Raw genomic sequence first — 57,671 nt, forward strand, 5'->3', positions numbered from 1 at the left:
CTCTACTTTTGCCTAAATTCATCGCCGCTAAGCTTAACCCCTTGCCCCCTCAGGTCTCCCAAAGCTTAGTAACTTAGTACCCCTGTCCAGAACTTATGACTGTCCAGTTGATATACAGAGAAATGCTTTTGTCCTTGACGCTGGATGTGGTCGTGGAGAATTTCTGAAAGGGTTTATTGAATGTGGTTTACAGGCGTATGCAGTAGATCAGTCATCTGTTGCGCTCAGATATTTACCAGATGCTAGATTAAAGGTTTCTAATATTGAAACTGGCGGAATTCCTTATCCTGACAACTATTTTGATGTTGTTTATTCAAAATCTGTTATTGAGCATTTTCACTATCCAGAAAGATTTGTAAGGGAAATCTATCGAGTGTTGAAGCCTGGGGGCTTAGTGATAACGATGTGCCCCGCCTGGGAATATAACTATCGAATCTATTTTGAAGACTATACCCACCGTACCCCCTTCATGCTGGGATCCCTACGAGACATTTTACTCATTCATGGGTTTGAAAATATCCAGGTTGAATTTTTTAGACAGTTGCCCATCCTTTGGTCGGGGTGGGGGAGATGGTTAGTTCCACTGGCTAAGCTAACGCGAGTGTTAACACCAACCCAACTGAGTAGGCGCAGTAAATGGGTTAGATTTTCTAAGGAGGTTATGTTATTGTCAAGTGCACGGAAGCCCGATAATGAGCCCTAGAAACCTACTGGATCAAGTTTCTAAAATTGGCTTTATTCAGGGTCGTCTCTGCAACCAAGTAGATGGTCAGATCCAGGCTTTTCCCTGGCAAGATTGGGAAACTGAATTTCCTGTTGCAAATGCTCTTTCTATCTCCTTGATGGAGTGGACATTAGATCAGGATCGACTCTACGAAAATCCCTTGATGACCGCTACTGGTCAAGATCAAATTCGTCAACTTTGTGACCAGTATGGTTTAGCAATTCCTTCCCTTACTGGTGATTGCTTTATGCAAGCTCCTTTTTGGAAGGCTGTTGGCTCGGATCGAGTTAAGCTTCAAGAGGATTTCCAAGCCATTTGTCGTGCTTGTACAATAGTCGGCATTCAGATGGTTGTGGTGCCTTTGGTTGACAATGGCCGATTGGAAACATCTGAGCAGGAAGATATCCTGGTTGAATATTTACTCAGTCAACAGTCTAATTTAGCTAACCTGGGAGTCTCTATCCTGTTTGAATCAGATTTCTCTCCCACTGAATTATCCCGTTTCATCAATCAGTTGCCATCTAAACAATTTGGCGTTAACTATGATATTGGTAATAGCGCTGCCCTAGGATTGGATCCCCGAGAAGAATTTTCGGCCTATGGTCATCGAGTCATGAATGTCCATGTCAAAGACCGGGTTTTAGGGGGAACAACCGTACCCTTGGGTGCGGGGAATGCTGACTTTGAGACTGTCTTCGAGTCGCTGGCTCATTTGAATTATTCAGGCAATTTTATTCTGCAAACAGCCCGCGCTACGGATGGGGATCATGCCGGGGTACTGGCTCGGTATCGAGATTTGACCCAAGCCTGGATAGTGGGCTACGGCCTGGCAGGTGCCAGTAAATAGACCAGGATGGAACTGAATCTTACCGGTAAGACAGCCTTGGTCACTGGTGCTAGCCGTGGCATTGGCTTGGCCATCGCCACGGCCTTGCATCGAGAAGGCTGTAGTGTTGCCCTCAACGCTCGACAGCTAAACCCTCTTTATCAGGCATGTAGTCAGTTGCCTGGCTCCCTCCCCATTGTCGGAGATGTATCCTGTTTTCCCGAAGCCCAGAAAGTTGTAGCAGAGGTGATCGCAGCATGGGGGCGTCTAGATATTTTGATCTGTAATGTGGGTAGTGGTCAATCCGTTTCCCCTGGTACCGAAACTCCTGACGAGTGGCAACGAGTATTTGCCCTCAACCTCTGGAGTGCCACTAACATGGTGTCCGCTGCAACGGAAGCTCTAGTTCTGACCCAGGGAAGCATTGTTTGTATTTCCTCCATCTGTGGCCTAGAGGTCATCCCCGGTGCTCCAGTCACCTACTCCGCTGCTAAAGCGGCATTAAATGCCTATGTCCGAGGCATTGCCCGTCCCTTAGGTCAGAAAGGAGTACGCATTAATGCCATTGCACCGGGTAATATCCTGTGTGATGGCTCGGTCTGGGCTCGAAGGCTTCAGGAAGATGCGGCAGCGGTAACAAGCATGCTGAATCGGGATGTGGCTCTGAGGCGATTGGGAACCCCGGAGGAGATTGCTAATTTGGTGTGTTACTTAGCCTCTCCCTACGCTGGCTTTGCCAGCGGTGCCCTATGGACTCTCGATGGCGGTCAGGTGCGCCATTAGCCCTGTAATTTGGGCAAACCCGGTGTTGGCCCCCAAATCAATCAACATTTTTGCAACCCAATAATTTTTATGGTAACTCATCGATTTGACCTGACCCATAAATCCGCGCTGATCACCGGGGCCGCTGGCTTATTGGGGGTTGAACATGCCGCTGCCCTTCTGGAGTGTGATGCCACGGTAATCTTGACAGACATCTCGTGGGAAGCTTTGGACGGGGCCAAGCGCTACCTCAGTCAATGCTTTCCGGATGGACAGGTTCACACCTTGGTCATGGATGTGTCACGTTTAGCTTCAGTGCAAGCGACTCAAGCCCAGTTATCCCAGTTAGGAATAGGGGTCGATATACTGGTGAATAACGCGGCTATAGACCCTAAGGTAATGGGTGATCAGGGGATGGTAGAAACCTCGCGTCTGGAAAACTTTCCTCGAGATCAATGGGATTTGCAAATTGCGGTGGGTTTAACAGGCGCGTTTCATTGCAGTCAGGTGTTTGGTGCGGAAATGGCCTGGCGTGGTCAGGGTGGGGTGATTCTCAACATTGCTTCTGACCTTTCTGTTCTTGCTCCCGACCAGCGACTCTACTGCAAAGAGGGACTAGCCGCCGATCAGCAAGCGGTAAAGCCCGTGACCTACTCAGTTATCAAGGCAGGTTTAGTGGGACTGACTCGTTATCTGGCTACCTATTGGTGCGATCAAGGTGTGCGCTGTAATGCTCTTTCACCAGGAGGGGTATTTAACCAACAGAGTGAAGAGTTTGTGAAGCGATTAAGCGGTTTGATCCCCCTGGGACGTATGGCTACTCGTGAGGAATATCGGGCGGCAGTACAGTTCCTGTGTTCGGATGCATCCCGATACATGACGGGACAGAATATTGTGCTCGATGGGGGGAGGGGTGTATGGTAAAGCGCCAATTGGTTACTACCGCATTAGAAGCAACCTGGGCTACCGATGGTCAGCCCATTCTCTTCCTTGGCGAGTGGTGTAAACTGTTTGACCGTAGGCATGTTTGGGAAAGTCTAAATCATGTTGTAGCTCCCTACCATTGGGATGATCGCAGCAAACTCTTCCAGGATTACACCACCCTCCAGGTAGTTTATGAAGAAGCCCTAAAAGCCCTTAGCCAGCAACTCAATCAACAGCATGGGGTTAATTACTCTCTTCGTTACTGGCGAATATTAATAGGGCCATGGTTGGGTTACTTTATTCAGATGGTGTTTGATCGCTGGTTCATGATCAAGACTGTTCTTGACACTGAGGAAATCTCAAATATCCAGATTCTTAAACGTCAACTAGGGCAAGGTGTACCAAATGATATGAACGATTTTATTGCTTTGTTTGTTGATGATCATTGGAATGAAATGATCTACGGACAAATTCTCCAGTTCATGACTGTGCCTGTAACAGTCATTGAAGCACCTCAAGCCTATGAGCAGTCGGATTACAATAGTCAAAGGAAAGCTATAAAACTTAGCCATTACTTAAAAAAGTCTGTTGTCTCAATTGCATATCTATTATCTAGTGTTCTGACTCGCTCAGACGACTATTTCTTTATCACCTCCTATCTCACACGCCAGCAAGATCTTTTACTACAGCTCAAGTTAGGACAAATACCTAAGATCTGGCGTTCCTCTGCTTTGCCCAGGTTTGATTACTGTAAAGCTCAGCGAAACTGGTTGTTAGATCTACCTAAAAACCGACTTCGTGCTGATTGGCATCCATTCTGTCAGCTAATCAGTTTGCTTGTGCCTCAGAATATTCCAACGTCTTATCTGGAGGGCTATAGGGACTTAGCTCAGAAGAGCAGTGAACTCCATTGGCCTCACCGCCCAAAAGCAATCTTCACGAGTAATAGCTATAGTTCTGACGATCTATTCAAGATTTGGGCAGCTGAAAAGGTCGACAGAGGTATCCCTTTAATCGTAGGTCAACATGGTGGTAACTATGGTATGGCACTTTGGAGCTTTCATGAAAGTCATGAAATTGATATATCTGATCAATATTTGACTTGGGGTTGGACTGAGCCACGGCAAAACAAACTTATCCCTATCGGAAACTTAAAAGGGTTTGGCTCCACTGTTATCAAGCCCAATAAATCGGGTAAGGCTTTATTAGTAGAGATGGTTGTGCCTCGTTATAGCTATCACATGTATAGTGTTCCGGTGTCTGCAGGACAGTGGCAAGCGTACTTTAATGATCAGGTGAGATTTGTGAAAACGCTGCCTGATGTTTTACGTAAAAGCTTACTAGTTCGATTGTTTAGCCATGACTGGAAAGCAGGGCAAGTTTCTCGCTGGCAGAAACAGTTTCCAGGCATCGAACTGGATTTCGGGACTCGACCGCTGAAGGAGTTGTTGTGGCAAACCCGTCTTTACATTAGTACCTACAACGCTACTACCTACCTTGAATCCTTATGTCTCAACTTTCCTACTCTGATCTGCTGGAATCCTTTACATTGGGAATTACGAGATGGGGTACGCCCCTACTTTGACCTACTCAAAGAGGTTGGCATATTTCATGAAACGCCAGAAAGCGCCGCCCAACAAATGGCGAAAATTTGGGACAATATTGACGATTGGTGGTTGGATCCTGAAACCCAAAACGCTAGGGAGGTTTTTTGTCATCGCTATGCCCGCATACCTCCTAATCCCCTGGACACCCTGGCCCAACTCTTTCGGAGCATCGCTGAAAAACATAGTGACCCAGTTGAGTCAACCCGAGACTGCTAAACTTGTGGGCTGTGTTAGCCGTTACTATGCCTAAAGTAGCCTGAACACTTCTTTTGCAGATCAGTTTAAAAGATGACTTATGCCTAAAGTACTGATTACCACCATTCCATTTGCTGAACGGAACACCTTCCCCTTGGAAATGTTGCAATCCAATGATATCGACTATGTGATTAACCCCCTCGGCAAGAAACTCACTGAAACCGAGTTAGCTGAGATGATCGGTGACTTCGATGCCTTGGTAGCCGGTACCGAGCCGATTACCGATTACGTCCTGTCCTGTGCTCCCCGGTTAAAGCATATTTCCCGAGTAGGGATTGGCCTCGACAGTGTGGATCTGTTAGCTGCTGAGCAACGGGGTATCAAGGTCTCCTACACCCCCGATGCCCCAGCTCCTGCAGTGGCAGAGCTTACCCTGGGGTTAATGCTATCTCTGCTCCGTTCCGTCCATGTGGCCAATACCCAAATGCACCAGGGCCAATGGAAACGTCACTTTGGTCGGCGTCTGGCGGAAATTACCGTTGGCATCATTGGTGTCGGTCGCATTGGTACGCGGGTTCTACGCCGCATGCGTGGGTTTGGAACCCCCCGCATTTTGGTCAATGATATTCTGCCCAATTTAGAACTCAACCGTGAATTTAAGTTAGAGTGGGCCGCAAAAGAGGATATCTACCGTCAAGCAGACCTAATTAGTCTGCACGTCCCCCTCACCCCTCAAACCCACAACATGATTCGTAAAGAGCATCTGCTGTCGATGAAAGCCGATGCCCTGATCGTCAATACATCCCGTGGTGGGATAATCAACGAACAAGATCTGCTAGAGGTTCTCCAATCGGGTCACCTGGGAGGAGCAGCTATTGATGTGTTTGATCAAGAGCCCTACCAGGGAGACTTGACCAAGATCGAACGCTGCCTACTGACCAGCCATATGGGCTCGATGTCAGTGGATTGTCGAACCCGCATGGAAATCGAAGCCACGGAGGAAGCGGTTCGCTTCTTAACGGGTCATCCGCTCAATAGTTTAGTGCCGGAGACGGAGTACAACATACAACGCCGAAAACGCTAGGAGTTAGCCATCATGGTGCAGCAGATTTGCGTAATTGGGGGAGCCGGATTCCTGGGTTCCCATGTCTGTGATCAACTCAGTGCCGCCGGACACCACGTGCGGATTTTTGATCGCATCCCATCCCCCTGGCTACAACCTCATCAGGAGATGGTGGTGGGGGATATTCTTGATCTATCGGCTCTGGAGTCGGCGATCAGCGGTTGCGATGTAGTCTATAATTTTGCAGCCCTAGCGGATCTTAACCAGGCCCTGGACAAGCCTCTCGAAACCATTCGCATTAATATTCTGGGTAATGGTCATGCCCTAGATGCCTGCCACCGTCATAAGGTGAAGCGGTTTATCTATGCCAGCACGGTGTACGTCTACAGTCGGGAGGGCGGCTTTTACCGATGTAGTAAGCAATCTGCAGAGCACTACGTGGAAGAATATCAGCGGGTCTACGGTCTGGATTACACCATCCTTCGTTATGGTTCATTGTATGGTCCACGATCAGACCTGACAAATGGGCTTTATCGTATAATTAAGCAAGCATTAGAGACTGGAGTAGTTCGTTATGAAGGTAGTACCGAGGCGCTTCGTGAGTATATTCATGTAGAAGATGCAGCTCGAGCCAGTGTAGTGGCTCTGGGTAAGGAATTTCGTAATGAGAGCGTAGTACTTACCGGTCAGGAACCAATGCGGGTAATGGACTTATTGAAGATGATAGCAGAGATTTTAGGGCTTAAGAAACCCGTAGAATTTGTTGAATCTCATCAACTGGGACACTATGTACGTACACCTTATGCTTATCAACCTAAGCTAGGACGTAAATACATACCACCACTCCATGTGGATCTAGGTCAGGGGTTAATTCAGTTAATTCAAGAGATTAGTTCCGATTGATGAAAAACATTTAAGAGTATCTAATTACAACTATAAAGGGAGTTAAGTAATGCCAAACAGCCTGAAAAACCTAGTAAAATCAGCTATTAAACAAACAACAAAGATAATAAGTAAAACAAAGGCCGGCAGCTATTTTTTTGACCTAGCCTTAAGTGAGTCCATGAATAGGATCACATCCATTGTATACAATGGGGTAGAGCTTAGTTTTGCCACGCCCAATCAACTAAATAGCTGGCGGATTGATACATTCTCAACAAAGGAACCAGAAACTTTAGAATGGATTGATACTCTTCCCGATAATTGTGTATTGTGGGATGTGGGAGCGAATGTGGGGCTTTATTCTTGTTATGCTTGTGCAAAAAAAAGCTCTACTGTATACGCTTTTGAACCTTCTGTGTTCAATCTCGAGCTATTAGCAAGAAATTTATTTCTGAATAGACTAAGCCAAAAAGTTACTATTGTTCCTTTCCCTTTATGCGATAATCGCTCGATCGCTTCGATGCGGCTAACTAGTACTGAGTGGGGGGGGGCACTTTCTACCTTTGGTAAAGAGTTTGGTTGGGATGGTGGGGTGCTTAAACAAAATTTTGAGTTCCGAACACTAGGTCTGAGTATGGATGAAACAGTTGAACTGTTAAAAATTCCCGTTCCTGACTATATAAAAATGGATGTAGATGGGTTAGAACATTTTATTCTCAAAGGTGGATCCCGAACTTTGAGTCAGATTAAAGGCATTTTGATAGAGGTGAATGATGACTTTTATGAACAAGCGAGTACTTGTAGTAAATTATTGACTGACGCTGGATTGATTTTGAGAGAGAAAAGGCACTCTGAAATGTTTGCTGACTCGGCATTTGGAAATACATACAACCAAATTTGGACTCGACCTTGATTTCCCCTCGACAAATTATAAGCTCTGCTAATCTAGTTTTCTGGGACTTTGATGGCGTGATCAAAGAATCAGTTGACGTCAAAACCAGGGCCTTTGAAGCTTTATTCTTGCCCCATGGTTCGAACATTGCAACGAAAGTGCGTCTACATCATGAAGCCAATGGTGGTGTTTCTCGGTTTGAAAAGATGCCTCTTTACCTCACCTGGGCTGGTATTGAGCCAACTGAGTCAACAGTGAAAGCATGGTGCGATCGCTTTTCAGATATGGTGTTACAAGCTGTAGTGGAGTCGCCATGGGTACCTGGCACTTTGGAATACCTTGAGGAGCATTACCAAAACCAGTATTTTGTACTAGTGACTGCGACTCCCCAGAGTGAAATTGAAATTATTTTGCACCGTCTTGGCATTGGACATTTCTTTAGGAGTGTATTTGGATCACCTATTAGCAAAATTAAGGCGATCGCAATAGTTTTATCTCAACTGCACTTGTCTAGTGAAGACGCTTTGATGATTGGTGATGCCGAATCAGATTTAATAGCGGCAGAAAAAAATCAAATTTCTTTCATATTGCGCCGAACACCAATTAATCATTCATTACAAACACGTTATCGAGGACCACAATTAAGTAACTTGAGTCTATGAACAGACAAATTGCGATACAGCAAATCCGAGAAAAATTGGAGTCCGGAGGTGTGTCGTTAGGAAGTTGGATGCAGATTCCTCACGCCTCGGTTGCTGAGATTATGGGACAAGCAGGTTACGATTGGGTTGCGGTGGATATGGAACATGGTAGTATTTCTATCCATCAGCTGCCTGATTTGTTTCGTTCCTTAGAACTAGGAAACACACTACCACTAGCGCGTATTGCTGAAGGAACCACTAAGGAGTGTAAGCAAGTCCTGGATGCAGGAGCAGGTGGTATTATTGTACCTATGGTTCAAACTGCGGAGCAGTTGTTAGGAGTGCGTAGTGCTTGTCGTTGGCCTCCAGGTGGAACTAGAGGTGTGGGATTTTCCCGTGCTAATCTATTTGGTGAGCATTTTGATACCTATAGAGAAGAAGCTCAAGCTCCTCTTTTGGTGGCGATGATTGAGCACCAGCAGGCTGTTATCAATCTTGATGAGATTTTGGATGTAGATGGGCTAGATGCAATCTTGATTGGACCCTACGATCTGTCAGCGTCGATGGGACTAACAGCCCAGTTTGAACACCCAGATTTTCGAGAAGCGATGGCCCAAATTCTGGAGAAGGCAACTTTAAGCAAAGTACCAGCAGGGGTGCACGTGGTGCACCCCTCAAAATCGGAACTTGAGCAACGCATAAGTGAAGGTTATCGCTTTCTTGCCTATTCTATTGATGGAGTGATGCTATCAGTAATATCGAAACGAGGAAGTAGTTCAAACTCTCATAAGTGAAATGAATGAAATGGAACAAGAAACAAATAACTTTAACTTTGTCCCTATATGTGGTCAGTCTGAGGAACGTAATCGGGAATATCTAGCGAACTTCTCGCCTGATAAATACTGGAAATCACTAGTAGTCAGGAACTCACCGATAATTTTTGATATTGGTGCACATAGGGGTGAATCAGTGCGGTTCTTTAAGGAAATCTTTCCCGATTCGATTGTTTATTCATTTGAACCAGATCCGGATAACTTTTCTGAACTTGAAGCGTTAGTACACTCTTGTTCATGGGGGGGGAAATGTTTACCCATCAAGATGGGTATTAGTGAAAAAGAAGGTAAGCAGCTTTTCTATCGACAGAACATCTCTCATTTGGGCAGTTTAATTCCTATCAACATGCAGTCTCGAGACTCTTTAGGATATGCGGCTAAGGCAGAAAACAAGCCAATCGAGGTTGATATAACAACTGTAGATGCGTTTTGCAATCTTCATAGTATTAGTCGCATTGATATCTTGAAAATTGATGTACAAGGCCATGAAATAGGAGTGCTCACCGGAGCAATTGAAATGTTAGGTCAAACTAGTTGTTGTACAGTTGAGGTCTCATTCTACGACTTTTATGAAAAATCAACTTCTCTTCTTGAGGTTGAACAAATTATGTCGAAAGCTGGACATAAGATTTTCGATATTTCCAAGATCTCCAAAAATCCGAAAAATTTCCGTACAGACTGGGTTGAGTTAGTTTATTGCAACGGTCAATTAAGACAAGGGTAATTTCATGAAAGAAGAAGAAATAAGACCTAAAGCTATATTTGATGAGTATCTCCGATTAGCAATGAAAGATGCCCAAACCTATTTTGATGCAGTAAAAAGACAACAAATTATATGTCCTGCATGCGAAACCCCGGGGGTTCCAGCCTTTGAAAAATCTGGTTTTGTTTATGAACAATGTCCAAACTGCCAGACCCTTTATGTCAGCCCTCGCCCCGTTGCATGCGCTTTCTCACGCTATTATCGTGAGTCTCCATCCTGTCATTACTGGGCAACAACATTTTATAAAGAAACTGCCCAAGCTCGCAAAGAAAAACTTTGGAAGCCAAAGGCACGTCAAATTTACGAAATTATGGCTAAATTCTGTCCCACTCCAAATCTTTCGGTTGTTGATATAGGGGGGGGTACGGACTGTTTGCAGAGGAGATTCGGGAATTAACACTACAAAATCCAATTGTGATTGAGCCTAGTCCACATTTAGCAAGTGTTTGTCGTAACAAAGATATATTAGTAGTAGAAAAATTTTTAGAGGACTTGACGCCAAAGGATTTACCAAATACTCATAAAGTTTTTGTGAGCTTTGAGTTGTTTGAACATCTTCATGATCCTGGTTTCTTCATGAGTTGCTTGTACTCTCTAATGTTGCCAGGTGACATTTTTATTTTCACAACCCTGTCTGGTTTGGGACTTGATATTCAAGTTCTTTGGCAAGAATCTAAATCAGTAACCCCACCCCATCATCTGAACTTTTTTAATCCTTACTCAATAAAACTTCTTTTAAAAAGAACTGGCTTTGACACTATCCAAATTACCACCCCGGGCAAATTGGACATAGATATTTTACGCAACAATGAAGCACTGGTAAAAGATCGTTTTTGGAAAACACTACTAGCCATAAGCAGCGAGAACGAAAAACAGAGTTGGCAGAACTGGATTGCTGAACAAGGTTATAGTTCGCATATGTGGGTAATTTGTCGAAAACCATAAGATACTAATCACAAATCATTTTATTTTGCTCATATCATAATGAAGATTTTAGCTATCATTCCTGCTCGCATGGGGAGCAGTCGATTTCCTGGCAAACCCATGGCCAAAATTCTCAGTAAGCCCATGATCGGTCATGTCTATGAACGGGTAGCGAAGTCTCCATTACTTGACCTTACAGCAGTAGCAACCTGTGACCGGGAAATACACGAGTATGTAGGGTCCATAGGTGGTAAGTCTGTTATGACTGCAAGTACTCATGAACGGGCATCAGATCGCTGTGCTGAGTCCTTATTAAAACTAGAGCAGGAACAAACTACCCGTTATGATATCGTAGTTATGGTGCAGGGGGATGAACCTATGACTCATCCAGACATGATTACGGAAGCAGTGAGCCCCATGCTGAAGGATCCTACTATTCAGGTAACCAATTTACTGGGGGAAATCCGCAGTACGGAGGAGTTTGAAGATCGTAACTGCATCAAGGTAGTTTGTGATCTGAAGGGGTATGCCCTTTATTTCTCCCGAGAACCTATACCTACTCGGAGTAAAGTGAGAGATATACCCATGGGAAAGCAGGTTTGCATTATTCCATTCAGGCGTGACTTTTTGCTTCAATACACCCAGCTACCTCCCACCCCTTTGGAAATAGCAGAATCTGTGGACATGATGCGTGTGCTGGAACATGGATATAAGGTGCAGATGGTGCCAACAAAGCATGATAGTCATGCTGTAGATACCCCCGAAGATTTAGTTATAGTAGAACGGCTGATGCAACCTATATAAAAAATATGCCAGTACCCCTCGCATTTTAAAAGGAACTAGTCTTTCCGATTAAGTATCTATGCTACCTAACCCAATGTCTACAATCCTCATTTGGGATCATCCCGACGCCCCGCCTGTCTCTCTAGCTGCGGGCAAAACCATAATTTTTTGGTGCAGCTATTCTACTCATGATTTAGATTCTGCTGTTTCCATATGCCCTCTCTGCAGCTAAAGCACGTGGTTACTATTACAAAGCCAAGTATCTGTTCGAGATTAATGAGTGTTCAAAGGCGTTAGAAGAATTAGGCATCGGAGTTCGGTTAGACAAATCCTATCAGTCCCTATATTTTTTAGGCAAATTTCCAAAATTATGGCGCTTAGCCCATAACTACAAGGGATTACTCAGCAAATTTTGGTTTATTTTGAACCCACATTCCGCACCCTACAGCGATTTTCATGTAGTTAAACTCCAAAATCAAGATAAGCTATAATAAGGGTAATAAACTAAAATAGAGTAGAAGTGCTGTACTAAATTTCGCTCAAACTCTCACATTTAAGGGTAAAAATCCGGTTGTTACATTGGTAGAAAAAGTTTATACTACAGCCACCTGTTTTACAATCTTTGAAGAATTGTTGAATTCCCCATCGACATCTATAGAGGCATAAAGTTTGTTTGAGATTTGGTAGATTCGTTAAGATATACCAAGGTTCTTTTGGTCCTTTATGACGATATTTTCTCTTCCAATAAACAGCGATATTAAATAACCCTAATTCATCTCCTTTACCACATTTAACTCCCTGATAAAACTTTGACATCCCCGGCTTAAATCCTTGGTTTTTAAGAACTTGATATTCAAGTCCTATTTCTTCTTGAAAATGAAGGTCTTTTTTCTGACGTAAAGCAAAGTAAACTCCTTGCTCATCAAGCCACTTAGCCAGTTTTGCACTATGAAATTCTCTATCTGCCAACACCACAATTCGACATTTTTTCAACAACTTTATTGCTGTCTTTATCAATCTTTTTTGGGTTGATAAGTTACTATTTCCTACATGATTTAATGTTTCCCAATATAGTGGTAAGGCATGAGTACCCCATACCAATGTCACCATAAATATATTCCGTCCTTTCCACTGTGTTCTATCCAGTGCTACCATCCAGTAACCATATTTTTGATATTGTTTTTTATGAAAATAGCGGCGCTGTTCTCGATTCAATTGTTGTGGTGTTAACGATTGTCTAATCCAATATTTTATCAAGGGAAACCATAATAATTTTACGCAGAGTTTATTTATTCCTAAAAATCTTTGTAAATTACGTTTCCTGCTTTCATATTTAATTGGTTGGGGAAACAAACTCGCCAATTTTGACAGTTTTACTTGGCGATAAGCTTGTATCAATAATAACAATATCTCCAGTGTCAAATACTGCTGTTCACTCAAATGCTTTCGGAAAATTTTGTGATATGATTGTGGTAACATTTTGTTGTTTTGGGGCTCCCTTGCCCCTATTTTTTTACCCCCTTATTTTCTCAAATTATTGCCACATCTCATCTTCAACCCCCTTGTCACCCGGTAAGAAAAAATGCGCTTTTTCCTAACTCATGCTCGTTTCCCCAACTTTAATTCCAACTCCTGGAACGGAAGATGGATATATGTTGGCAGAAACTACCTCACAATGAAAACTTGGGAGCAACGTCTAGTTGGAGAGCGTATCTCCTTAAAAGAATTGATTCAAAAAGAGTCCGTCAAACAGCGCCCCCCTATTCTTGACTGGATTGCTAGACAACGAGAAGCTAATGATGATTCTCTCCATTGGTGGATGACTGACTTGGCAGGACGTAACAACATGTCTAGTCGCTTTTTTGATGATATCATCCATATTGCTGCGCTTAAGTCTTGGGTCGATCAAAATTTATCCTATCAGGATGAGATTTTAGTTATATGTGAAGATAGCTATCTGCTTGCAACGATTGAAACTAACTTGAAGCCACTGATCAAAATCCGTTCTCTGCTCGGATGGCAGATAATTTTACTGTTGGAGTCTGGTTATTACATACTTCGAGGATGTGCGACTTTAGCTCGGCAAATCTTATGCTTCTGGAAGCATTATCACGCGGCGCGAGCATCTCGTCCATCTAATCTACAGACTCCTCATGGAGAATTGTATCTGATTCATCAATGCCTTGATGATAAAGCCTTGACTAAAGATGGGCCACTCGCTTGTCGCTATTTTACAGTTTTACCTCAATGGTTAGAGAAACAGGGTAAGCAAGTTTATCGCTTACCTTGGCTCTTCGATATCTCATTACCTTTGAATAAAGTTTATCAAAAACTTCGAGAATCCTCATGTCTTATTCCAGAAGATTGGTTAACCTGGAGAGATTATGTAGTCGCCTTATGGGATGGATACAATACTACTTTGGCTATCAATCATTCTATAGATTATGAAAGTTTGTACATCAAATTATTAGTAGTTCGCGAACGTTTTAAACAGTTAGCAACAGGATTTTCTGTATCTCAGTTCTTTCTTTATAAACCTGTGCTGGGAAACTGGGGAAATGAACTAACAGGCTTGATTTCGATTACCCACTACGAGTCAATGCAACCTGAACGAGTTCAACCTTATTTTTGTCGGACTAACGAAAAATTAAACTCAAAATCCATTGGATATTATCATAGCTTAGTCACTAGAGACTATCTGGCCTATCATAATTTTCCAGGGGAAACTGGATCGTTAGTTTTTCCTGATGTAATAATTACCAGTGGAGATTTAGCTCGTTCGGTTCTAATTGATCAGGGTTTAGATCCAGAGAAAGTACAATCAGGTCCAGCTTTAAGGCAGCAGTTCACTCCACCCGTGAGTGATGACAGCCGTAGGGCTCTAGCTGTTCTACTGTCTTTAGATTTACAAGCAGTAACCGAAACCTTAGATAAACTATCCGACCATCTTGATTGGATTAATAGCAATTTCAAGATTCCTGTCATGATTAAACCGCATCCCATGATGCGGAAAGAAGTCATATTAACTCAAATGAACTGGACTAATTTGCCTCAAGGGTGGCAATGGTGTGATGACGAGATGATAGATGTGTTAAGCAAAGCACGGTGCTGTGTCACTATGGCTACGGCCTCTATTTTTGATGTTTTGCTGTCAGGTTGTATTGCATTGCCTCTAGATCGTGAACTTACCACAGCTTGGAATAGTGCCGATTTTCTAGAGACAGAATTTCCAGTATTAAAGACAGTGCCTAAGGAATATCTGCGCCAGCGATTAGAAGAAATTTTTGTCAGTTCTCGCCAATGGTATGACGAGGAATTTATGAGCATTCGCGAAAAACTTCAAGTTGGGTTAAATCCCGTTTCCGATTCAACCTTAGCTCTTTTTCTGTAAAGAATTCTACCTATGGAAAAGATAATCTACGCCTCACTTTCCCTGGTAAGCCGGATTTTTGGAAAAATATCTAGAATAATTAGTAATGCAGCAAATCAATTTGAACCTCAAGATATTCAGGAGAACTTAGTTCGTGAATCAACCCAATACAATATGGTTACAGCTCCTGATGAACCTTACTACGCAGAGCAATATTGGACATTCATTCGCCCTCATTTAGATCGACTTTCAGGTCAAATTCAAGCTATCGATCTCGGTTGTTGCCAAGGTCGTTTTACCTTGCGTTTAGCTCAGCTTTTTCCTACGGGGCAAGTCATTGCTTGTGATCTTTCTCCAGGCGCTATTTCTACTGCCAAGCAATATTCGCAAGAATCATCAGTTACTAACATTTCCTATAGAGTCCAGACTGTTTCAGAGTGCCTAAAAACTATTGAGCCAAATACCTGCGATGTCATTCTCATGACTGAGGTGACATTTTTTTACCCTGAATGGCAGCTTGACTTGCCCAAGATAGTAGAATCTCTCAAGCCAAGGGGAATTCTAGTTATGTCGTTTAAGAGTAAATATTTTTATGCCCTAATGATCGCCCGTCATCGGGTCTGGGAAAATGTAGATATGCTAATAAATCAAACCCAGGGTCGGATTGGTAGAGGTTCTTCAGTAGAATTTACTTGGCAAACTTCAACGGAAATTCGTGAAATTTTGACTGATAAATTTGGCCTAACTTTGCTCGATCTAGTGGGAATTGGAGTGGTATCAGGTATGGAAGGGCACGACCCCCATGATAATATTGTTCAGCCTTCTTTGTTGAATAATTCAGAAAGAGAAGCATTAATGAAGTTAGAACTTGCGTTGGCTCCCCAAGTCCCTGATGCTGGGCGCTATATTTTAGCTGTTGCCCGTAAACCTTAAATTTGTATGTTAGAAGTCTTCAGCAATAAATTAATTTTAATTACAGGGAATACTGGATTCAAAGGATCCTGGCTGACTGCCTGGCTGCTTCGGCAGGGAGCCAAGGTTATTGGGCTATCGAAAGATATTCCATCCTCCCCCAGTCATTTTGAAGCGGCCAACATGGGAGATCGCATCACCCAAACCTGGGGAAATATTGAAGATTTAGGAACGTGCCAGCAATTAATTCAACAATATCAACCGGATTTCATCTTTCACCTTGCAGCTCAACCTCTAGTTAGGCAGTCTTATCGCGAACCCCACACAACATTTACAACCAATGTTGTTGGAACACTCAATATTCTCGAAGCCCTGAGACTCTCGAACCATTCCTGTACCGCTATCCTGATTACTAGCGATAAGTGCTATGACAACGTTGAACAGGTGTGGGGCTATCGAGAAACTGATCGCCTAGGGGGAAAAGACCCTTATAGTGGTTCTAAAGGGGCATCTGAGCTGGTCATCCGCAGCTATGCTGCATCCTACTTTGGTGCTAGCGGCTCACCTGTTAGGGTCGCAGTGGGACGAGCTGGAAACGTTATTGGCGGCGGCGATTGGGCTAGTGATCGCATTGTCCCAGATACTATGAGAGCTTGGTCTTCCGATCAACCCGTCTTAATCCGCAATCCCCATGCTACCCGTCCTTGGCAGCATGTTCTAGAGCCTCTATCTGGTTATTTAACCCTAGCAGCAAAACTGGCCAATAACTCCCTTCTCAATGGTGAGACTTTTAACTTTGGACCCAGTGCAGAGCAAAACTACACGGTTGCCAATCTGCTGAATTCAATGCAACAGCATTGGACAAATGCAGCTTGGACAGATTGTTCCAACCCAGAATCCCTATATGAAGCTGGATTGCTCAAACTTTGTTGTGATAAAGCTTTACATTATCTGGGATGGAAGCCTATTTTAACGTTTAAAGAAACAGTTGCTTTAACAACACAATGGTATCAAGCATACTACTCCGACAGTCGTGATGTCTGGTCAGTGACCCAAGAACAGATCGCCTGCTACGAAACCTATGCCCAAGAGCGTCAGTCCGTTTGGACGATTTCTTGTGCCTCACCCGCAACGAGTTAGAATTCTTCTATGTGACTTCAATAATCTTTCCACTATGTTAGATGGTGTACTTTTGACTCCGCTTCGCCGCATTTCCTTGGATGCAGGTGATGTTTTGCATGGGATCAAATCCTCGGATCCAGGTTATGTGGCGTTTGGTGAAGCCTATTTTTCCACCATTCATTATGGTGTCATCAAGCCTTGGAAACGCCATAACCGGATGACTCTCAATCTTGTTGTTCCCAGTGGATCTATTCGTTTTGTATTATACGATGATCGCCCAAACTCCTCAACTCAGGGAAAAATTGAATCTACGATTGTTTCTCCCGAAAATTATCAGCGTCTCACTGTTCCTCCGAGGATTTGGATGGCATTTCAAGGTTTGAGTCAAGAACTCAATCTTTTGCTGAACCTCGCCGATCTTGAACACGACCCAGAAGAAATTGATCGGGCTGAACTTAACTTTGTCCCATTTGATTGGACGTTAAACTCATGAAAGTTATTCTTCTCGCTGGCGGTTTTGGCACTAGACTGGCTGAATATACTGAGATTTTGCCTAAACCAATGGTTCCCATCGGTAGCCAGCCTATTCTTTGGCATATCATGCAACTCTTTGCTGACTACGACCATAAAAACTTTTATATCGCCTGCGGTTATAAAGCAGATGTGATTAAGCAGTATTTTCTCAACTATCCTGCTCTCAATGCTGACTTTACCATCAATCTTGGCACAGGAAAGGTGACGACCTTGATGAAAAAAGAAATTGATTGGCAGGTTAGCCTTGTATATACTGGAATCAACAGTATGACTGGGGGACGGATCAAACAACTTCAAGCCCTGATTGGGAACGAAACCTGTTTCCTAAGCTACGGAGATGGTTTAGCCGACATTAATCTAGATGATTTGCTGGCTTACCATCGCAGGCATGGTCGTATGGTTACAGTCACCGCAGTAAGACCCTCGGCTCGTTTTGGCGAATTAGAAATTTCTGATGGTCAAGTCATTTCTTTTCAAGAAAAACCTCAAGTTCGCCAGGGATGGATTAATGGAGGTTTTTTTGTGGTGGAACCTGAATTTTTTGATTTAATTGCAGGGGAGGATACCGTGCTAGAAGCTGAACCCTTAGAGAAAGCAACCGCCTTAGGTGAGCTGATGGCTTATCAGCATGAGGGATTCTGGCAATGTATGGACACTAAGCGTGATCGCGATCTACTAGAAAGCCTCTGGCAAAGCGGCAAAGCGCCTTGGAGTCGATAATATGCTCTCAGAATCACCATCATTGATCAGACTTTCTAAATCTTGCCTCACCGACGCAGAAAAGCAAGCTGTCATGGCAGTTCTAGACCGTGAATTTTTGGGCATGGGTCAGGAAGTCAACCTCTTTGAGCAAGAACTGACTAGCCTGTTTAAGCGGCCCGTTGCCTGCGTAGTCAACGGCACTGCTGCACTGCACCTGGCTCTGCAAGCCTGTGGGATTAGTAGAGGTGATGAGGTTTTAGTTCAATCCTTAACGTACGTTGCTTCTTTCCAGTCCATTACGGCAACGGGAGCAACTCCCATACCTTGCGATATTGACCCCGAAACTTTAACGCTGGACTGGAGAGACGCTGAAAAGCGCATTACATCTCGAACAAAGGCAGTGATGCCTGTTCACTATAGTGGGGGCGTGGGAAAACTGGATGAGATTTATGATTTTGCCAGTCACTACGGGCTTAGAGTAATAGAAGATGCTGCTCATGCCTTTGGAACCAGATATCACGGTCAATTAGTGGGTAGTTTTGGGGATGTCACCTGCTTTAGCTTTGACGGGATTAAAAACCTTACCTCCGGGGAGGGGGGGTGTATTGTCTCTAACGACGAAGAGGTGATGGCTCGTGTGCGTGATGCCCGCTTACTAGGAGTAGAAAAAGATACAGAGAAACGCTTTCAAGGACAACGCAGCTGGGACTTTAATGTTACAGCCCAGGGCTGGCGATATCACATGAGCGACATAATGGCAGCGATCGGGCGAGTACAGTTGCTGCGTTTCCCTGAATTGGCTGAGAAACGTCAAAACCTAGCTCGTTACTACGATAAAAAGTTGACTAGTCTTTCTTTGGTAACTCCCTTAGTCCATAATTATGAGGAAGTGGTACCCCATATTTACCCCATTTGTGTAGCAAATGAAATTTCTAGAGACTCCCTTCGTCAAAATCTGTTAAATTTTGGTATTCAAACAGGGTTACATTATCAACCCAACCATCATTTATCCTTGTTTTCTCCCAGTTCTAACTATGAATTACCAGTTACAGATCAAGTATATCCAACACTAATGACTCTACCATTGCATCCTGACGTATCAACAGAACAAATCGACTTAATTAGCAAGAAATTATCGAGCTACTAAAAAATGCCAGAAGTCAATACTCAACCCTTACGGATGAACCATGAATAAAGATCGGGAAGATTATCCATTAGTAAGCGTTATTATCAATTGCTATAACGGTGAACGCTATTTGAGAGAAGCGATCAACTCTGTATATGCACAGACCTATCCTAACTGGGAAATTATTTTTGTAGACAATGCATCAGTGGATCAAACTGCTGTCATTGCGAACAGTTATGATAATCGACTAAAATATTTCCGTAATCCTTTGACTATTAAACTAGGAGAGTCAAGGAATATTGCATGTAAGTACGCCGAAGGTGAGTTTTTAGCTTTTTTAGATTGTGATGATGTATGGATGCCGAATAAGTTAGAACTACAGATACCACTATTCTTGGAGAACTCAAGTGTTGGGATAGTGATTAGCAATGCAGGCTATATCAAGCAAAGAGACATTCAAGAGGGTAGGGTTGCAATTCTCCCCCAGCAAGCATTAAAGAGTATGTACACCTTTAATGATATTTTGTCAGATTATTTTATTACATTGAGTTCAGCAATAATTCGTGCAGACTCTTTACATGCCTTGGATCACTGGTTTGATGCAACACTTAATATAACTGAAGAAGCCGACTTGTTTCTTCGTTTAGCTGTTGACTGGAAAATGACTTTGGTTAATCAGGTATTATGTTATTATCGACTTCATGATAATAATACCCACAAGACCTACGAGGTTATTCCTTTTCCAGATGAAATACATTATATATTTCTGAAGCTAGATAGTCTGTACCCAGAGTACTCTGAAGAGTATGAGTCACATAAAACCAAGTGGTTAAACATGGGGCATCAAGCTGTTTTACACTTTTATTGGAAAGAGGGTAATATAAGAAGTGCTTACAAAAGTCTTTTTCAGATAAAGCCCTTGACGTTTAAGGCTTATGCAAGACAACTTCTATGGCTATTTTTAATTCCCTTCAAAGGTGGAGGTTTCCATTTGTATTTTATGTTAGCTTCGCTTATGGGGAAGAATGGCCCACCTCTTTTTTGAAAAAATCAAAGCTCACCAATGCTGTAATTCTGATAAAACGCCTTCCGTGTAAGAGGTAAGTTGAGTGTTGGATAAACTTTTACTCTCTTTAAGAGGGTTTAGTTCATTAATGTACTACTAGATCGATAACCACAATAGACCTTGTCGGTAATAAACCGCTCTGGGGAGCATGTCACCTTTACAATAAGCAATTATGCTTAATTGTAGGTAGCGGTGAACCAATCAAGCCATTGAGATAAGCACAGCGATGAGCTAACACCTGTGGAACGTTCTCTCGCTTCCATTGCGCTCCTGATATCTGCACTCGACGCCCAATTTGTTTGATGGCTGACTCAACCGCTCCGGCACTGGACTACTAAAGTGGGATGTCTTTTGAAACCCATGCTATGCAAGGACTTTGGGTAACGAGGAATCAAGAATCATACTTTTAGAAACCAGTGCCCGACAGAAGTGGGTGAAAGGCTTGAAACCTCGTGACCCGAAGGGGAAAAGGTGAGGTGACATGAGACGCTGGAATTGCATATCTCAGAGGCTTTGCCATGTCGGTAGTGCATTAATGCCTGGGACGGAGGAAAATCAGACCACACCACCACGATACCGCAGGGAGGAGCAGCCCATGACCATCGAAATGACCTGTTCAACCTGTGGGTCTCACGACATCTCCAAGAACGGAACCAGCCATCGGGGGAAGCAAAATTACAAGTGTTGGGACTGTGGTCGTCAGTTCGTGGAAAATCCGCAATGGCAACCGAAACCGAAGGAGACGAAGGAACTGGTGAATCGGTTGTTACACGAAAAGATCCCGTTGCTCGGGCATTGCCCGAGCAACGGAGACCTCGGAGAGTTGGGTGCAAGGTCAGGCTAATGCGACCTACGAGGCGGTGCCCCAAGTCGCAGAGGTTGTCCCCAAACCGAAAGGCTCTCTGAAGGTGCAGATGGATGAACTGTGGTCGTTTATGGATCATAAAGGGAACCAGCAATGGGTCTGGCTCGCCATTGATGCCGAGACCCGGGAAGTGATTGGGTGTCACATCGGTAACCGTTCTCGGGCTTCAGCGAAGGCACTCTGGGAATCCCTGCCAGCGGTGTATCGCCAATGCGCCAAAGTCGATACGGGCTTCTGGGAAGCCTATGTCACGGTGATTCCGAGCAAACGTCATGAGGCCGTGGGTAAAGACAGTGGACTGACCAGTTACATCGAGCGCTTGAACAACACCCTGAGGCAGCGAGGCGCACGACTGGTGAGAAAGACCCTGTCGTTCTCCAAGAAGCTCGAGAATCACATCGGGGCCATCTGGTTGTTCATCCATGATTACAATCACAGCCTCCGGGAGAAGTTGGCCAAGCAAGGTCATCCGCTCTTGATAGTCCTATTTCGTACAGGCTAGAGAATAATCAGGCGACCCTAAAGGCCTTACGTCAGTAGCTTGCTGTTTTTTGGCTGTTTTTTCTCTGACCTGTAGATTAATGCACTACCTACAAATATCCCCTGAAAACATTATCTAGAAAGAAAGATGAAAAAAAACATCAAGAAAATAGCTAGAAAATTTAATATTGAGGTTAGTCGTTATCATCCTGCTACATCACCAGCAGCACAGTTAAACAAAGTACTTGAGGTAGCCCATATTAATGTAATTCTTGATATTGGTGCAAATGAAGGGCAATTCGCGAAGGGAGTTCGAGATGATGGCTATCCAGGAAAAATTATTAGCTTTGAACCCTTGTCTACCGCAAGGGAAAAGCTTGTTAAGTTGGCTAGGCAGGATAATAACTGGTTTATCCATAGTCAATGCGCCATTGGTGATCATGATGGTGAGATTGAAATCAACATCGCTGGTAACTCAGTATCATCGTCCGTATTACCAATGCTAAAATCACATTCCAACGCATCCCCTGAATCAGTGTATGTATCTTCTGAGAAAGTACCAATTTCGTGTCTAGATAGCGTAGCAAACCTCTATCTTGAGCCTGATTCAAATTTGTTTATCAAAATCGACACCCAAGGCTATGAGTGGCAAGTCCTGGACGGTGCCAGCGAGACCCTGAAGCGGGCACGGGGTGTCCTCTGCGAGCTGTCGTTAGTGCCTCTTTACGATGGTCAGCACCTTTGGCTCGATATCATTAATCGCCTAGAAGCTGAAGGCTTTATGCTTTGGGCGCTGCAAAAAGGTTTTACTGACCCGCATACAGGGCAGTCTTTGCAAGTGGATGGAATCTTTCTACGGCGTGACTAGCTCGCCCCAGCCTTTGATACCTAAGCACTCGCCCACGGCATCCAATGGGTACTCTCCCAGCTCGAAACCGGGCACCTCGACAAATTAGGCGCTAGCGCGGGCCAGCGTGAACGCCGAAGCCGAGCACAGACGAAAGATGAGTGCCTACGAGCAGAGGAAGAAAGACGACGAGCAAGAGAACGAGAATCTCGACGCGATGATCTTGCAGACAAGGAAAAAGAACGCGCGGTGCGCCGAGATGGAGTCCAAAATCGATGGATTATTCTCCAACTACAACATCAACTTGCCCCAGAGGGAGACACCCGATCAGCCCTAGCGGATTTTGTCGCCTTCTTGCGGGAGTATAGGGATTAATCCCAAGTCCGGGTTAGAAACCCCCGATTCCTAGCCCGACAAATGCTGTAGGGGTCAGGAGACCTGATCCTTTGACGGATTTGGGTTCCACAAGTTTTGTCAGTCAATCAGGCTCTCACGATTACCCATGACCATCCCCCTCACGCCCGCTAGGCGACTGCTGATAACCGGAGGAGCCGGATTTATCGGCTCTGCCGTTGTCCGCTATTTGATCCAGCACACGCCCCACACCGTCATCAACCTCGATAAGCTCACCTACGCAGGCAACCTCGAATCCCTCCAGCCCATTACCGACTCCTCTCGCTACTACTTCGAGCAGGCTGATATCTGCGATGCTGCTGCACTCACCCGTATTTTTGATGCCTATCACCCCACCGCTATCTTGCACCTAGCCGCCGAAACCCATGTGGATCGCTCCATTGATGGCCCAGCGGCCTTCATTCACACCAACATCGTTGGCACCTACACGCTTCTGGAGGCCGCTCGTCGGTACTGGCAAGATCTAGAACCAGAGACCAAAGCCCAGTTCCGGTTTCACCATATTTCCACCGATGAAGTCTTTGGCGATCTAGAGGAACGCGAGGGCTACTTTACCGAAACCACCCCCTACGCCCCCAGTTCCCCCTATTCCGCCAGTAAGGCCAGTTCCGACCACCTGGTGCGGGCGTGGCATCGCACCTACGGCCTTCCCATCCTCATCACCAACTGCTCCAATAACTACGGCTCCTACCACTTCCCAGAAAAACTGATTCCCCTGATGATTCTCAACGCCCTAGAGGGCAAACCGCTCCCCGTCTATGGCCAAGGAGAGCAAATTCGGGATTGGCTCTATGTGGAGGATCATGCCCGTGCCCTTTATGCCGTACTCACCCAAGGCCGACCGGGCGAAACCTACGTCATCGGTGGCCACAACGAGGTGCGCAATATTGACGTGGTTCACCACATCTGCGACCTACTAGAAGAACTCGCCCCCCACAAACCCCCAGGCGTTTTGCGCTATGCCGACTTAATTACCCACGTCGCAGATCGCCCTGGCCATGACCAGCGCTACGCCATTGATGCCAGTAAAATTCAGCGGGAACTGGGCTGGCAACCCCAGGAGACGTTTACCAGTGGTCTGCGTAAAACAGTCGCCTGGTATCTGGCCAATCGTGACTGGTGCGAACAAGCCTTATCCAATACCTACGACCGCCAGCGCCTAGGGTTAACCCTAACTTAGTTCATTCATCCGCTCCATCTTGACCGATGGCCAAGCCTTGGGAATAAGGAGTTGCAACCAGAGAATCGCGTTAAACTGAGGTCAATCTTGTGGAGACCCTAACTCTGGGGAGTCTAGATCGTGATCGCCACCTCAACTGTCAAGTCGGCTCTAACCTTAGAGGAATTTTTGGCATTGCCAGAGGCTAAACCCTACGCTGAATACATTGACGGCAACATTGAGCCAAAGCCCGTGCCCCAGGGAGAGCATAGTGTCCTTCAAATCCGTTTAGGTACCACCATCAACCAGGTGGCTTTACCCCAGAAGCTAGCCCATGCCTTCACCGAGCTACGGTGCAATATCAACGGTCGCTCCCTAGTGCCTGATATTAGCGTGTTTCGCTGGGAGCGCATCCCCAAAACAGAAACGGGTAGAATCGCCAACCGCGTGGATACCTATCCCGATTGGGTGATCGAGATTTTGTCCCCAGACCAATCAGCTAATAAGGTTATCAAGAAAATCATGGTCTGTCTCCAGGCCGGAACTCAGTTAGCTTGGCTGATTGATCCAAAAGACGAATCGGTTCTGATCTTGAAGCCCCAGCAATTCCCCGAACTCAAATCTGACAAAGACGCATTGCCTATACTCGATTCCTTGTCGATGCTCGAGTTATCTGCTCAAGTAATCTTTAGCTGGCTCAGTCTCGATTGAAAACTGGGTCGTGGAATGGATCCCATTCTGAAAGGTCTTCTCCCTCGGTACTTGCGTGAAAGGAATCTTGCTAGCGGGTGGATCTGGTAGCCGCCTTTATCCCATCACCCTGGGTGCTTCTAAACAACTGCTGCCCATTTACGATAAGCCGTTAGTGTACTATCCACTATCGGTCTTGATGCTGGCGGATGTACGGGAAATCTTGGTGATCACGACTCCCCAGGACGAGCCAGCCTTTCGGCGATTATTGGGTACGGGGCAGCAGTGGGGCATTGAATTAAGCTACGCTGTCCAGCCTAACCCCGATGGTCTGGCTCAGGCGTTTCTGATCGGCGAGTCCTTTATCGGCCAGGACTCCGTTTGCTTGGCCCTAGGTGACAATATTTTCTATGGCCAAAGCTTCACGGCACAACTCCACCAGGCCGCAAAGACCGTCACTTATCAGGGAGGAGCCACGGTCTTTGGCTACCAAGTCAAGGATCCGGAACGCTTTGGTGTGGTGGAATTTGATGCCAATGGTACGGTTCTTTCTCTAGAGGAAAAACCCCAGAAGCCTAAGTCGGATTACGCTGTGACCGGATTGTATTTCTACGACAACCAGGTCGTTGAGATCGCCAAACAACTGCGCCCCTCGGCTAGGGGTGAGTTAGAGATTACCGATATCCACTTGACCTACCTATCCCTGGGGCAGTTGCGGGTAGAGCGATTGGGGCGAGGCTTTGCTTGGCTCGATACGGGCACCCACGACAGTTTGCTAGAGGCAGCCCAGTTTGTCCAAACTCTAGAACACCGCCAGGGGCTAAAAATCGCCTGCCTCGAGGAAATTGCCTACAACAAGGGCTGGATTACCTCAGATCAACTGGCAGGACTCGCGGATAAGCTGGCCAAAAACGGCTATGGTCAGTATCTGCGGCAGTTGAGTCAACCCAACCCAACGCTGAATCTCTAGCTGCGATCCGTATCCTGCTTTGTATTCTCCCCTGCCTACACGATGAAAGTTTCGGCCACTCAACTCTCTGAAGTTAAGCTCGTGGAACCCCAAGTTCACCGGGATCAGCGGGGATTTTTCCTAGAGACTTACCATGCAAATCGCTACGCTGATCATCACATTGGCCCCCACTTTGTGCAGGATAACCTGTCGTTTTCTCAGCAGGGAATCTTGCGTGGGCTCCATTTTCAGTGGCCCCATCCCCAAGGCAAACTCGTCTATGTGCTGCAAGGGGAGGTCTTTGATGTAGCGGTCGATGTGCGGGTGGGATCTCCAACCTTTGGGCAATGGGCAGGGGAAGTGCTATCGGCCCAAAATCAGAGACAGCTTTGGATACCTGAGGGGTTTGCCCACGGCTTTTGTGTCCTCAGCGAAACGGCCTTATTTGCCTATAAATGCACAGACTTTTATCACCGTGACTCTGAGGTGAGCCTGCGATGGGATGACCCAGCGATCAATATCAACTGGCCTTTGGCGAATCCGCAGTTGTCCGATAAAGACGCCCAAGCTGCCTACCTTGCGGATCTGAGCGAGGATCAATTGCCTTGCTATGGCGAGGTGAAGCGATGACCTCAGAATTACCGATACCCTCCCAAGTCTCATCACCAAGTTGCAAAATCCTGATTACAGGGGCCAATGGCCAACTGGGGCAAGCCCTGAGAGCTACTGTTCCCCTTGGCTATAGGGTGATAGCGCTGGATCGACACCAACTAGATATTACCCATCGCACCGCCGTGGAGTCTTTCATTGCTGATCTCCAGCCCGATTGGGTGATCAACGCTGCCGCCTACACCGCTGTTGATCGGGCCGAATCGGAACCAGACTTAGCCTTTGCGGTTAATGGCGATGCGCCTGGATATTTGGCTGCTGCTCTGGCCAAAACGGGAGGGCGGCTTCTTCATATTTCCACCGACTTTGTGTTTGATGGCCAAGCCTCAACCCCCTACCCTCCCGATGCGGTGCCAAATCCGATCAATGTCTATGGCGCAAGCAAGCTAGAAGGAGAAAAAGCGGTTCAATCCCACCTTGGGGATCAGGCGCTGATTGTGCGCACGGCTTGGGTTTATGATGGCATCAACCGGAATTTTGTTACCACGATGCTGCGGCTGATGGCGGAACGTGACGAGGTGCGGGTAGTGGCGGATCAGATTGGAACCCCAACAGCAACCCACACCCTAGCGACAACACTCTGGCAAGGGCTGGCTCAGGATTGGCGAGGGATTTATCATGTCACCGATGCCGGGGTCGCCAGTTGGTATGATTTTGCGGTGGCAATTCAACGCCATGGGCGTAAACTGGGCTTGTTAGATCACTCTATCCCCGTTATTCCAATTACGACCGCCGAATTTCCCACCGCCGCCCAACGACCAGCCTATTCGGTCTTGGATAAAGCCAAAACCTGGAGTGAGCTTAATGAGTTTCTATGCCACTGGGAAGAATCTTTCCACGATCAACTAATGTAGTAGTAAACCAGCGAAATTCCTGTTCAAGTAAATAGACAGCAGCATTAGTTACTTAGCTCCGATATACAGACATTAAAAGTATGAAAGTAAATGGAAAATCTTGAGTTATTTTTATTAAACGAACAATACAGCACCACACGCCTAGTCAGCACAAAGGTTCTGTCTGTCGCTGAAGAAAATTACTGTTACCCTGAAACCCTTCTATTTTTACCATTTATTGATGACAGAAAAGGAGAAGGTGGCCTAAGAACCCAAGGTTACTTTAAAGTCAGCCTTCCTGAAAATCCTTTAGTAACTGTTGTCACCGTCGTTTTTAACGGAGAGAAGTATTTAGAGAGGACAATCCTAAGCGTCATCAATCAAGACTATGACAACATTGAATATATTATCATTGATGGTGGCAGCACAGATTCAACCCTGGATATCGTTAGGCATTATGAACACGCCATAGATTATTGGGTGAGTGAGCCAGATAAGGGCATCTATGATGCAATGAATAAGGGGGTTCTTTGCACTAAGGGAGAATACGTAATACATCTAAATAGCGATGATTATTTTGAAAAGAATGTAATTTCAAGAGTTGTTTCTAAGATCAAGGACAACCCTGGATATGACTTATACCACGGCTCTTTGTTGGTTCACAAAAGTAGTGGAAAAAGCGTTTGTAGAGTTGGTCATAACTTTCTACCTACTTCTATGCCTGCTTACCAACCAACCAGCTTTGTTCGTGTTAGTTCGGTGTCCAATCTAGAATGGTTTGATACTGATTATAAGATCGCATCTGATTTTAAATTCTTCAAGATTCTAAGGACTCAAAATTTTCGATTTTTAAATATCAACATGCTAATTACCCATTTTTCAGATGGTGGTGCATCTTCTAACAGTCTTGCTAGATTAACGGAGTTAAAGCTTATTTTGTTGGAGTTAGGATATTTGCCTATCATTGTCGAACTACTGCTACTGAGAATTAAAGTGATTGAGTACTTGCTTCCCAATTCATGATTCTTTCTAAGTATAGGTCTGCACTTAAAAAAGCTATTTAAAATGTGAAGATATTTTGAACAATGCATCAAACACTTTTACTTTTCTCCCTGTGGACAATATTCTCGATAAACGTATTCGGATTAGCTTTTTATCCTTCCTTTCTGGCAATCCTTTTCCTGCTCTTAAGAAAAAAGCTGAAGTACCCCAAAAAAATAATATTGCTAATTATAGGCTTTCTTGGGCTATCCATTATAGCAATCCTTTTGAAACCTTATCTATTTATAGATCTAATCAGATTTATTATATTATTTCTTTACTTCCTATATCTTAAAGCCTTCTGTAGCGAAGAAAAGTTGCATCAAGTCATTGATGTCTCGGTTGCAATTCTAGTTATATATGGTGTATTCCAGTATATTGCCATTATCACTGGCAATATCGGATATGCAACGGGACTCTTTGAACAGATCGGAGCATCTGGTCAAGGAGGTGCATATGATACGCGCGGAGGAATATTGAGAGTCGCATCCCTAACCTCAGAGCCGTCATATTTTGCCTTTACTGTTGGTGTATATTTCTTTATCACAAAAAAGACAATAATCAAATTTCTATGCATAATAGGCTACATCATTAGCTTTTCGTACATATCGATTTATGCTGCTTTGGGAATTACTGGATTTCTCCTTTGGAAAAAGCTCTTAAAACTTAATCTTTTTAGCTATATGCTTTTTGTATTTTTTATTCATACCATTTTTGTTTACACTTACTATCAATCCATAGTAGCACTAGATATTGGAGGAACATTTTCTGCTAGGTATGGCGGTCTGGATTGGTATCTACGTTCTTCTGCTCCTGAGATGTTTTTAGGAGTCTTCAATGTCCCTGAAGAAGTAACTATCAGAAGAGGCTTCTCTAATATATCCTCTCTGGTAGTAAACTTCGGCCTATTAGGTTTTTTGGGGTATTGCTATTTTCTGTCAAAGCTAGGACGGTTTAATAATGTAGCCGTCCTAGCAATATATCTGTACGGATTTAATTACTACTACATGACAGCATGGCCAACATTTATTGTTTTTATTTACATGATATATGTCAATGGAAAAAGCATCAGTGTCCGTAATTATCCCATGCTTCAATTCAGAAAAGACTATTCTGAGAGCTCTATGCTCAGTGAAAGAACAGACCCTACCTGTTAAGGAGATAATTTGTATAGATGACTGTAGTACTGATAACACTGTAAAGATAATAAAAGAATTCATAACGGATCATCCTTATGTTCCCGTCAAGCTAGTTAAAAACACTGTGAATCGAGGACCTAGTTTCTCAAGGAACACTGGGTGGAACTTAGCACAAGAAAACTACATAGCATTTTTAGATTCTGATGATACTTGGCATCATCAGAAAGTTTTTTTTCAATACTCATGGATGCTAGAACATCCAGAGATTTCGCTATGTGGGCATTTGAACGTTATCGTTGACGAAAGTACAACCTCATCAAATAAATCTACTGTTTTCGACTCTTTAGGAACTCAGAAGAATCAACGAGTTGATTATAAAAGGTCTCAAAATGAGTTTCTTAGTTGCTTCAGGGTTATAGTTTCTAATCCCTTCGTTACACCATCTGTAATGCTAAAGAAAAATATTAATAGTCGCTTTAATATAAATCAGCGATATTGTGAAGACCATTTGCTCTGGATGCAGCTATGTTGTTCTGGGAACAGAGCTGCTATTCTTAACATTGAACTGGCCTATGTTCATAAACAGCCTGCTAGTTTAAGCACAAATCGATGGAAGATGAGACAAGGAGAAATTCAGGCATATTTTCATGTTTGCAATTCAAGAGGAATTCTATATCTATTATTGCCAATCCTTGTATTTTTTTCAATTCTTAAGTATATAAGACTGGAAACTTTATTCTTTCTAAGAAAAATTATTCCAGTAATTAGTATATTTTAGATGTTAAGTCAATTGACCAATTGCATGAATTTCATCAGTCAATCAAGCCATGCCAATCAAAATCACAATTTCGATTGTAACCTATCATCCAGAAATAGATCTTTTAAAAAAAGTATTGTCAGCCATAATTTTCAGCAGCAACGAGTCAAGAAAATTTGGCCGCCTGTCAAATCTTGAAATATTTTTAGTAGACAACGGTAACGACTTTCATTCAGGTGTAAAGCCTCATTTTTTCGTAAATGAGCAGATAAATGAGAAAATGAATATAAAGTTCTTGACTGGTCATGGCAATGTTGGTTACGGGCTAGGGAATAATCTCGCTTTTGAGAAATCTACGGGAGATTACTTTTTAGTTCTCAACCCTGATGTTCTCTTAGAAAAAGATGCTCTTACTTCAGCATTATCTTTTATGGAAGCTAATCCAGATTGTGGCTTACTTTCCCCAAGCGCTATTGATAGCAGTCGCCAAAAACTATACCTTTGTAAAAGGTATCCATCGATTTTTGATCTTTTGATTCGAGGATTTCTACCTCGACGATTTAGACAGCTTTTCTCTAGTCGTTTGGCCAAATATGAGATGAGAGATATCCTTGATAAGGAAGAGGTATTCTGGAATCCCGAACTTGTAAGTGGTTGCTTTATGTTATTTCGTAGAGATGTTTTTGAATCTTTGCAAGGCTTTAACCCGAAATATTTTATGTATTTTGAAGATTTTGATATAAGCATAAGAACCAGAAAAATTTCCCCAATTGCTTATGTCCCGTCTGTGAAAATAGAGCATTATGGTGGCTATGCGTCTCGCAAAGGATTAAAACATATTTCTATGTTTCTGCGCTCTGCCATAACCTTCTTCAATAGCCATGGCTGGAAAGTACTATGAAAAATGGCACCATACTCGTTACAGGTGCAAGTGGCTTTGTAGGTCAGAGTCTATGTTTTGAACTTCTTAAAAGAGGTGAGTGCCAAGATATCCTTGGGATTTACCGCTCTCAAAAATTAGTAGATACTTTACCCCGTTCAATACGACCTATTATTCTTAATTCTCTTCAAGATATCCCTCAAAGTATTGCTTTAGAAAAAGTAGGCTATGTGGTGCATCTGGCTGCCCGCGTCCACCAAATGCAGGACACCGCAGCCGATCCCCTCGCCGCCTTCCGTACCGTCAACACCACCGCTACCGCTAACCTCGCCCAGGCAGCCGCCCTAGCCGGGGTCAAACGCTTTATCTACCTCAGTTCCATCAAAGTCAACGGCGAATACACTCCTATAGGCCAACCCTTCACCGCCCAGGATAGCCCTAACACCCAAGACCCTTACGGCATATCCAAGGCCGAAGCCGAAGTTCAACTTCGCCACATTGCTCAAACTACAGGAATGGAGGTCGTCATCATCCGCCCTCCCCTGGTCTATGGCCCTGGCGTTAAAGCAAACTTCCTATCCCTCATGCGCTGGTTAGATAAGGGCTATCCCCTGCCCCTCGGTGCCATCCACAACCGTCGCAGCCTCCTGGCTCTCCCCAATCTCGTTGACTTAATCACCACCTGCCTCACCCACCCCGCCGCCGCCAACCAAACCTTTCTCGTCAGCGACAACGAAGACCTCTCCACCACCGACCTGCTCAGACGCCTCGCCAAAGCTCTGGATAAACCCGCCCGCCTGATCCCCGTGCCTATGCCCATCATCCAATCTACTGCCCAGATTATCGGTAAACCTGCCCTAGCTCAGCGGTTGTGTGGTTCATTACAAGTTGACATTAGTAAAACCCAGACCTTACTGGGATGGACACCTCCCGTCAGCGTTGATCAAGGTTTGCGCCTGACCGCCCAACACTTCCAGCAGTCCCGGAAACGGTAGCCCCTCACTCGCGACCGTCTTGTAAAAGACCTAATTCCCCCTCTCCTAAATTCATCCTCTATTTACCCCAGGTCTCTTGGCCTGGGGTAATTTGTGCTGCCAAAAAATAGGCCGCCTGTCACCCTGCCGCCCCCTTAACGCGCCTGCTACAATACATTCAAACTACTTCCGCTCCTCCCATGGCCACCCCCCAGCCCACCTACGACGACATCCTGAGGCTTTTCCAAGAAACTGACCGCAAGTTCCAAGAAACTGACCGCAAGTTTCAAGAAACGGATCGCAAGATCCAGGAGGTTATCGAGGAAAACCGTCGTGTCAACCGGCAAGTGAGCAAGCAAATCAGCGAACTCGGTGGGGCGTGGGGGCGCTTTGTGGAAGACCTCGTGGCCCCCGCCTGCGAACGACTCTTTTTAGAGCGGGGCATTCCTGTCGATCAAGTCAGCCAGCGAAACAAACGGCACCACGAAGGTGACACCCTAGAAATTGATGTGCTGGTGGTGAACCAGGGGCACGTCCTGGCCGTGGAAGTGAAAAGCCGCCTCAGCGTGGCCGATGTCAAGGATTTCATCACTGATCTAGGGCGCTTCTCCGAGTTTTTTCCCGAATACGCGGATATGCAACTCTATGGAGCCGTTGCAGGCATCGGCATCGAATCCGGGGCCGACCGTTATGCCTATCGGCGAGGGCTGTTTGTGATGGCCCAATCCGGCGAAGACATGATGATTTTGAATGACCTTAGCTTTCAACCCAAGGCTTGGTAAGCCTGACCTTGGATCTCTCACCCCTTAACCGATTCCTCGTTTACCCCAGGTCTTTTGGCCTGGGGTAATTAGTGCTGCCGAAAAGTTGATTCGATTACTGGGCTAGTCGATTACTGGGCTAGCCCGCGATAGACGGCCTCTGTTTTTTGTGCCAGGGTGGGCCAACTGTAGCGGTCTTGTACTTTTTGGTGGCCCGCTTGCCCCATCTGGGCGGCAGTTTCAGGATGGTTGAGCAAATCCTGAAGGCAATCCGCGATTTCGGGTGTGGATTGTTTCACTAGGTAGCCATCCTGCCCATTACTTATGACCTCCGCTACCGCCGGAATGGTGCAGCCAATCACGGGTTTGCCAAAACTCCAGGCTTCGGTATACACCCCACCAAAACTCTCCTGGCTAGAGGGCACACAGAGCACATCGCAGGCCGCTAGGGCGTTGGTTTTTGTCTGTAAATCCACCGCCCCCAGTTGATGAATGCGCGGATCAGCCATTTCTACAAAGGCCCGATCCGAATCCTTCACCGCTGGGCCAATGAAGACAAACTGGGTCTCTGGCTGCTGCTCCCACACCAGTGGGGCCGCTTCCAACACCTGCCGAAAGCCCTTGTAGGGGTAGTGTTGTCCCAAAAACAGCACCATCGGCCCAGCAGTCATACCGTGGGTGCGCCGGAACTCCTGGGCATCTGCCTGGGGAGCCAACACGGGGCCATGCCCGGTGACATGGATGCGGTCTTCCTGGACACCCAACCGATGTAAAATCTTGGCCTCGGTCTGGGTGAGGGCAATCACCGCATCAGCCCGTTGATAAAGCTTCAGATATTCTCGATAGCGCCAGCCCACCCAGCGAGGATGATGGACGGGAGTCAAAACAAAGGGAATCTCTCGCTGCTGGGCTACCTGCCAACTGGCGTAGGTCAGCCCCTCCCGACCAATGCGGACATTGTGGATCAGGTCGCTTTTACGGGCCAGATCCCCAATGGATTCTGCCATCACCGCTGCAATGGGGGGCAAGGCCACCGCCATCCAGGGGTAGTACAGCGGCAACCAAGGGGCCATCCGCAGTTTTTCTGGATAGCCAAAGCCCAGACGATGAACGGGAATGCCATCTATCTCATAGTCGTAGCCTTGGCTATGGGCCTTGAGGGTGGTGCCCAGCAGCCAGTCGGTGCGGTTATGGTTCCAACAGGTGGCAACTTGGATGGAATGCCGCCCCTGAAACTGCTGTGCCAAAAGGTGCTGGTGAAGCTGGGCACCGCCAATGTAGGGTGGATAAGCGGTGAGGGTGTAGAGAAGGTTCATTGACCCAACCATAACTTTCAATCCTTAACCCTGATTCTGGCGTCTAAGGTGCCTACCTATCGTTGTGCAATTTGCGATAGGAGACTACCCATGCTCAGTTTTGAGCGTATGATCCCAAGAAAATGGCAGGGCAAGCCCGTATTTGCAATCGCTCCCAAGGCTATCTAGGCATAGGCGGCGAAGATCCGCGATAACCTAGCACAACCCTGGAAGCTGGTGGATCAAACCCTAGGATTGGGTCTACACCGTGGTGATGTCCTTTTCTTTGATGGCCAGCAGATCATCCAGCTTGGCGATGTATTTATCGGTAAGCTTTTGGATTTCGTCCTGGTAATCACGGGATTCGTCTTCGGAAATCTCGCTGGCTTTTTCCAGTTTTTTGATGGCGTCGATGCCGTTGCGGCGCTGGTTGCGGATGGACACCCGACCTTCCTCAGCAATTTTGTTAGCGGTTTTCACAAATTCCTGCCGCCGCTCGGTGGTGAGGGGAGGAATATTGAGCCGAATCACCTTGCCGTCGTTGTTGGGGGTGAGGCCCACATCGGACAGGGAAATGGCCCGTTCGATGGCGGTTAGGGTGCTGCCGTCGTAGGGCTGAATCATCAAGGTGCTGGCATCGGGGGTGGAGATGTTGGACATCTGCTTGAGGGGGGTGGCCACGCCGTAATACTCCACCTCAATCCGGTCTAGCAGGGAGGCATTGGCCCGCCCGGTGCGAATAGTGTTGAAGTTGCGCTGGGTGGCCTCATTGGCCTTCTGCATTTGGTCTTCAATTTCAAGCAAAATATCGTCAGCTGACATCACAAGCCTCTCCTACAATCGTGCCAATGGGGTCACCCATCAGCGCCCGCTTAATGTTACCAGGCACCGACAGGTCAAATACCATGATAGGGATGTTGTTGTCCTTGCACAGGGCAATGGCAGTGCTATCCATCACCTTGAGGTCATGCTGGAGCACATGGCCATAGGTGAGGGTGCGAAAGCGTTTGGCCTCCGGGTTAATTTTAGGGTCAGAGTCGTAAACGCCGTCAACCTTGGTGGCTTTGAACACCACTTCGGCGTTAATTTCGGCGGCGCGGAGGGCGGCGGTGGTATCCGTTGTAAAAAAGGGATTGCCGGAACCCGCCCCAAAAATAACCACCCGGTTTTTCTCCAGGTGGCGAATGGCGCGGCGGCGAATGTAGGGTTCGGCCACTTCCTGCATGGCGATGGCCGTTTGTACACGGGTGGGCACCCCCTTGCGCTCCAGGGAATCTTGCAGGGTCATGGCATTCATCACCGTGGCAATCATGCCGATGTAGTCCGCCGTGGCCCGATCCATCCCCGCCGCCGAACCCATGATGCCGCGAAAGATGTTGCCTGCGCCCACCACAATGGCGATTTCGATGCCCTCTTCTACCACCTCCGCAATTTCCGAGGTGATGGCTTCCACCACGTTGGGGTCAATGCCGTAGGCCAGTTCGCCCATCAAGGCTTCACCACTCAGTTTCAGTAAAACGCGCTGATAGGGAGTCGTCATAGGAGGTCGGTGTAGGTTGAGTGTAGTAAGGTCTAGAAAGCCCCACACCACTATACCGAGTACTTTGCAATGATGCTGACTGCCCTAGCCCAAATTGGCATCGTTTTAACCTGGTTGGGCCTAGTGGGGGGCGCAGCGGAGGGGGTGCGACGGTTCACCTCGGCCAACCCTGAAATTACCCGCAAAATCGTTCACATCGGTGCAGGGCAAGTAATTCTACTGGCTTGGTGGCTGCAAACACCCGCTTGGATGGGGATTACCGCTTCGGTGTTATTTAGCATCGTGGCTTTACTGTCCTACCGCTACCCGATTCTGCCGGGAATCAATGGCGTGGGTCGCCACAGTCTCGGTACGTTTTTCTACGCTACTAGCATTGGTCTACTCACCGCCGCTTTTTGGCCGATGGATTTACCCCAATACGCCGCCCTCGGCATTTTGGTGATGACCTGGGGCGATGGCCTTGCTGCCCTAGTGGGGCAAAATTTTGGTCGCCATCCCTATAAAATCCTAGGCAGCACCAAAAGCTGGGAAGGCAGTTTAACCATGCTAGTCATGAGCTTTACGGTTAGCCTGCTGATTCTGGGATGGACCGCAGGGTTGACGATGCCTGTCTTCATAACAGCAACCCTGGTCGCCCTCGCCGCCACTCTCCTAGAAACCCTATCCTTCTATGGCCTGGACAACCTCACGGTGCCCCTGGGCAGTGCCGTTCTAGCCTATGGGTTGCTGACGATGCTTTGATTAAGCGGCTCAATGTCTCTGGAATTTGCCCCTAGCCGCTGTCCATGAGGCCGTGAGCGACTGCGAAATGCACCAAGATCTATATATTGGCCCTAGAGGCCGAGGAGGAACGCTACCGTTTGCAGGTGGGAGGGATTTCCCTTGAGCCTAACGCTGTTGCTGGATGAGGATAGTCAGGCCAAGTGGGTGGTCAACCTACTGAGGTCGGCAGAAATATGCAACGATGTCGAAACAGAGCAGCCCCGTTGATGGACGCTGCGTCATCCATGCCTAGCTGATCGCCCCCAACGCCCGCCATGTCTGGTTCCCCCGCTGATTCCCCCATCGAGTCATCCTCTGTGGATACGCCCTCCGCTGAGCTGCCCCCTACGGATTTATCCCCAGCGCAGCTTGACCTGCCAGAGCGGTTGGCCAAACATACGGTGCGCTACGCCGACCATCGCGCGGTGAACTGGGACGACCTAACGCCGATGATGCGGCACTACGTGGAGATGAAGGAGCAGTATCCCCATGCCCTGGTGCTGTACCGGGTGGGGGATTTTTTTGAGACCTTTTTTCAGGATGCCATTGCCATTGCCCGCGAGCTGGAGCTGGTGCTGACCAGTAAGGATGCCGGGAAGGCGATTGGGAAGGTGCCCCTGGCGGGGATTCCCCACCATGCGCTGGATCGCTACTGCACGCTGCTGGTGGAAAAGGGCTACGCCATCGCCATTTGCGATCAGGTGGAGGATCCGGCCCTGGCCCAGGGTTTGGTGAAGCGGGAAGTAACCCGCGTCATCACCCCCGGCACGGTGATCGAAGAGGGGATGCTGAGCGCCAGCCAGAATAACTTTTTGGCCTCGGTGGTGGTGGCGGGGCACCATTGGGGGCTAGCCTTTGCCGATGTGTCTACCGGAGAATTTTTGACCACCCAGGGCGAGGATACGGAAGCCCTGGCGCAGGAACTTTTGCGGCTGCAACCCGCCGAGGTGCTGTTTCCGGTGGATGCGCCCAACCTGGGGGCGATGCTGCGACCGGGGGATCGGTCGGATCAGCTACCGGATTATCTACCCCGCCAATTTTGCTATACCCTGAGGCCCCAAGGCCCCTTTAGCCAAAGCGAGGCTCGGCAGCGTTTGCTGCAACGGTTTCGGCTGCGGTCGCTAGAGGGCCTGGGCTGCGACCATTTGCCCCTGGCGGTGCGGGCGGCGGGCGGTTTGTTGGACTATTTAGAGGACACCCAAAAGACGGTGCAGGCTCCGTTGCAGCCCCTCAGCACCTATACCCTGTCGGCCTATCTGGTGATCGACCACCAAACCCGCCGCAATTTGGAAATCACCCAAACCCAGCGGGACGGCACCTACAACGGCTCGCTGCTGTGGGCGCTAGATCGCACGGTGACGGCCATGGGCGGGCGCACCCTGCGGCGATGGCTGCTACAACCGCTGCTGGAGGTCAAAGGCATTCAGGCCCGCCAGGACACGATTGCAGAACTGTTGCAGGACGGCAATTTGCGGCAAATGCTTCAGCATCGTCTGCGGCAGATTTATGATTTGGAACGGCTGGCGGGTCGGGCTGGATCGGGGACGGCCAATGCGCGGGACTTGGTGGCGCTGGCGGAATCCTTTCTGCGGTTGCCCGACTTGGCGGCGCTGGCGGAACGGGCCAAATCCCCTTACCTAAAAGCCCTACAGTACGTGCCCCCAGAACTAGAGCAACTGGGTCAAACCCTACGGGCGCATCTGGTGGAAAATCCGCCCCTTTACCTCACGGAGGGCCACCTGATTCGCGATGGGGTGAACGCCCAACTGGATAATCTGCGGCAGCAGGCGGTGGATGATCAGCGGTGGATTGCCGAACTGGAACCCGCCGAACGCAAGCGCACCGGAATTTCTACCCTCAAAGTGGGCTTCAACAAAGCCTTTGGCTACTACATCAGCATTTCCCGCGCCCGCGCCGACCAAGCCCCCGACGACTACATCCGCAAGCAAACCCTCACCAACGAAGAGCGCTACATCACCCCAGAACTGAAGGAACGGGAGGCGCGAGTCTTCAACATTGAGGCGGAGATCAACGCCCTGGAGTACGAAATTTTTAACCAACTGCGGGAACAGGTCGGTGCCCAGGCAGAACTGATCCGCAAAGTGGCCGCCGCCGTCGCCGCCGCCGATGTGCTCTGTGGTTTGGCGGAGGTGGCCGTCTTCCAGGGCTATTGCCGCCCGGAAATCGAGGATTCCCGCGCCATTGCCGTCACCGAGGGCCGCCATCCCGTAGTGGAACAGCTTTTGCCCGCTGGATTCTTTGTGCCGAACTCCATTTATTTAGGGACAATGCCAGCGGATCGCGAGTCCGCCACCGAGCAGGATTTGATTATCCTCACCGGGCCAAACGCTAGCGGCAAAAGCTGCTATCTGCGCCAGGTGGGGCTGATTCAACTGATGGCCCAGGTGGGCAGTTTTGTCCCCGCCAAGTCCGCCCAGTTGGGGGTGTGCGACCGCATCTTCACCCGCGTGGGAGCGGTGGACGACCTGGCCAGCGGCCAATCCACCTTCATGGTGGAAATGAACGAAACCGCCAACATCCTCAACCACGCCACCCCCCGATCCCTGGTGCTATTGGACGAAATTGGGCGCGGCACCGCCACCTTCGACGGCCTCTCCATCGCCTGGGCCGTGGCCGAATACCTGGCCCTCGATCTGCAAGCCCGCACCATCTTCGCCACCCACTACCACGAACTCAACGAACTCTCGGCTCTGGTTTCTAATGTGGCGAATTATCAGGTGACGGTCAAAGAAATGCCCGACCAAATTATCTTTCTGCACCAGGTGCAACCGGGCGGGGCCGACAAATCCTACGGCATTGAAGCGGGTCGCCTCGCCGGACTACCGCCCTCGGTGATTCAACGCGCCCGCGACGTGATGCAGGAAATTGAACGGCACAGCACTATCGCTGTGGGGCTGCGGGGGGAAGCACCCAGAACCCCCAACCCCCGCCGCCGTACCCGAGAGGGCGGTCATGCCTACGATCCCTCCGAGCAGTTGGATCTCTTTGGCAAGTCCTAACTATGGCCATGCGGGGCTATCCCCGTCTCCCAGGACTAGACTGCGTTAGGGCGCATCAGCGCAGTTCGTCGGGGAGGGCGGTGGGTTTAACGGCAATGGTGGTATTGGCGTTGTTACGGCGCAGGGAAATCGTTAGGTCTTCGCCAATTTGGCTGGCCTCCACCTGAGCCTGTACCTCGGTGGGGGTGGTCACATCGGTATCGTTGATGCGCTGGATGATATCTCCGGGGGCCAATCCGGCGGCTTCGGCGGGGCTACCCTCCAATACGCGCACAATCAGCACCCCGGTCTCGTCGGGCTGGAGGTTCATCTGTTGCTGGCTGTTCAGCTCCTGAATGGCTTCGGGGGTGAGTTCCACCATTTGAATGCCCAGGAAGGGATGTTGCACTTCCCCGGTGGCAAAGAGTTCGTCGGCGATGCGTTTGGCCGTTTCGATGGGAATGGCAAAACCCAGCCCCTGGGCATTGGCGCGAATGGCGGTGTTCATGCCGATCACCTCACCCTGATCGTTCAGCAGGGGGCCACCGGAGTTGCCCGGATTGATGGCGGCGTCGGTTTGGATGAACTGCACCCGTTTGTCGGGGATGCCCACTTGGTTGCTGGTGCGACCAATGGCGCTGATGATGCCAGCGGTAACGGTGTTATCCAACCCTAGGGGGTTGCCAATGGCGATGGCCCACTGACCGGGCGAGAGGTTGGCGGTGCTGCCTAGGCGCACGGTGGGCAGCGGGTCTGTCGATTCAATTTTCACCACCGCCACATCGGTGACCGAATCCACGCCGATCACCTGGCCATCAAAGGTGCGGCCATCGCGTAGGGTGACCTTGACCGTGCGGGTGCCGTCTACCACATGGGCATTGGTGAGAATGCGGCCATCGGCGCTAAGGATAAACCCCGATCCCGTGCCCTGCTCTAGGCGGTCGGGCACCATGTCTGGGGGCAGTTCTTCGCCAAAAAAGCGGCGAAAGAGCGGGTTGTTAAAGGTGTCTGGATTCAGTTGCGACACCGACCGTTCCGCATCAATGCGCACCACCGCTGGCCCCACCTGCTCCACCGCCGTCGCAATAAAGTTTGAGGCGATAATGGCCAGGGGAGCCGAGGAGGGGGGAATCTCGTCGGCAGGCTCAGCGGGGAGAGACAGGGCTGCCAGGGAAGACTCTGATTCCGTTGGGGCTGTTTCAGCGGACTGGGCCGCCATGAGATGATCGACATAGTAATGCCCAGCCCAGCCGACCCCACCACCCAAGGCTAGGGCAGCGGCAATCCAGACCCCTTGCGATCCTATTCTGCCCATGTGCCCTCCTCTTGACAGCATCCTACGCCTTTCGTCCTCGGCTTTACCCTAGGCGATGTCCTAGGCCGTCGGTGGGCCGTGTGCAATGTTTTGTATCAGCGTGACGGCGCGTGCCTTTACTGTAGCGAATATCCCCCCGTTTATGACGGCCCCAGGCGACTTTTATCAAGGCCGTGAAACCGAGGGCAGGAAACCGAGGGCGGAAACCCTACCGGAGAGGGGGGCATATTTCTACCGCACCGTGCAGTCTTGTCTGGGACATTCCGGGTTACATTGGGCATTGACCCCGTGCAGCCCCTAACGCCATGTCTGACTACACTGGAAACATTTTGCTGGTTGACGACGAACCCGGTCTGCGGGAAGCGGTACAAGCCTACCTAGAGGACAGTGGCTTTGCCGTCCGCACCGCCAGCAATGCCCAGGAAGGCTGGGCACGGCTCCAGGAAGAAACCCCAGACGTGTTGATCTCAGACATTATGATGCCCCAGGTGGATGGTCACGCTTTTTTGGCCCAGGTGCGAGAAGACATCCGCTTCAAGGGTTTACCCGTGGTGTTTCTCACTGCTCGCGGCATGACCAAAGACCGCATCCAGGGCTACAACTCCGGCTGCGATGCCTATCTTTCTAAGCCCTTCGACCCCGAAGAACTGGTGGCGGTGGTGGGGAATTTAATTGAACGCCGCGCCGCCCAAAGCCCCGACACCGGAGACCTGCCCGACATTGCGGTGATGGCCCGCCAAATTGAAGAAATCAAAGCCATGCTGACCCAAAAGGGCGGTGTGGTCAAAATGACCTCCGATGTCAACATCGACCTCACCCCCCGCGAACAAAGCGTGCTGGATTTGGTGGCCGAAGGGCTGATGAACAAAGAAATTGCCAGCCGCCTCGATACCAGCGTTCGCAATGTGGAAAAGTACGTCAGCCGCCTGTTCAGCAAAACCGGAACCAACAGCCGCACCGAACTCGTCCGCTTTGCCCTAGAGCACGGCCTGGTCAGCTAGCTTCCTTAACCTCAGTTCGAGATAACCTCAGTGGCCCAATGCCCTGAAAGCCCAGCCTGACGGGAAGCAGGCTACCCCCAGCCCTACAGCATCTTTTGTCAGCCAGCCAGCCTCCAGACTCTCTCCCACCGCCGCGAAAATAGAGCCCGTATCACTCCCCCTAGCCATCCTTTTTTTAAGATGACTAGGGGTATCTTTAGCGTTTTAGGCTTGGCGAAGGAAGTCAACTAGCGCTGCTGATTCTCCAGCATTTCCTGCACCTGCTCACCGGGGGTATAGCGGTAGCCCCAAACCGCTTGGTCGGAGTCATCAAGGATTTGTGGAGTCAATAGAACAATTAGCTCGCGGCGTTCATTGGTAGTAGTTTGACGGCGAAACAATGCCCCTAGGATAGGGATATCACCAAGGATAGGAACCTTAGTTACATCATTTCGTTCAGTTTCCTGAATAATGCCAGACAAGATCAAGGTTTGGCTGTCACGCACACGAACTAAGCCGGAGTTAAGAGAGCGTCTGGACAATAAAACAACAGGTGTCCCCGTTGGATCCGCAATGACGTCAACTGGAGACGATATTGTAGGGGCAGCTGATAACGATACAAAGCCATTATCGTCAATACGATCAACCCGGATGAGTAACGACAACCCTGCTTGCTCTCTCTCTACTCGGGACTCAGTTATATCACGACTTGTACTCCCCCCATCATCCGACTCAGAACTTGCCTCAGATTGTGTCACAAACCCGACTGGGACATCAGTTGTAAGAGAAACAGTAGCTGTCTGATTTTCCTGAATAATCAAGGTCGGGTCGGTAAGGATTTTTGAATTGCCACTTTCTATGCTAGCTAGCAAATTCAAAATGAAGTTGCTAGATCCAGCAACTCCTTGAATACGTGAGATGCCAAGAACACCATTCGCTATATCGAAGCTAAAGCTTCCTGTTTGAAACGAGAAGCTTGTGCCGAAATTATCGATTGAGCTAAGGTTTACATCAATAACGCGCACGTTGACAGCAACTTGACGGCGACGGATATCCAGCCTCGTTAATTGCTCAGTAGCCATATTAACTAGATCTACCCGACCAACAAGCGTTACCGAGTTCGTTCTCTCATCGCCAATTACCTGGAGCCCTCGAAAAATAGGTGTACTATCCTCATAATCGACCCGCCTTGTTTCAACCGCAGTCACCGTAGTGGTTTCGGTTTGAGTCAAAGGTGGAGCGTTTTCTGTTACTGCAACTGCGTTTACGTTAGTGACTAAACGATCTCGGCTGATAGCACTTTCTGCCCCTAATGCCACTAGAAAGTTAGCAGCAACATCAGCAGTAACTTGGTTTAGTCGTAGGGTGCGCGTCATGATGTTTTGAGCTGAAACCGGTAGCTGAGGGCCAACGTAAATACTGCGGCCTACCTTGTTGGCTTCTAGACCACTGATACGCAGAACGTGGTTAAACACATCCTGCACCGATTCGTCTTCAATATCTAAGCTAACCAGGGTGCCCTCGCCGCCGCCTTCTGCTGCGGCTGCGCCGTCGCCTGCGGCTGGCGTGTAAACCAAGTTTAGCCCAGCGGCACGGGCCAGCAAGCCCAATACTTCACGGGCGGGGGCATCGCGCAGTAGCAGCCGAGGGATGCGTTCGTTGGTGCCTAGGTCAATAGTCCTGAAGCTCGTGATGCTTTCCGCGAAGGACATATCACCCACCGGGGGGGCCACGGCGCGGGGCAGGAAGGGGGGAGCCTGTTGCAGTTGAGGCTGGGGCACGGGCACGCCATCGATCACCACCTCTGGGTTGGGCACCAGCACATCGGGTTGGGCTGGGGGCGGTGTGACGGGGATAGATTGGGCTTGGGCCAGGGTAGCGGGTGGGTTGGGGTCGGGCACTGTTGCCAAGGTTTCTGGAACAGGGGTGGGGGCTTGGGCCATAGCGCCATCCTTCCGCACCGACAGCACGACACGGTTGCCAGCAGCGTTGACAGCACCCGTAGGGGCTTGATCCGTGCCCTCAATGGTGACCCGTACACTGTTGGCATCCAGCGGCACCACCGACACCAGGGCAATGCCGGGAGTGGGGTTCTCCTGTTGGAATCGCTCGCCCTCCGGCAGGTTCAGTTGGGTGCGGGTGAGGTCGGCTCGGAGGGTGTTGCCTTGGTGGGTGGTAAACACATTGCTGGCGTCATCACCCTCGGTATCGAACACCAGGTCTAGGCCCGTTGCCGTGGGGTTGAGGCGCACGTTGGTGATGCTAGTAGCAGCCGTGGCGGGGGCGGCAGGCAGGGCTAGAAGCGCACCACTCAGCAATAGGGGGGATAGGCGGGTTAAGGGATTCACAGTTCACTCCTCAGTGGCGATGGCACGACGATTAGGACAGGGGAGGGTTGATGTCGGCAGCAATGGTAGATGGGCCTGGGAATGGCAAACCTATGGCGGTGGCGCTCCCTCTGGCGGTGGCGCTCCCTCTGGCGGTGGCGCTCCATCCGCTCCGGCTTCTCCCTCCGCCGCTGGTGGCGGTGGCGGTGGCGGTGGGGTAGCGGGGTCGATGGCGGGCACCAGCACCTCTAGGGTAAAGGAGGTATCTAGTTGGCGACTAATGCCTGCTAGTTGTTCCTCGCTGGCTCCCCCTGGAGGGGACGCAATTTCCTGGGTAAGGTCGCGGATCACGATCAACGGCTCTAGGCGCTCAATGTTGCGGAGAATGCTGAGGGTTTGGGGAAACAACGCCCGCATGGACACATCCACCGTCTGGCGATTGAGATTGCTGGCCAGTTCCGGTGGGCCTCCTTCTCCTAGGGATACGGGCTGCGACGGCGTAAACTGGATTAGTTCGGAGGTGTAGATCTGGCGCTGGGTGACGGGGTCTCCGGCAAAGGCACTGCGCACCTGCTGAATTTGAGCTTGGTTGAGCCCCAGGGCAGCCAGTTGTCCCTGATCAATGCGGTTAAAGTCGGCCCGCAACACATCCTCAATGGCGGCATTGCTGTTTTGAATTTGTTGGTTGATATCGATCATCAACGTCTCGAGGCTACTGCTACTGCCCAGTAAGCTATAGATGGCAACCCGCTGTTGAATGGTGGTATCCAGTTGGGCCTGGAGGTCGGCCAACCCTTGCAGGCTACTGCGCTGTTGATCGACCTGGGATTGCAGGTCGTTTACCTGCCCCTGAATGGTGCTAATCTGCTGGCGCACCGGACGAACCAGGAAGTTATAGAGCGCAAAGGAAGCCGCCACCCCCAATAGCACAATGGCCAAAGCCTGCACCGGAGGGGTAAGCTGCATCCCAAACACCGTGGGATAGGCTGGGCCAAGATCGGCCTCTTGACCGTCCTCGGGCATAAAATCTCCAGTCATCGTCATTATTCGATCACTCCTTCTTCTCTGAGGGCGCGTAGCCGAGTCACTAAGCCCACGGCTCCCTGGCGCTCCAACTCATCAATGAGCTGAGCGGAGGGGGTGTTGGTAATGTTGGCGCGAATGGTGTAGTCCACTAGGTAGGTGGGGGTATTGGGCGGGGTGCCGGGGCAACGACCATCCACCGCCGGGTCGAGCAGTTCACTCTGCTGGGTGGCCTCGGTAATCGCCACGGTAGCCCCCTGAAGCAGCGGCGACCGCCCCAGGATGAGGGCAAAATCATTCACATCGTCGAAGGAGCAGGCCACACCCTGAAGAAGCACCCCACCCGCCCGAGGCGGAACAAGGCTGGGATCGCTGGGTAAGGGCGAACCGCCATCTTGGCTAATGTTGGTAATTTGAATGCGGGTGGGGGTGCGGTCGCGAATATCCTCAAGCAGGGCCGACCAGGGAACAATGTCGTTGAAAACTCCGACAAAGGCGTTGTTTTCGGCTCGAACCGCATCAATTTGCCCTTGAAGATTGCCTAGTTCCGCCAACTGTGCCTGGATTTGGGCGAGTTCGCTTTCTAGGTTGACCTTGCGGGCCTGAAGTTGCCTGAGTTGCCCCTGGCTCACCAGCCAGTAGGCTCCGGCCAGACCAATGGGAACCAGTGCCCCCAGCAAGCCGTAGATCAACGGGCCTCGATTCACCGCTGCGCCGCCGCCATCACCACCACCACGGGCCTTCGGTTTTGCTTCGTAAACCCGAGGTTCGCGATCCTTGAGAAAGTTAATATCGAGGCTATACATGGCTACATCACCTCCCGTAGGCCCAAACCGATTACCGTGGCCAGTTCCGCCCGCTGATTCTCTGGAATATCCTCGGTTAGCTCCAAGGATAGGGCCGAGATCGGATCAATCTGGCTGGTGGGAATGCTCAACCGCTGGGCCAAAAACTCATCGAGTTGACCAATGGAAGCCCCTGGCCCCGCCAGCAACAACTGGGCTACCTCCATGTCCTCCTCTTGGTTGAGATAAAAGTCGATGGATCGGCGCAATTCGTCGGACAGTTCGCCCAGCACCCGCAGCATGGCCGTGGTGCCGGGGTTGGTGCCGCCGCCCACCTGCACCGCCCCCACCGTATCCATACTCTGAATCGGCACCGTCATACCCTGGAGCAGTTCTGTATTTCGAGAGGGGGGTAGATTCATGGCCCGACTGAGGGCGCTTTGAATTTGAAACGTCCCGGTGGGCACCGTGCGGGAAAAGTGGGGCACCCCATCCACCACAATGGAGATCTCGGTGCTTTCAAACTCAATATCCACCACGGCGGCCGCTTCTTGGGGGGTAAACTGCCGTAGCTGCTCGCGAATGGTGCGGATCAGAGCGAAACTTGAGGTTTCCAGTACATTGAGGGTCAAACCGGCCTGGGCAAAAACCTCGGTGTAGGGGTCTGTGAGGTCTTTGCGTACCCCCACCAGCAGCACCTTCACCTTTTCAATGCCATCCTCATCCACAAAGTAGCCCAGCTTTTGGTAGTCTACGTCGGCCTCTTCGCGGGGGAAGGGCAGATAGAGGCTGGCCTCCTGGTTCAGAACCATCTCTCGCAGTTCTTCATCGTCTAGCTCGGCGGGAACCGGGATAATCTTGGCAATGGCTCGTCCGGGGATAGCCGTGGTGGCCCGCTTTACCTTTACCTTGCTCTGGGTGAGTAGTGATTGAATCGCATCGGCCATCGCTGCCGTATCCAGAATTTGACCTTCCTCATAAACCCCCTCCGGCAGTTCCACCGACTCTAGGGTGACCAACTTGAGACTCGTACCCTGCTTCTTGAGTTGGGCTAAGGTCACCTTGTCGGGGGCCAGTTCAATGCCCACACCCCGAGGTTTGCGATTAAACAGTGCTTTTAAACTATCCACGACAGTATCCGCAAAGTGGGTAAATGAACGTTCGTCTGCCCCAAGGAGTGAGGGCCAGTTTCACCCTCACTTTATTCCCCAGACTCCTGAGGAATAAAGGTTTCTAGGCCATTAAAACGAGTAGAGATAGCCTCTATCCCAAAAGTGCTAACGAATGGTACACAATTTGTTTGAGAATTTCCACTGTGCTAGAGGAAGCGGAAAAACATCGGTACGGAAGCAACCCTAGGCTGACGGTGAGGTCTCTCCACGACCTGTGATCCATCGCTATACCTACATCAAAACGGCCCCCAAGAGCTTCCCCAAAGTAAGGTGTACCTCAATCCAAGGTGTATCCCCAGCCAAACGATGCATCCCCATCTCTCCCGGCCTATCCATCCAGGGCGGACGGGTCAGCCCACGGTGCTCCGGCCATTCCCCAGCGGACTAGGTTAAGGTCTGGCATTATCAGCGATGTTAGCGAGATTTCGGAAAACTGAGCACTTAATATTGAGAAACATGATCGTTTACCCCACCGTTGCCCCTATGATCCTCTCCCTTGGCACCCCCCTGACCGAATCGGCCCAGCGTTTGCTTTTGCTGGGGTCGGGCGAACTGGGTCGCGAAGTGGCCCTAGAGGCCATGCGCCTTGGCCTAGAGGTGATTGCGGTGGATCGCTACGACCACGCTCCAGCCATGGCCCTAGCCCATCGCCGCCACGTCATCGACATGCTGGATGGCGACGCCCTGCGCCGCGTCATCACCCAAGAACAGCCCAGCCTCATCGTGCCGGAGGTAGAAGCCATCGCCACCGATACCCTAGTCGCCCTAGAGGCCGAGGGCTGGCGGGTTATCCCCACCGCCCGCGCCACCCAACTGACCATGAACCGCGAGGGCATCCGTCGCCTAGCCGCCGAGGAACTGGGCCTAAAAACCTCCCCCTACCGCTTTGCCGCCACCGAAGCCGAGTACCTCGCTGCCGTGGATGCAGTGGGCCTGCCCTGCGTGGTGAAGCCGATCATGAGTTCCTCCGGCAAGGGCCAAAGCACCGTGCGGTCTGAAGCTGAAGTCAAAGCCGCCTGGGCCTACGCCCGCGAAGCCGGACGAGGCAAAAGCGACCGGGTGATTGTGGAGGGCTTCATCCCCTTCGACACCGAAATTACCCTGCTGACGGTGCGGGCTAGCGACGGCACCCACTTCTGCCCCCCCATCGGCCACCGCCAAGAATCCGGCGACTATCGTGAATCCTGGCAACCCTGCCCCCTCCACCCCGATACCCTGGCCACCTGTCAGGCCATCGCCCGCCAAATCACCGACGCCCTGGGCGGCTGGGGCCTGTTTGGGGTGGAACTGTTCATCGCCGGAGACCCCGACCAAGCCCAAACCGTTTACTTTAGCGAGGTCAGCCCTCGCCCCCACGACACGGGCATGGTCACCCTAGTCAGCCAGCACCAGTCGGAATTTGAACTCCACGTTCGGGCCATCCTGGGCCTGCCCATCGGCGAGATTACCCAAATCCAGCCCGGAGCCTCGGCGGTGATCCTCTCCCCCGGCAAAAGCGATGGCCCCTGCTACGAAGGCTTGGAAGCCGCCCTGCAAATCCCCACCAGCAAAGTGCGTCTCTTCGGCAAACCCAACGCCACCCCCAACCGCCGCCTAGGCGTTGCCCTCGCCCTAGGCGACACCGTGGAACAAGCCAAGGAACGCGCCATCGCCTGCGCCCAACAGGTGAAGGTGATCACTCAAAGTCCCCCTTTGTAAGGGGGATTTAGGGGGATCCCAAAAGCTGACAGGGTAGCCCTAGATCGGTCAGTTACCATAGATTTAAGCGTTCTCATGTTTGGCGGGAAGAACGACCATGGCAACCACATCCGAAGAAGTCTGGCGAATTTTAGGCGAACTAGCAGAGGCCCAAAAGGAAACCGAGCGACAATTACGAGAAACCGATGAGATCTTGAAACAACGCTTCCAGGAAACCGAGCAACGCTTCCAGGAAACCGATCAGATGCTGAAACAGCGATTCCAGGAAACGGAACGCTTGATGCGTCGCCAAAATCAGCAGTTCAACGAACAGCTAGGCAAGCTGGGCAACCGCCTAGGGGAATTTGTGGAATGGCAGGTGCGTCCCGTTGTCGTGCGCTTGTTTCAAGAGCGGGGCATTGCCGTCCATGAGTTTTACCCTGGAGCCTCGGCCCAGCGTGACGGAGAGGGCATTGAGATTGACCTGCTAGTGGTGAACTCTACCGAGGCCATCTTGGTGGAAGTGAAGAGCAAACTGACCCAGACCGATGTGGACGAGCATTTGGAACGGCTAAGCAAATTTAAGCGGCTGATGCCTCGCTACGGCGATGTTCGCGCCATGGGAGCCGTGGCCGCGATGGTGGTGCCCGACGATGTAGCCCGCTACGCCTACCGCCAAGGGCTGTTTGTGATGGCGCAATCGGGGGATAGCGTTGTCATCCTCAACGATGCCACCTTTCAACCGCGTCGTTGGTAGTTCCGCCTAGCGGTAGGATAGGGTAACTCCTGCTAGACAGGGTTTTGATGTGTTGTGACCATAGCTCGGGTATCCCGAGTGGATCGCAAAGTCCCCCTAGCCCACCCTGACGGGAAGCAAGCTACACCCTCACCCCCTCTCCCAGGAAGGAGAGGGGAGCCGGAAATCCTTCAAAGTCCCTCTCCCCATGGGAGAGGGATTTAGGGTGAGGGCCAACTCCGTTCAGATATCCCCAACTCCCCATGAAACGACGTTCCTGGCTTCGCTACACCCTTCTTGCCCTCACGGGCTTGCTGCTCAGTTGGCTCGTTGCCTGTGGTGGTGGGCAACCCAGCGGGTCGGGGTCGGGCACCGGGGCAGCAGGGGGCCAGGAGGTCGAGTTCTGGACGATGCAGCTTCAGCCGGATTTCACGGATTATTTCAATGAGCTAATTGCCCAGTACGAGGCGGAAAATCCTGGCGTTACCGTGCGCTGGGTGGATGCACCCTGGGCCGATATGCAGAGCAAAATTCTCACCGCCGTTACCGCTGGCACCGCGCCGGATGTGGTGAACCTCAACCCCGACTTTGCCGCCCAACTGGCCAGCCGCAATGCCTGGTTGCCCCTGGATGACAAGGTGAGTGAGGCGGATCGGGCGGTGTATTTGCCCAACATCTGGCAGGCCAACACCCTCAACGGCCAGAGCTTTGGTATTCCTTGGTACCTGACCACCAACGTTATCCTTTACAACCAAACCCTGCTGGAACAGGCCGGAGTAGAGCCGCCCGCCACCTACGAGGAACTGGCCACCGTGGCCCAGGCGGTGAAGGAAAAAACTGGAAAATACGCCTACTTCACCACCTTTGTGCCAGAGGACTCCGCCGATGTGCTGCAATCCTTTGTGCAGATGGGGGTGACCTTGGTAGACGACCAGGGCAAGGCCGCCTTTAACACCCCCGCAGGCAAGGCCGTCTTTCAATACTGGACGGATCTGTACACCAACGACCTGCTGCCCAGGGAAGTGCTGACCCAGGGCCACCGTCGCGCCATTGAGTTGTTCCAGGCTGGAGAAGTGGCGCTGCTGTCTACTGGGGCAGAATTTTTTCCCACCATCGAAACCAACGCCCCCGACATCGCTGCCGTGACCCAAAGCGCCCCCCAAATTAGCGGCGACACGGGCAAAAAGAACGTGGCTGTGATGAACCTCGTCATCCCCGCCAGCAGCGATGTCCCCGATGCCGCCCTCGATTTCGCCCTGTATTTGACCAACGACGCCAACCAACTCGCCTTTGCCAAGGCCGCCAACGTGCTGCCCTCCACCGCCGCCGCCCTGCAAGACGAGTACTTCCAGGTCAACGACAGCGCCGCCCCAGGGGTAGAGCAGGCCCGCTCCGTCAGTGCCGCCCAAATGGGCCAAGCCGAAGTACTGATTCCCGCCATGGATGGCATTAAGGAACTACAAGCCATCCTCTACGACAACCTGCAAGCCGCCATGCTGGGCCAAAAAACCGTCGATCAAGCCATCAGCGATGCCGCCGCCGAGTGGGATGCCCGGTAGCATTGCCCCTCACCCCCAGCCCCTCTCCCAGAGAGGAGAGGGGGGCCGGAGGCTATTCAAAGTCCCTCTCCCAACTTTGGAGAAGGATTTAGGGTGAAGGCAACGAGGGCAAGCCGGAAGCCAGTTTCTCAAAATTGCGATTCTTGGCTGATCACGAACTTACGCTACTCAGCCTGGGATTCCGTGGCGAAGAAATGGCCAATCAGGTACAGCGACCCGCAGAAGACCTTGAGCGATGCTGGATCACTCGCCAAAGCTGTTAGACCCTGGTGAAGATCGGCGTAGGTGCCACAGTGCGACAGATCGCAGCAGACAGATTGGGCCACCGCTGCTAGATCGTCTGGAGTAGCGGACAGATGCTCTGGCACAGGCACCAGGTAGAGGCTATCTCCCGGTCGCAGCAGGGCTTCAAACACTTCGCGATGATCCTTGGTGGTCAGCATTCCTATCAACCAGGCCACGCCTGGTTCAGAGTTTTGAGTCTGGGCTGAGGAGGACGATTCTGCCTGAATCAGCCAAGTATCCACATAACGGCGCAACACCTGGGCCGCAGCGGGGTTGTGGGCACCGTCAATCAGCAAGGGGTGTGCTTGTCCAGCGTCATCCTGCCAGCTCACCCACTGCAACCGACCGGGCCACCGGGCCGCCCCCATCCCCTGCACAATGGCCGCATTGGGGATTTTCCACCCCTGCCGCCGCAGTTCTAGCAGAGCCTCCACCGCCAGGGCCGAATTGACAAGCTGGTGCTCCCCTGGAAAAGGCAGCGGATAGGTCAAGCCGTCCTGGGCCGTTGCGTAGCGGGCTTGATTGTCACCCACGGGCTGAGCCGGATGGGGCCACACGACAGGACAAGCTAACTCTACCAACCGCGCCTTCACCACCGATTCCGCCTCTGGGGGCAGGGGGCCAACCACCGCAGGCCGTCCGGGTTTGAGGATGCCCGCCTTTTCCCGCGCAATGTCTGCCAGGGTAGGGCCAAGGCGCTGCCAATGCTCCCGACTGAGGGAGGTGATCACGCTCACCAGGGGTGCTTCAACTACGTTGGTAGCATCCAGCCGTCCCCCCAGGCCCACCTCAATCACCGCCACATCCACCTCGGATTCCGCAAAATACAGCCAAGCCGCCGCCGTAAACACCTCAAACTGGGTGGGCGAAGGCTGGGCTGGATCGATGGCGGCAATCACCCGATCCAGGACACGCCGCAGATCTGCGGCCTCAATGAGTTGCTCATTAATGCAAATGCGCTCCCGCCAGCTCACCAAATGGGGCGAGGTATAGCGCCCCACTCGGTAGCCCGCCGCCCCCAGTACCGAAGACAGATAAGCACAAACGGAACCCTTGCCGTTGCTGCCCGCCACATGGACAATTGGCACCCGCCGTTGGGGATGGCCCAACGCACCCAGCAGAACCTCGATGCGTTCTAGACCCAGATCCACTCCAAAGCGACCAAAGCTGTCCAGCAGTGCAGTAATGTCAGATTCGTCCATCGTTATGGGCTCGCTCCATCCTGTTGTATGTCAGCTTTCGATCCTAGCGTTTGATCCTCATCCGAGGCCGATGGCTCTTGGGATCAGACAGAACCTATAAACAAGAAACCCATAAAAAAGACGCAAGCCTAGGCCGCGTCTTTCTAGCCAATATGAATGTCTCAAGGCAGATACAAGCCTAGGAATTTTAGGAAACCCTAGGCTGTTTTTTGATTTGCGTGCTAGCGTACAGCCAATTACACAGCTTCGGTATTTTTCTCGCCCGTGCGAATCCGAATAATTTCATCCACGGAACTGACGAAAATTTTGCCGTCTCCAATTTCTCCCGTCCGAGCGGCAGAGATAATCTTGTCAACGACCGTATCTACTTGGGCTTCATCCACCACGATTTCGATTTTGAGCTTCTGCAAAAACTCAACGGTGTATTCAGATCCTCGGTAGCGCTCGGTTTGCCCCTTCTGACGCCCAAAACCGCGCACCTCTGAGACCGTCATCCCCACGATGCCCGCATTCACTAGGGCAATTTTGACCTCATCGAGCTTGAAAGGGCGAATAATGGCTTCTATCTTCTTCATACCTAAACCTAATGTGCTTTAGCGTGACCGCTGACAATCTCAGCCGAACTATGTTTAGCGATCTTGACCCCTTAAATACTGTATCCCTTGATACAAAGAGCAAACTGTCGGGGAGAAGACAAGGCTTTTCTCTAGCGGGAGGTATTGAGCAGTGGCCTCATAATCAAAAAACCAGCCCCAAAGGCACTCACCACAATCAACAGAATCGTAGCGGCCAGCCATAGTCCGCTCAAGTCCGCATTGCGCTCTCGGCTTTGGCCAGGGCGATAGGGGTCTAGACGCTCCTCCGTGTAGAGCATCCGGGGCTGAGTAGCGGGTTGGGGGCGTTTCGTCTTAGGCCGCATGGCTTTGGCTGAACCCTGGGCTCCCTTGGCGCTAAAGACCTGGGTCACTTGGCTGGTGAGGTGAGACACCCCCCCCAGGGAGAACCCGTGACCATCCGCTTGAGACCGATCAGCGGCATCCATCGCGGCCAAGGGCGACGTCCGAGGGGGTTCCACAGCGATGGGCTGAAGGCCATAGGTCGGCTGGGCCTGGGCCAGATCGCTAGGATCAGTGGCGTGGACGCCTACCACTTGCTTGAGGTGGGCCGCTGACTCGGCGAATTTCAGCATTTCCTGACGCAGGTACACATTTTGCTGACCCAACTGTTGATTTTGCTGGGTTAAGGACTCTACTAGAGCTTGGGTCGCTTTGAGTTCTGTGGCCAACTCACGATAGACCGATATCGGCACTGAGGGGGTCTGTCGAGATCCCTGACCCCAATCCGTTGCGGAGGACTGCACGAGGGATTCTGAGGAATAGGAGGCGTTCATAGCGGGTATCGGCAGCAAGTAACGACAGAATGTCTAGGGATTAAAAATGGTCTGCCCAAGGGTAAAACAGTTTGGCAAAATTGAATCAGATATTACTAGGAATTTCGTAAAGAAAATCTTAGACTTCGTGCCCACCCAGAGCCTTACGGATGGCTTCAGCCTGGGGGAAAAGCCAGTGTATGAATCCACGGGGTATACCGTAGCGTCTTCGACACAGGTGCTTGATGGGGGAGTGGCACTATCGTCACAGATCAGAATACAGTCCTAGCCTAAAACATTCGTCTCCGGCAAGGCGGCTATCTCCCATTCAATTAGACCGATTGCGAAGTGACTAGGGGAGCTTCCGGCCTGCTGCGAAGTGACTAGGGAAATTTCTGAAGCCTTTGTGTAGCCTAACCTCCCAAGACTTTTGAGTGACATTGCCGAAGCGCTTATCAAGCTAGGCTTCCAAAGAGGGTTAGGCTGATGACGCAACGCCCCACCTATGGTTAGCCTGTGAGAACCTGAATTAGAGGGTTAATGCGCCCCTAACGCAGCCCTAAGGCCAGCACAGCCAAGATCGCCATCGTCGCGTAGGCAGCCGTCACAACCTGGGTTTCTGACCAGCCTGATAGCTCAAAATGGTGGTGTAATGGAGCCATCTTAAAGAGCCGTTTGCCGACCCCATCTGGGCCTTTCGTCGCTTTAAAGTAGCCCACCTGAAGAATGACCGACAGGGTTTCTGCAAAAAAGAGGAACGTGAGCAACGTCAGAGCAAACAGGTTGCCGCTGAGGAGACCGACTGCGCCTAAGGCTGCCCCTAGGGACAAGGAACCCGTGTCGCCCATGAAAACCTTAGCAGGGTTGCGATTGTGCAGTAAAAACCCTAAACAAGCACCGCTCATCGCCGCGCAAAACACCATCAAGCCGGGATGAGTAGGAGACGTCACTGCCGCTAAACCCCAGAAGGCGATGGCTCCGGTGCCCCCCATCAAGCCGTCTAGACCATCGGTAAGGTTGGTGGCGTTGCTCTCGGCTACCAGCACAAACCCCGCTAAAGGCCAAAACAACAAACCCAGGGGTAAGGCAACGCCCAGGGGCAAGGCAACGGTGGTGATTGTCGCAGGCTGCGTCGTGAGCATCCACAGACAGAACAGCACCGCGAGGATAATCTGCAAAAACAACTTCGTTTTTGGGGAGATACCTTGGTTAGATCTCAGGCGCAGCACCTGCCAGTCATCTAGCCAACCAATGGCCCCATAGGCTAGGGTAAGGGCCGATACCGCCAGGACATCCTGGGAGAATCCGGTGGCAACCAGGGCCAAGACAACGGCGACAGGAACAAAGAAAATGCCGCCCATGGTAGGGGTTCCGGCTTTTTTGAGGTGTCCTTGGGGGCCTTCCTTACGAATAAACTGGCCTGTCTTAAAGGCTCGTAGCAGGGGCACGACCCAATACCCTAGGCAACCACTGATAGCCGCCGCCACAAATAGAGGGATTGTCATAGACGTGCCCAGACCGTAGTTGTGACCCAGACTGGCATCTACAACCAGGGATGCAGCTCCCAAACCCGCTGCTAGCGTCCAGAGCAAAGACTTGCCACTGAGACCGATTCCCTTTGAGGCGAAAAACTTCGCATCCACGATGATTCCTCAAATTCCATCACACCACACACCACAGGAGTTTACTGGAGAACTTCACCATTGACTAGCCATGGACGGTGGAAATAGTCAGGAAGCGTAGAAGTTTTCGACCCCGGTTGCGATAAACCTTCACAAGACTTAATGGGTGATTGGGTGTACCGTCAACCGCGTTTAGTCGTCGTCATCCAGAGCGAGATCGCTGTCATCGTCGTCGTCAAAGCTATCGTCGCCCCCCATGAGATCGGAAATTTCCTCGCTCTCCGGTTCATCCGGAAAGGTTTCGACGGGCTCGCGGGTACGGAGTCGGCCCATGCTCTCCAGCCAGGTCAAGATTGAAACCTCACCGGAGGAGGGCAAAATGGGAGCCTTGGCACTGCGGGGCACCTGCCGAAGGGACGGATTATAGATGGGATTGGACATGGGCGAGCCAAATAGGTGGTCAGGAAATTGAAAATTCTTAGCACTCTATTATAGCAGGGCGGTTCTCGTCATCTTCCACACCGCACTACGACACGACGATAACGTCGGCAAGCCCGATGGTGTCTGCCGGATAGTTTTCGCCTATGATGCTGAGGACGGTTCACAATCAACCGCATGTTGGGAAAAACCGAACTATTAGAGATAATCGCCCCGCTCAATCGTGGGATTCTGGCCACCACCGCAGATCGGCTAACGGTGGATGCTGCCGCCGTGCGATTGGAGGAGCGTAACCCCACGCCAAATCCTCTCTCCGCAACGGATCGTTTAGGGGGAAACTGGCGTTTGCTCTACACGACCAGCCGGGAGTTGTTGAATATTGACCGTTTCCCCCTAGCTTCTCTCGGCCCCATTTATCAATGCATTCGACTGAAGGATAACCGGATTTATAACCTTGCTGAGGTGGTTGGGCCACCCCTGTTATCTGGGTTAGTGACTGTCGCAGCCCGGCTGGAACCTGTGTCGGATCGCCGGGTCAACGTCCGATTTGAACGGGGTGTTTTTGGCCTCCAAAAGCTGCTGACCTACCAATCCCCCAACCAATTTATCTCGGTTCTAGAGACCACCCCCCACCTGTCCCTGCTCAAAGGCATCGACTTTACCCTCAATGCCGAACGACAAGCGGGCTGGCTAGAGGTTACCTACCTGGATGACGACCTTCGCATTGGCCGGGGCAACCAGGGCAATTTGTTTGTTTTGGCGAAGGAATAACCCCCTCCAGCCCCCCTGGCAACCCAGTATCCCCGCCGTCACATCCAGAAAACCGTAGGGGCAAGGTCGCTCTAACCGATCCCACCCCAAACACAAAGGAGCAGGTGCATGACCTACTCCTTCGTTGCGTTTGCCTAGGTTTTAGCGCGTACCTACGGACTTATTTCCAATTGCCTCAACGATGATGGGCCAGGAGAAGGTATCCGCATTAGCCGAAATCACTAACCCTGGAGAACACTGGCCACAATTTGCTGCTGATCTCCGGCCACCACAGCGCCCTCCGGCAGGTTCAGATCGGCCACGGTGATGGCGTCGCCCACGGCCAACCCAGAGACATCCACATTGATGACTTCAGGAATATCCACGGCCTTACACTTCACCGTGACTTCATTCACTTCGGTGTTCAGCATCCCGCCGCCATCTTTGACGCCCACGGGTTCGCCGACAAAGTTCAGGGTCACGCCCACTTCCACGGCATCCTGGGCTTTCACGGCGAAGAAGCTGAGGTGATACACCAGGTTCTTCCAGGGGTGGCTTTGCACCTCCCGCAGCAACGCCTTACCGCTCCAGGGCAGGTCGGGAATCGTGATATCGATCATCGTGTTGTTGATCGCCACTTTCCGCAACAGCAGGTCAGCGGACTTTTGATCCAAGGTTAACCCCACCGAATCGGTGCCGTTGTGGCCGTAGAGTACCGCAGGCAGT

55 protein-coding genes and 1 pseudogene (1 of these 56 running past the window's edge) are annotated in these 57,671 nt (G+C 50.1%); 41 read left to right on the forward strand and 15 right to left on the reverse strand.

Translation table 11 applies throughout. The annotated features are described in order from the left end of the window. Positions 1-692: 692 nt before the first annotated feature. The 13 genes from H6G62_RS01000 (at position 693) to H6G62_RS01060 (ending at position 11,840) form a co-directional block, all read left to right on the forward strand. Positions 693-1,571: a TIM barrel protein gene (locus H6G62_RS01000; RefSeq protein ID WP_190492250.1), complete on the forward strand. Its 879-nt coding sequence runs from the start codon at positions 693-695 to the stop codon at positions 1,569-1,571. Between the two features lie 36 nt (positions 1,572-1,607). Then, positions 1,608-2,333 carry an SDR family oxidoreductase gene (locus H6G62_RS01005; protein WP_199324651.1) on the forward strand — a complete coding sequence of 242 codons (726 nt, stop codon included), beginning with the start codon at positions 1,608-1,610 and terminating at the stop codon, positions 2,331-2,333. A gap of 9 nt (positions 2,334-2,342) precedes the next feature. Beyond that, on the forward strand, positions 2,343-3,236 hold the full coding sequence (locus H6G62_RS01010; RefSeq protein WP_199324652.1) for an SDR family oxidoreductase: 894 nt from the start codon (positions 2,343-2,345) through the stop codon (positions 3,234-3,236). Further along, entirely contained in the window at positions 3,230-5,059 is a 1,830-nt protein-coding gene (locus H6G62_RS01015) for an LIC12162 family protein (protein WP_190492252.1), read from the forward strand. Before H6G62_RS01010 ends, H6G62_RS01015 begins: the two co-directional genes overlap by 7 nt. 79 nt (positions 5,060-5,138) lie before the next feature. Further along, positions 5,139-6,122, forward strand: coding sequence for a phosphoglycerate dehydrogenase (locus H6G62_RS01020; RefSeq protein WP_190492253.1), 984 nt, complete (start codon positions 5,139-5,141; stop codon positions 6,120-6,122). Positions 6,123-6,134: 12 nt separating this feature from the next. Continuing rightward, on the forward strand, positions 6,135-7,004 hold the full coding sequence (locus H6G62_RS01025; protein ID WP_190492254.1) for an NAD(P)-dependent oxidoreductase: 870 nt from the start codon (positions 6,135-6,137) through the stop codon (positions 7,002-7,004). Between the two features lie 49 nt (positions 7,005-7,053). After that, entirely contained in the window at positions 7,054-7,896 is an 843-nt protein-coding gene (locus H6G62_RS01030; protein WP_190492255.1) for an FkbM family methyltransferase, read from the forward strand. Beyond that, complete coding sequence (locus H6G62_RS01035) at positions 7,893-8,537, forward strand: HAD hydrolase-like protein (RefSeq protein WP_190492256.1); 645 nt, start codon at positions 7,893-7,895, stop codon at positions 8,535-8,537. Before H6G62_RS01030 ends, H6G62_RS01035 begins: the two co-directional genes overlap by 4 nt. Before the next feature lie 68 nt (positions 8,538-8,605). Next, positions 8,606-9,310 (forward strand): aldolase/citrate lyase family protein, encoded by a 705-nt coding sequence (locus tag H6G62_RS01040; protein WP_199324653.1) that lies wholly within the window; start codon positions 8,606-8,608, stop codon positions 9,308-9,310. A gap of 10 nt (positions 9,311-9,320) precedes the next feature. Continuing rightward, on the forward strand, positions 9,321-10,073 hold the full coding sequence (locus tag H6G62_RS01045; protein ID WP_190492257.1) for an FkbM family methyltransferase: 753 nt from the start codon (positions 9,321-9,323) through the stop codon (positions 10,071-10,073). A gap of 4 nt (positions 10,074-10,077) precedes the next feature. Then, the gene (locus H6G62_RS01050) at positions 10,078-10,509 is read left to right on the forward strand and encodes a hypothetical protein (protein WP_190492258.1); all 432 of its coding nucleotides are present in this window, start codon (positions 10,078-10,080) and stop codon (positions 10,507-10,509) included. Between the two features lie 17 nt (positions 10,510-10,526). After that, positions 10,527-11,057: a class I SAM-dependent methyltransferase gene (locus H6G62_RS01055; RefSeq protein ID WP_244982425.1), complete on the forward strand. Its 531-nt coding sequence runs from the start codon at positions 10,527-10,529 to the stop codon at positions 11,055-11,057. 39 nt (positions 11,058-11,096) lie between these two features. Continuing rightward, entirely contained in the window at positions 11,097-11,840 is a 744-nt protein-coding gene (locus H6G62_RS01060; RefSeq protein WP_190492259.1) for a 3-deoxy-manno-octulosonate cytidylyltransferase, read from the forward strand. Between the two features lie 573 nt (positions 11,841-12,413). Here the strand turns inward: H6G62_RS01060 and H6G62_RS01065 are convergent. Beyond that, positions 12,414-13,298 (reverse strand): annotated as a pseudogene (locus H6G62_RS01065) (IS4 family transposase); the annotation flags it as partial. Between the two features lie 196 nt (positions 13,299-13,494). On the opposite strand from H6G62_RS01065, the gene H6G62_RS01070 reads away from it, so the two are divergent. From H6G62_RS01070 to H6G62_RS01170, 21 genes are all read left to right on the forward strand, one after another. Next, positions 13,495-15,210 (forward strand): hypothetical protein, encoded by a 1,716-nt coding sequence (locus tag H6G62_RS01070; protein ID WP_190492260.1) that lies wholly within the window; start codon positions 13,495-13,497, stop codon positions 15,208-15,210. 12 nt (positions 15,211-15,222) lie between these two features. Beyond that, positions 15,223-16,122, forward strand: a complete 900-nt coding sequence (locus H6G62_RS01075; RefSeq protein WP_190492261.1) for a class I SAM-dependent methyltransferase — start codon at positions 15,223-15,225, stop codon at positions 16,120-16,122. A gap of 6 nt (positions 16,123-16,128) precedes the next feature. Further along, positions 16,129-17,241, forward strand: coding sequence for a CDP-glucose 4,6-dehydratase (gene rfbG, locus H6G62_RS01080; protein ID WP_190492262.1), 1,113 nt, complete (start codon positions 16,129-16,131; stop codon positions 17,239-17,241). Positions 17,242-17,275: 34 nt separating this feature from the next. Continuing rightward, the gene (locus H6G62_RS01085; protein WP_190492263.1) at positions 17,276-17,716 is read left to right on the forward strand and encodes a dTDP-4-dehydrorhamnose 3,5-epimerase family protein; all 441 of its coding nucleotides are present in this window, start codon (positions 17,276-17,278) and stop codon (positions 17,714-17,716) included. After that, positions 17,713-18,477: a glucose-1-phosphate cytidylyltransferase gene (gene rfbF / locus H6G62_RS01090; RefSeq protein WP_190492264.1), complete on the forward strand. Its 765-nt coding sequence runs from the start codon at positions 17,713-17,715 to the stop codon at positions 18,475-18,477. The genes H6G62_RS01085 and rfbF overlap by 4 nt, the downstream gene beginning before the upstream one ends. Position 18,478: 1 nt before the next feature. Further along, positions 18,479-19,606: a DegT/DnrJ/EryC1/StrS family aminotransferase gene (locus tag H6G62_RS01095; protein WP_190492265.1), complete on the forward strand. Its 1,128-nt coding sequence runs from the start codon at positions 18,479-18,481 to the stop codon at positions 19,604-19,606. Positions 19,607-19,646: 40 nt separating this feature from the next. Beyond that, entirely contained in the window at positions 19,647-20,630 is a 984-nt protein-coding gene (locus H6G62_RS01100) for a glycosyltransferase family 2 protein (RefSeq protein ID WP_190492266.1), read from the forward strand. A 628-nt stretch (positions 20,631-21,258) separates the two neighbouring features. Beyond that, positions 21,259-22,018, forward strand: a protein-coding gene (locus tag H6G62_RS01105; protein ID WP_199324663.1) for an IS1 family transposase whose coding sequence is annotated in 2 segments (ribosomal slippage) — positions 21,259-21,438 and positions 21,440-22,018 — 759 coding nt in all. Because the reading frame shifts where the segments join, the coding sequence is not laid out codon by codon here. A 126-nt stretch (positions 22,019-22,144) separates the two neighbouring features. Next, positions 22,145-22,864 (forward strand): FkbM family methyltransferase, encoded by a 720-nt coding sequence (locus H6G62_RS01110; protein ID WP_190492267.1) that lies wholly within the window; start codon positions 22,145-22,147, stop codon positions 22,862-22,864. Between the two features lie 106 nt (positions 22,865-22,970). After that, entirely contained in the window at positions 22,971-23,180 is a 210-nt protein-coding gene (locus H6G62_RS01115) for a hypothetical protein (protein WP_190492268.1), read from the forward strand. 165 nt (positions 23,181-23,345) lie between these two features. Then, positions 23,346-24,437 carry a dTDP-glucose 4,6-dehydratase gene (rfbB, locus tag H6G62_RS01120; RefSeq protein WP_190492269.1) on the forward strand — a complete coding sequence of 364 codons (1,092 nt, stop codon included), beginning with the start codon at positions 23,346-23,348 and terminating at the stop codon, positions 24,435-24,437. A gap of 120 nt (positions 24,438-24,557) precedes the next feature. Next, positions 24,558-25,127, forward strand: a complete 570-nt coding sequence (locus H6G62_RS01125) for a Uma2 family endonuclease (protein ID WP_190492270.1) — start codon at positions 24,558-24,560, stop codon at positions 25,125-25,127. Between the two features lie 55 nt (positions 25,128-25,182). Beyond that, complete coding sequence (gene rfbA / locus H6G62_RS01130) at positions 25,183-26,076, forward strand: glucose-1-phosphate thymidylyltransferase RfbA (protein WP_190492271.1); 894 nt, start codon at positions 25,183-25,185, stop codon at positions 26,074-26,076. 42 nt (positions 26,077-26,118) lie between these two features. Continuing rightward, entirely contained in the window at positions 26,119-26,685 is a 567-nt protein-coding gene (rfbC, locus tag H6G62_RS01135) for a dTDP-4-dehydrorhamnose 3,5-epimerase (protein WP_190492272.1), read from the forward strand. Further along, positions 26,682-27,578, forward strand: a complete 897-nt coding sequence (gene rfbD / locus H6G62_RS01140) for a dTDP-4-dehydrorhamnose reductase (RefSeq protein ID WP_190492273.1) — start codon at positions 26,682-26,684, stop codon at positions 27,576-27,578. Before rfbC ends, rfbD begins: the two co-directional genes overlap by 4 nt. Before the next feature lie 90 nt (positions 27,579-27,668). Continuing rightward, positions 27,669-28,580, forward strand: a complete 912-nt coding sequence (locus tag H6G62_RS01145) for a glycosyltransferase family 2 protein (protein ID WP_190492274.1) — start codon at positions 27,669-27,671, stop codon at positions 28,578-28,580. A gap of 62 nt (positions 28,581-28,642) precedes the next feature. Beyond that, a complete protein-coding gene (locus H6G62_RS01150) occupies positions 28,643-29,755 on the forward strand; it encodes a hypothetical protein (RefSeq protein WP_190492275.1) in 1,113 nt (370 codons plus the stop codon). Continuing rightward, positions 29,730-30,515 carry a glycosyltransferase family 2 protein gene (locus H6G62_RS01155; protein ID WP_347239265.1) on the forward strand — a complete coding sequence of 262 codons (786 nt, stop codon included), beginning with the start codon at positions 29,730-29,732 and terminating at the stop codon, positions 30,513-30,515. The genes H6G62_RS01150 and H6G62_RS01155 overlap by 26 nt, the downstream gene beginning before the upstream one ends. Before the next feature lie 49 nt (positions 30,516-30,564). After that, positions 30,565-31,395 (forward strand): glycosyltransferase family 2 protein, encoded by an 831-nt coding sequence (locus H6G62_RS01160; RefSeq protein WP_190492277.1) that lies wholly within the window; start codon positions 30,565-30,567, stop codon positions 31,393-31,395. Beyond that, positions 31,392-32,369 carry an SDR family oxidoreductase gene (locus H6G62_RS01165; RefSeq protein WP_190492278.1) on the forward strand — a complete coding sequence of 326 codons (978 nt, stop codon included), beginning with the start codon at positions 31,392-31,394 and terminating at the stop codon, positions 32,367-32,369. Before H6G62_RS01160 ends, H6G62_RS01165 begins: the two co-directional genes overlap by 4 nt. A gap of 179 nt (positions 32,370-32,548) precedes the next feature. After that, positions 32,549-33,130, forward strand: a complete 582-nt coding sequence (locus H6G62_RS01170) for a DUF3782 domain-containing protein (RefSeq protein ID WP_190492279.1) — start codon at positions 32,549-32,551, stop codon at positions 33,128-33,130. Positions 33,131-33,240: 110 nt separating this feature from the next. Here the strand turns inward: H6G62_RS01170 and H6G62_RS01175 are convergent, their stop codons facing one another. The 3 genes from H6G62_RS01175 to pyrH all read right to left on the reverse strand — a co-directional run bounded on the left by H6G62_RS01175 (position 33,241) and on the right by pyrH (position 35,944). Continuing rightward, on the reverse strand, positions 33,241-34,437 hold the full coding sequence (locus tag H6G62_RS01175) for a glycosyltransferase family 4 protein (RefSeq protein WP_199324655.1): 1,197 nt from the start codon (positions 34,435-34,437) through the stop codon (positions 33,241-33,243). Between the two features lie 228 nt (positions 34,438-34,665). Continuing rightward, entirely contained in the window at positions 34,666-35,226 is a 561-nt protein-coding gene (gene frr, locus H6G62_RS01180) for a ribosome recycling factor (protein WP_190492280.1), read from the reverse strand. Beyond that, positions 35,216-35,944: a UMP kinase gene (gene pyrH / locus H6G62_RS01185; RefSeq protein WP_190492281.1), complete on the reverse strand. Its 729-nt coding sequence runs from the start codon at positions 35,942-35,944 to the stop codon at positions 35,216-35,218. Before pyrH ends, frr begins: the two co-directional genes overlap by 11 nt. A gap of 69 nt (positions 35,945-36,013) precedes the next feature. Here pyrH and H6G62_RS01190 point away from each other — a divergent pair, with 69 nt between their 5' ends. Then, positions 36,014-36,685 carry a diacylglycerol/polyprenol kinase family protein gene (locus H6G62_RS01190; RefSeq protein ID WP_190492282.1) on the forward strand — a complete coding sequence of 224 codons (672 nt, stop codon included), beginning with the start codon at positions 36,014-36,016 and terminating at the stop codon, positions 36,683-36,685. Positions 36,686-36,981: 296 nt separating this feature from the next. Further along, positions 36,982-39,726: a DNA mismatch repair protein MutS gene (gene mutS / locus H6G62_RS01195; protein ID WP_199324656.1), complete on the forward strand. Its 2,745-nt coding sequence runs from the start codon at positions 36,982-36,984 to the stop codon at positions 39,724-39,726. 55 nt (positions 39,727-39,781) lie between these two features. Here the strand turns inward: mutS and H6G62_RS01200 are convergent, their stop codons facing one another. Continuing rightward, positions 39,782-41,020, reverse strand: a complete 1,239-nt coding sequence (locus tag H6G62_RS01200; protein ID WP_190492283.1) for an HhoA/HhoB/HtrA family serine endopeptidase — start codon at positions 41,018-41,020, stop codon at positions 39,782-39,784. 305 nt (positions 41,021-41,325) lie between these two features. Here H6G62_RS01200 and H6G62_RS01205 point away from each other — a divergent pair, with 305 nt between their 5' ends. After that, positions 41,326-42,021: a response regulator transcription factor gene (locus H6G62_RS01205; RefSeq protein WP_190492284.1), complete on the forward strand. Its 696-nt coding sequence runs from the start codon at positions 41,326-41,328 to the stop codon at positions 42,019-42,021. A 227-nt stretch (positions 42,022-42,248) separates the two neighbouring features. Here H6G62_RS01205 and H6G62_RS01210 read toward each other — a convergent pair whose 3' ends face one another. The 4 genes from H6G62_RS01210 to pilM form a co-directional block, all read right to left on the reverse strand. After that, positions 42,249-44,348 carry an AMIN domain-containing protein gene (locus H6G62_RS01210; protein ID WP_190492285.1) on the reverse strand — a complete coding sequence of 700 codons (2,100 nt, stop codon included), beginning with the start codon at positions 44,346-44,348 and terminating at the stop codon, positions 42,249-42,251. A 90-nt stretch (positions 44,349-44,438) separates the two neighbouring features. Next, on the reverse strand, positions 44,439-45,371 hold the full coding sequence (locus tag H6G62_RS01215; protein ID WP_190492286.1) for a hypothetical protein: 933 nt from the start codon (positions 45,369-45,371) through the stop codon (positions 44,439-44,441). Then, the gene (locus H6G62_RS01220) at positions 45,371-46,156 is read right to left on the reverse strand and encodes a PilN domain-containing protein (protein WP_190492287.1); all 786 of its coding nucleotides are present in this window, start codon (positions 46,154-46,156) and stop codon (positions 45,371-45,373) included. Before H6G62_RS01220 ends, H6G62_RS01215 begins: the two co-directional genes overlap by 1 nt. Before the next feature lie 2 nt (positions 46,157-46,158). Further along, entirely contained in the window at positions 46,159-47,265 is a 1,107-nt protein-coding gene (pilM, locus tag H6G62_RS01225) for a type IV pilus assembly protein PilM (protein WP_190492288.1), read from the reverse strand. A gap of 498 nt (positions 47,266-47,763) precedes the next feature. Between pilM and purT the strand changes: the two genes are divergently transcribed. The 3 genes from purT to H6G62_RS01240 all read left to right on the forward strand — a co-directional run bounded on the left by purT (position 47,764) and on the right by H6G62_RS01240 (position 51,279). Next, a complete protein-coding gene (purT, locus tag H6G62_RS01230) occupies positions 47,764-49,005 on the forward strand; it encodes a formate-dependent phosphoribosylglycinamide formyltransferase (RefSeq protein ID WP_242051775.1) in 1,242 nt (413 codons plus the stop codon). Positions 49,006-49,102: 97 nt separating this feature from the next. After that, positions 49,103-49,741, forward strand: a complete 639-nt coding sequence (locus tag H6G62_RS01235; RefSeq protein WP_190492289.1) for a DUF3782 domain-containing protein — start codon at positions 49,103-49,105, stop codon at positions 49,739-49,741. Positions 49,742-49,983: 242 nt separating this feature from the next. Next, on the forward strand, positions 49,984-51,279 hold the full coding sequence (locus H6G62_RS01240; RefSeq protein WP_190492290.1) for a sugar ABC transporter substrate-binding protein: 1,296 nt from the start codon (positions 49,984-49,986) through the stop codon (positions 51,277-51,279). Between the two features lie 164 nt (positions 51,280-51,443). Here H6G62_RS01240 and H6G62_RS01245 read toward each other — a convergent pair whose 3' ends face one another. From H6G62_RS01245 to H6G62_RS01265, 5 genes are all read right to left on the reverse strand, one after another. Beyond that, complete coding sequence (locus H6G62_RS01245; protein ID WP_190492291.1) at positions 51,444-52,766, reverse strand: folylpolyglutamate synthase/dihydrofolate synthase family protein; 1,323 nt, start codon at positions 52,764-52,766, stop codon at positions 51,444-51,446. 236 nt (positions 52,767-53,002) lie between these two features. Further along, on the reverse strand, positions 53,003-53,341 hold the full coding sequence (locus H6G62_RS01250) for a P-II family nitrogen regulator (RefSeq protein WP_190492292.1): 339 nt from the start codon (positions 53,339-53,341) through the stop codon (positions 53,003-53,005). Positions 53,342-53,472: 131 nt separating this feature from the next. Next, positions 53,473-54,156 (reverse strand): hypothetical protein, encoded by a 684-nt coding sequence (locus tag H6G62_RS01255; protein WP_190492293.1) that lies wholly within the window; start codon positions 54,154-54,156, stop codon positions 53,473-53,475. A gap of 527 nt (positions 54,157-54,683) precedes the next feature. Further along, the gene (gene mraY, locus H6G62_RS01260; protein WP_347239266.1) at positions 54,684-55,640 is read right to left on the reverse strand and encodes a phospho-N-acetylmuramoyl-pentapeptide-transferase; all 957 of its coding nucleotides are present in this window, start codon (positions 55,638-55,640) and stop codon (positions 54,684-54,686) included. Positions 55,641-55,949: 309 nt separating this feature from the next. Next, positions 55,950-56,198: a DUF3134 domain-containing protein gene (locus H6G62_RS01265; RefSeq protein WP_190492295.1), complete on the reverse strand. Its 249-nt coding sequence runs from the start codon at positions 56,196-56,198 to the stop codon at positions 55,950-55,952. A gap of 174 nt (positions 56,199-56,372) precedes the next feature. Here H6G62_RS01265 and H6G62_RS01270 point away from each other — a divergent pair, with 174 nt between their 5' ends. Continuing rightward, positions 56,373-56,966 carry a PAP/fibrillin family protein gene (locus H6G62_RS01270; protein ID WP_190492296.1) on the forward strand — a complete coding sequence of 198 codons (594 nt, stop codon included), beginning with the start codon at positions 56,373-56,375 and terminating at the stop codon, positions 56,964-56,966. A 221-nt stretch (positions 56,967-57,187) separates the two neighbouring features. On the opposite strand, the gene H6G62_RS01275 is transcribed toward H6G62_RS01270, so the two are convergent. Then, positions 57,188-57,671, reverse strand: partial view of a 50S ribosomal protein L25/general stress protein Ctc gene (locus H6G62_RS01275; RefSeq protein ID WP_190492297.1) — the 3' portion only. The gene runs 71 nt beyond the window's last position; 484 of the gene's 555 nt are visible here — the last part of the coding sequence; the start codon falls outside the window, past its right edge; its stop codon occupies positions 57,188-57,190.

Source organism: Phormidium sp. FACHB-1136, from assembly GCF_014697375.1.
In the GTDB taxonomy this organism is placed as follows: domain Bacteria; phylum Cyanobacteriota; class Cyanobacteriia; order Phormidesmidales; family Phormidesmidaceae; genus Nodosilinea.

Bases quoted from the DNA above. Each gene is read 5' to 3' on its own strand.
- H6G62_RS01000 (WP_190492250.1), top strand. From the start codon at position 693: ATGAGCCCTAGAAACCTACTGGATCAAGTTTCTAAAATTGGCTTTATT.
- H6G62_RS01015 (WP_190492252.1), top strand. From the start codon at position 3,230: ATGGTAAAGCGCCAATTGGTTACTACCGCATTAGAAGCAACCTGGGCT.
- H6G62_RS01020 (WP_190492253.1), top strand. From the start codon at position 5,139: ATGCCTAAAGTACTGATTACCACCATTCCATTTGCTGAACGGAACACC.
- H6G62_RS01025 (WP_190492254.1), top strand. From the start codon at position 6,135: ATGGTGCAGCAGATTTGCGTAATTGGGGGAGCCGGATTCCTGGGTTCC.
- H6G62_RS01030 (WP_190492255.1), top strand. From the start codon at position 7,054: ATGCCAAACAGCCTGAAAAACCTAGTAAAATCAGCTATTAAACAAACA.
- H6G62_RS01040 (WP_199324653.1), top strand. From the start codon at position 8,606: ATGCAGATTCCTCACGCCTCGGTTGCTGAGATTATGGGACAAGCAGGT.
- H6G62_RS01045 (WP_190492257.1), top strand. From the start codon at position 9,321: ATGGAACAAGAAACAAATAACTTTAACTTTGTCCCTATATGTGGTCAG.
- H6G62_RS01050 (WP_190492258.1), top strand. From the start codon at position 10,078: ATGAAAGAAGAAGAAATAAGACCTAAAGCTATATTTGATGAGTATCTC.
- H6G62_RS01060 (WP_190492259.1), top strand. From the start codon at position 11,097: ATGAAGATTTTAGCTATCATTCCTGCTCGCATGGGGAGCAGTCGATTT.
- H6G62_RS01070 (WP_190492260.1), top strand. From the start codon at position 13,495: ATGAAAACTTGGGAGCAACGTCTAGTTGGAGAGCGTATCTCCTTAAAA.
- H6G62_RS01075 (WP_190492261.1), top strand. From the start codon at position 15,223: ATGGAAAAGATAATCTACGCCTCACTTTCCCTGGTAAGCCGGATTTTT.
- rfbG (WP_190492262.1), top strand. From the start codon at position 16,129: ATGTTAGAAGTCTTCAGCAATAAATTAATTTTAATTACAGGGAATACT.
- H6G62_RS01085 (WP_190492263.1), top strand. From the start codon at position 17,276: ATGTTAGATGGTGTACTTTTGACTCCGCTTCGCCGCATTTCCTTGGAT.
- rfbF (WP_190492264.1), top strand. From the start codon at position 17,713: ATGAAAGTTATTCTTCTCGCTGGCGGTTTTGGCACTAGACTGGCTGAA.
- H6G62_RS01095 (WP_190492265.1), top strand. From the start codon at position 18,479: ATGCTCTCAGAATCACCATCATTGATCAGACTTTCTAAATCTTGCCTC.
- H6G62_RS01100 (WP_190492266.1), top strand. From the start codon at position 19,647: ATGAATAAAGATCGGGAAGATTATCCATTAGTAAGCGTTATTATCAAT.
- H6G62_RS01110 (WP_190492267.1), top strand. From the start codon at position 22,145: ATGAAAAAAAACATCAAGAAAATAGCTAGAAAATTTAATATTGAGGTT.
- rfbB (WP_190492269.1), top strand. From the start codon at position 23,346: ATGACCATCCCCCTCACGCCCGCTAGGCGACTGCTGATAACCGGAGGA.
- rfbC (WP_190492272.1), top strand. From the start codon at position 26,119: ATGAAAGTTTCGGCCACTCAACTCTCTGAAGTTAAGCTCGTGGAACCC.
- rfbD (WP_190492273.1), top strand. From the start codon at position 26,682: ATGACCTCAGAATTACCGATACCCTCCCAAGTCTCATCACCAAGTTGC.
- H6G62_RS01145 (WP_190492274.1), top strand. From the start codon at position 27,669: ATGGAAAATCTTGAGTTATTTTTATTAAACGAACAATACAGCACCACA.
- H6G62_RS01150 (WP_190492275.1), top strand. From the start codon at position 28,643: ATGCATCAAACACTTTTACTTTTCTCCCTGTGGACAATATTCTCGATA.
- H6G62_RS01160 (WP_190492277.1), top strand. From the start codon at position 30,565: ATGCCAATCAAAATCACAATTTCGATTGTAACCTATCATCCAGAAATA.
- H6G62_RS01165 (WP_190492278.1), top strand. From the start codon at position 31,392: ATGAAAAATGGCACCATACTCGTTACAGGTGCAAGTGGCTTTGTAGGT.
- H6G62_RS01170 (WP_190492279.1), top strand. From the start codon at position 32,549: ATGGCCACCCCCCAGCCCACCTACGACGACATCCTGAGGCTTTTCCAA.
- H6G62_RS01175 (WP_199324655.1), bottom strand. From the start codon at position 34,437: ATGGTTGGGTCAATGAACCTTCTCTACACCCTCACCGCTTATCCACCC.
- frr (WP_190492280.1), bottom strand. From the start codon at position 35,226: ATGTCAGCTGACGATATTTTGCTTGAAATTGAAGACCAAATGCAGAAG.
- pyrH (WP_190492281.1), bottom strand. From the start codon at position 35,944: ATGACGACTCCCTATCAGCGCGTTTTACTGAAACTGAGTGGTGAAGCC.
- H6G62_RS01190 (WP_190492282.1), top strand. From the start codon at position 36,014: ATGATGCTGACTGCCCTAGCCCAAATTGGCATCGTTTTAACCTGGTTG.
- mutS (WP_199324656.1), top strand. From the start codon at position 36,982: ATGTCTGGTTCCCCCGCTGATTCCCCCATCGAGTCATCCTCTGTGGAT.
- H6G62_RS01200 (WP_190492283.1), bottom strand. From the start codon at position 41,020: ATGGGCAGAATAGGATCGCAAGGGGTCTGGATTGCCGCTGCCCTAGCC.
- H6G62_RS01205 (WP_190492284.1), top strand. From the start codon at position 41,326: ATGTCTGACTACACTGGAAACATTTTGCTGGTTGACGACGAACCCGGT.
- H6G62_RS01215 (WP_190492286.1), bottom strand. From the start codon at position 45,371: ATGACGATGACTGGAGATTTTATGCCCGAGGACGGTCAAGAGGCCGAT.
- H6G62_RS01220 (WP_190492287.1), bottom strand. From the start codon at position 46,156: ATGTATAGCCTCGATATTAACTTTCTCAAGGATCGCGAACCTCGGGTT.
- purT (WP_242051775.1), top strand. From the start codon at position 47,764: ATGATCGTTTACCCCACCGTTGCCCCTATGATCCTCTCCCTTGGCACC.
- H6G62_RS01235 (WP_190492289.1), top strand. From the start codon at position 49,103: ATGGCAACCACATCCGAAGAAGTCTGGCGAATTTTAGGCGAACTAGCA.
- H6G62_RS01240 (WP_190492290.1), top strand. From the start codon at position 49,984: ATGAAACGACGTTCCTGGCTTCGCTACACCCTTCTTGCCCTCACGGGC.
- H6G62_RS01245 (WP_190492291.1), bottom strand. From the start codon at position 52,766: ATGGACGAATCTGACATTACTGCACTGCTGGACAGCTTTGGTCGCTTT.
- H6G62_RS01250 (WP_190492292.1), bottom strand. From the start codon at position 53,341: ATGAAGAAGATAGAAGCCATTATTCGCCCTTTCAAGCTCGATGAGGTC.
- H6G62_RS01255 (WP_190492293.1), bottom strand. From the start codon at position 54,156: ATGAACGCCTCCTATTCCTCAGAATCCCTCGTGCAGTCCTCCGCAACG.
- mraY (WP_347239266.1), bottom strand. From the start codon at position 55,640: ATGACAATCCCTCTATTTGTGGCGGCGGCTATCAGTGGTTGCCTAGGG.
- H6G62_RS01265 (WP_190492295.1), bottom strand. From the start codon at position 56,198: ATGTCCAATCCCATCTATAATCCGTCCCTTCGGCAGGTGCCCCGCAGT.
- H6G62_RS01270 (WP_190492296.1), top strand. From the start codon at position 56,373: ATGTTGGGAAAAACCGAACTATTAGAGATAATCGCCCCGCTCAATCGT.